General features: G+C 63.3%; 47 protein-coding genes, 1 tRNA gene and 1 other annotated feature (2 of these 49 cut by a window edge). Of the genes, 22 read left to right on the top strand and 26 right to left on the bottom strand.

What is annotated here, in order from left to right; genetic code table 11:
* The 5 genes in view from KV697_RS16945 to KV697_RS16925 are tightly spaced (at most 56 nt apart) and all read right to left on the bottom strand, a layout consistent with a single transcriptional unit that may run on beyond the window.
* Positions 1–3,012: the 5' portion of an efflux RND transporter permease subunit gene (locus KV697_RS16945; RefSeq protein ID WP_219019179.1), read on the bottom strand. The gene continues 216 nt to the left of window position 1, outside the view; the window shows 3,012 of its 3,228 coding nt (coding positions 1–3,012); the start codon lies at positions 3,010–3,012; its stop codon lies off the left edge, out of view.
* Between the two features lie 3 nt (positions 3,013–3,015).
* Entirely contained in the window at positions 3,016–4,173 is a 1,158-nt protein-coding gene (locus KV697_RS16940) for an efflux RND transporter periplasmic adaptor subunit (protein ID WP_219019178.1), read from the bottom strand.
* The gene (locus KV697_RS16935) at positions 4,170–5,432 is read right to left on the bottom strand and encodes a TolC family protein (RefSeq protein WP_219019177.1); all 1,263 of its coding nucleotides are present in this window, start codon (positions 5,430–5,432) and stop codon (positions 4,170–4,172) included. The genes KV697_RS16940 and KV697_RS16935 overlap by 4 nt, the downstream gene beginning before the upstream one ends.
* 56 nt (positions 5,433–5,488) lie before the next feature.
* Positions 5,489–5,821 (bottom strand): hypothetical protein, encoded by a 333-nt coding sequence (locus KV697_RS16930; RefSeq protein ID WP_219019176.1) that lies wholly within the window; start codon positions 5,819–5,821, stop codon positions 5,489–5,491.
* A 14-nt stretch (positions 5,822–5,835) separates the two neighbouring features.
* Complete coding sequence (locus KV697_RS16925) at positions 5,836–6,483, bottom strand: cation transporter (protein ID WP_219019175.1); 648 nt, start codon at positions 6,481–6,483, stop codon at positions 5,836–5,838.
* A 70-nt stretch (positions 6,484–6,553) separates the two neighbouring features.
* On the opposite strand from KV697_RS16925, the gene KV697_RS16920 reads away from it, so the two are divergent.
* From KV697_RS16920 to KV697_RS16910, 3 genes are all read left to right on the top strand, one after another.
* Complete coding sequence (locus tag KV697_RS16920; RefSeq protein ID WP_219019174.1) at positions 6,554–6,955, top strand: MerR family transcriptional regulator; 402 nt, start codon at positions 6,554–6,556, stop codon at positions 6,953–6,955.
* Positions 6,956–7,182: 227 nt separating this feature from the next.
* A complete protein-coding gene (locus KV697_RS16915; RefSeq protein WP_219019173.1) occupies positions 7,183–9,426 on the top strand; it encodes a PAS domain-containing protein in 2,244 nt (747 codons plus the stop codon).
* 46 nt (positions 9,427–9,472) lie between these two features.
* Positions 9,473–9,880: a response regulator gene (locus tag KV697_RS16910; RefSeq protein ID WP_219019172.1), complete on the top strand. Its 408-nt coding sequence runs from the start codon at positions 9,473–9,475 to the stop codon at positions 9,878–9,880.
* Positions 9,881–10,379: 499 nt separating this feature from the next.
* Here KV697_RS16910 and KV697_RS16905 read toward each other — a convergent pair whose 3' ends face one another.
* The gene (locus KV697_RS16905; protein WP_219019171.1) at positions 10,380–11,594 is read right to left on the bottom strand and encodes an MFS transporter; all 1,215 of its coding nucleotides are present in this window, start codon (positions 11,592–11,594) and stop codon (positions 10,380–10,382) included.
* Here KV697_RS16905 and KV697_RS16900 point away from each other — a divergent pair.
* On the top strand, positions 11,593–12,312 hold the full coding sequence (locus KV697_RS16900) for a TetR/AcrR family transcriptional regulator (RefSeq protein WP_219019170.1): 720 nt from the start codon (positions 11,593–11,595) through the stop codon (positions 12,310–12,312). The two genes, KV697_RS16905 and KV697_RS16900, sit on opposite strands and share 2 nt — an antisense overlap.
* Before the next feature lie 107 nt (positions 12,313–12,419).
* Here the strand turns inward: KV697_RS16900 and KV697_RS16895 are convergent, their stop codons facing one another.
* Positions 12,420–12,821, bottom strand: a complete 402-nt coding sequence (locus KV697_RS16895) for a VOC family protein (protein ID WP_219019169.1) — start codon at positions 12,819–12,821, stop codon at positions 12,420–12,422.
* A 187-nt stretch (positions 12,822–13,008) separates the two neighbouring features.
* Complete coding sequence (locus tag KV697_RS16890) at positions 13,009–13,647, bottom strand: DUF2306 domain-containing protein (protein WP_219019168.1); 639 nt, start codon at positions 13,645–13,647, stop codon at positions 13,009–13,011.
* 176 nt (positions 13,648–13,823) lie between these two features.
* On the opposite strand from KV697_RS16890, the gene KV697_RS16885 reads away from it, so the two are divergent.
* Complete coding sequence (locus KV697_RS16885; RefSeq protein ID WP_257575391.1) at positions 13,824–14,747, top strand: AraC family transcriptional regulator; 924 nt, start codon at positions 13,824–13,826, stop codon at positions 14,745–14,747.
* Between the two features lie 617 nt (positions 14,748–15,364).
* On the opposite strand, the gene KV697_RS16880 is transcribed toward KV697_RS16885, so the two are convergent.
* Entirely contained in the window at positions 15,365–17,911 is a 2,547-nt protein-coding gene (locus tag KV697_RS16880) for an ATP-binding protein (protein WP_219019167.1), read from the bottom strand.
* A gap of 631 nt (positions 17,912–18,542) precedes the next feature.
* Here KV697_RS16880 and KV697_RS16875 point away from each other — a divergent pair.
* Positions 18,543–19,898: a DNA cytosine methyltransferase gene (locus tag KV697_RS16875; RefSeq protein ID WP_219019166.1), complete on the top strand. Its 1,356-nt coding sequence runs from the start codon at positions 18,543–18,545 to the stop codon at positions 19,896–19,898.
* On the opposite strand, the gene KV697_RS16870 is transcribed toward KV697_RS16875, so the two are convergent.
* Complete coding sequence (locus tag KV697_RS16870; protein ID WP_219019165.1) at positions 19,806–20,783, bottom strand: hypothetical protein; 978 nt, start codon at positions 20,781–20,783, stop codon at positions 19,806–19,808. The genes KV697_RS16875 and KV697_RS16870 overlap by 93 nt on opposite strands.
* Positions 20,780–23,125 carry an ATP-binding protein gene (locus KV697_RS16865; protein WP_219019164.1) on the bottom strand — a complete coding sequence of 782 codons (2,346 nt, stop codon included), beginning with the start codon at positions 23,123–23,125 and terminating at the stop codon, positions 20,780–20,782. The genes KV697_RS16870 and KV697_RS16865 overlap by 4 nt, the downstream gene beginning before the upstream one ends.
* A 247-nt stretch (positions 23,126–23,372) precedes the next feature.
* Here KV697_RS16865 and KV697_RS16860 point away from each other — a divergent pair, with 247 nt between their 5' ends.
* Positions 23,373–23,741, top strand: coding sequence for a hypothetical protein (locus KV697_RS16860; protein WP_219019163.1), 369 nt, complete (start codon positions 23,373–23,375; stop codon positions 23,739–23,741).
* Positions 23,742–24,133: 392 nt separating this feature from the next.
* On the opposite strand, the gene KV697_RS16855 is transcribed toward KV697_RS16860, so the two are convergent.
* The 4 genes from KV697_RS16855 to traA form a co-directional block, all read right to left on the bottom strand.
* Positions 24,134–25,327, bottom strand: a complete 1,194-nt coding sequence (locus KV697_RS16855) for an IS91 family transposase (RefSeq protein ID WP_058734536.1) — start codon at positions 25,325–25,327, stop codon at positions 24,134–24,136.
* Positions 25,328–25,333: 6 nt separating this feature from the next.
* Positions 25,334–26,242 (bottom strand): tyrosine-type recombinase/integrase, encoded by a 909-nt coding sequence (locus tag KV697_RS16850; protein WP_219019162.1) that lies wholly within the window; start codon positions 26,240–26,242, stop codon positions 25,334–25,336.
* Between the two features lie 180 nt (positions 26,243–26,422).
* Positions 26,423–27,031, bottom strand: coding sequence for a hypothetical protein (locus KV697_RS16845; protein ID WP_219019161.1), 609 nt, complete (start codon positions 27,029–27,031; stop codon positions 26,423–26,425).
* Between the two features lie 9 nt (positions 27,032–27,040).
* Complete coding sequence (traA, locus tag KV697_RS16840) at positions 27,041–29,905, bottom strand: Ti-type conjugative transfer relaxase TraA (RefSeq protein WP_219021467.1); 2,865 nt, start codon at positions 29,903–29,905, stop codon at positions 27,041–27,043.
* A gap of 172 nt (positions 29,906–30,077) precedes the next feature.
* Between traA and traD the strand changes: the two genes are divergently transcribed.
* Positions 30,078–30,401 carry a conjugal transfer protein TraD gene (gene traD / locus KV697_RS16835; RefSeq protein ID WP_219019160.1) on the top strand — a complete coding sequence of 108 codons (324 nt, stop codon included), beginning with the start codon at positions 30,078–30,080 and terminating at the stop codon, positions 30,399–30,401.
* 16 nt (positions 30,402–30,417) lie between these two features.
* Positions 30,418–30,633 carry a conjugal transfer protein TraD gene (locus KV697_RS16830; protein ID WP_219019159.1) on the top strand — a complete coding sequence of 72 codons (216 nt, stop codon included), beginning with the start codon at positions 30,418–30,420 and terminating at the stop codon, positions 30,631–30,633.
* Positions 30,634–30,639: 6 nt separating this feature from the next.
* On the opposite strand, the gene KV697_RS16825 is transcribed toward KV697_RS16830, so the two are convergent.
* From KV697_RS16825 to KV697_RS16815, 3 genes are all read right to left on the bottom strand, one after another.
* Entirely contained in the window at positions 30,640–31,539 is a 900-nt protein-coding gene (locus KV697_RS16825) for a nucleotidyltransferase and HEPN domain-containing protein (RefSeq protein ID WP_219019158.1), read from the bottom strand.
* Positions 31,540–31,607: 68 nt separating this feature from the next.
* A complete protein-coding gene (locus tag KV697_RS16820; protein ID WP_219019157.1) occupies positions 31,608–31,814 on the bottom strand; it encodes a sigma factor-like helix-turn-helix DNA-binding protein in 207 nt (68 codons plus the stop codon).
* Entirely contained in the window at positions 31,811–32,713 is a 903-nt protein-coding gene (locus KV697_RS16815; protein WP_219019156.1) for an ArdC family protein, read from the bottom strand. The genes KV697_RS16820 and KV697_RS16815 overlap by 4 nt, the downstream gene beginning before the upstream one ends.
* Positions 32,714–33,191: 478 nt before the next feature.
* Here KV697_RS16815 and KV697_RS16810 point away from each other — a divergent pair, with 478 nt between their 5' ends.
* Positions 33,192–33,404, top strand: a complete 213-nt coding sequence (locus KV697_RS16810) for a helix-turn-helix transcriptional regulator (protein WP_219019155.1) — start codon at positions 33,192–33,194, stop codon at positions 33,402–33,404.
* Between the two features lie 373 nt (positions 33,405–33,777).
* Here KV697_RS16810 and KV697_RS16805 read toward each other — a convergent pair whose 3' ends face one another.
* Genes KV697_RS16805 through KV697_RS16795 form a run of 3 tightly spaced genes read right to left on the bottom strand, consistent with a single transcriptional unit; the run spans position 33,778 to position 36,835 of the window.
* A complete protein-coding gene (locus KV697_RS16805) occupies positions 33,778–35,127 on the bottom strand; it encodes a sensor histidine kinase (protein WP_219019154.1) in 1,350 nt (449 codons plus the stop codon).
* On the bottom strand, positions 35,120–35,797 hold the full coding sequence (locus KV697_RS16800) for a response regulator transcription factor (RefSeq protein WP_219019153.1): 678 nt from the start codon (positions 35,795–35,797) through the stop codon (positions 35,120–35,122). Before KV697_RS16800 ends, KV697_RS16805 begins: the two co-directional genes overlap by 8 nt.
* Positions 35,798–35,818: 21 nt before the next feature.
* Positions 35,819–36,835, bottom strand: a complete 1,017-nt coding sequence (locus tag KV697_RS16795; protein WP_257575390.1) for a YncE family protein — start codon at positions 36,833–36,835, stop codon at positions 35,819–35,821.
* 174 nt (positions 36,836–37,009) lie between these two features.
* Here KV697_RS16795 and KV697_RS16790 point away from each other — a divergent pair, with 174 nt between their 5' ends.
* The 7 genes from KV697_RS16790 to KV697_RS16760 all read left to right on the top strand — a co-directional run bounded on the left by KV697_RS16790 (position 37,010) and on the right by KV697_RS16760 (position 47,379).
* Positions 37,010–38,329, top strand: coding sequence for a TolC family protein (locus KV697_RS16790; protein ID WP_219019152.1), 1,320 nt, complete (start codon positions 37,010–37,012; stop codon positions 38,327–38,329).
* Positions 38,326–39,366, top strand: coding sequence for an efflux RND transporter periplasmic adaptor subunit (locus tag KV697_RS16785; protein ID WP_219019151.1), 1,041 nt, complete (start codon positions 38,326–38,328; stop codon positions 39,364–39,366). Before KV697_RS16790 ends, KV697_RS16785 begins: the two co-directional genes overlap by 4 nt.
* Positions 39,363–42,419, top strand: coding sequence for an efflux RND transporter permease subunit (locus KV697_RS16780; RefSeq protein ID WP_219019150.1), 3,057 nt, complete (start codon positions 39,363–39,365; stop codon positions 42,417–42,419). The genes KV697_RS16785 and KV697_RS16780 overlap by 4 nt, the downstream gene beginning before the upstream one ends.
* Entirely contained in the window at positions 42,416–43,462 is a 1,047-nt protein-coding gene (locus KV697_RS16775; protein WP_219019149.1) for a sulfite exporter TauE/SafE family protein, read from the top strand. The genes KV697_RS16780 and KV697_RS16775 overlap by 4 nt, the downstream gene beginning before the upstream one ends.
* 55 nt (positions 43,463–43,517) lie before the next feature.
* Positions 43,518–45,692, top strand: a complete 2,175-nt coding sequence (locus tag KV697_RS16770) for a TonB-dependent siderophore receptor (protein ID WP_257575389.1) — start codon at positions 43,518–43,520, stop codon at positions 45,690–45,692.
* The gene (locus KV697_RS16765) at positions 45,692–46,405 is read left to right on the top strand and encodes a hypothetical protein (protein WP_219019148.1); all 714 of its coding nucleotides are present in this window, start codon (positions 45,692–45,694) and stop codon (positions 46,403–46,405) included. The genes KV697_RS16770 and KV697_RS16765 overlap by 1 nt, the downstream gene beginning before the upstream one ends.
* A gap of 216 nt (positions 46,406–46,621) precedes the next feature.
* Positions 46,622–47,379, top strand: a protein-coding gene (locus tag KV697_RS16760; RefSeq protein ID WP_219019147.1) for an IS5 family transposase whose coding sequence is annotated in 2 segments (ribosomal slippage) — positions 46,622–46,955 and positions 46,955–47,379 — 759 coding nt in all. Because the reading frame shifts where the segments join, the coding sequence is not laid out codon by codon here.
* A gap of 546 nt (positions 47,380–47,925) precedes the next feature.
* Here the strand turns inward: KV697_RS16760 and KV697_RS16755 are convergent.
* Positions 47,926–48,342 carry a hypothetical protein gene (locus KV697_RS16755; protein ID WP_219019146.1) on the bottom strand — a complete coding sequence of 139 codons (417 nt, stop codon included), beginning with the start codon at positions 48,340–48,342 and terminating at the stop codon, positions 47,926–47,928.
* A gap of 361 nt (positions 48,343–48,703) precedes the next feature.
* Between KV697_RS16755 and KV697_RS16750 the strand changes: the two genes are divergently transcribed.
* On the top strand, positions 48,704–49,909 hold the full coding sequence (locus KV697_RS16750; RefSeq protein ID WP_219019145.1) for an SAM-dependent methyltransferase: 1,206 nt from the start codon (positions 48,704–48,706) through the stop codon (positions 49,907–49,909).
* Positions 49,910–50,268: 359 nt separating this feature from the next.
* Positions 50,269–51,500, top strand: a protein-coding gene (locus tag KV697_RS16745) for an IS3 family transposase (RefSeq protein ID WP_153002977.1) whose coding sequence is annotated in 2 segments (ribosomal slippage) — positions 50,269–50,560 and positions 50,560–51,500 — 1,233 coding nt in all. Because the reading frame shifts where the segments join, the coding sequence is not laid out codon by codon here.
* Positions 50,553–50,669: a sequence feature (AL1L pseudoknot), on the top strand. It overlaps the preceding gene by 117 nt.
* Positions 51,501–52,345: 845 nt before the next feature.
* On the opposite strand, the gene KV697_RS16740 is transcribed toward KV697_RS16745, so the two are convergent.
* Together KV697_RS16740 and KV697_RS16735 are read right to left on the bottom strand one after the other, a co-directional pair.
* Positions 52,346–53,536 carry a tyrosine-type recombinase/integrase gene (locus KV697_RS16740; protein WP_219019144.1) on the bottom strand — a complete coding sequence of 397 codons (1,191 nt, stop codon included), beginning with the start codon at positions 53,534–53,536 and terminating at the stop codon, positions 52,346–52,348.
* A 153-nt stretch (positions 53,537–53,689) separates the two neighbouring features.
* A tRNA-Ser gene (locus KV697_RS16735) sits at positions 53,690–53,779 on the bottom strand.
* A 128-nt stretch (positions 53,780–53,907) separates the two neighbouring features.
* Between KV697_RS16735 and hspQ the strand changes: the two genes are divergently transcribed.
* Positions 53,908–54,288: a heat shock protein HspQ gene (gene hspQ, locus KV697_RS16730; protein ID WP_219019143.1), complete on the top strand. Its 381-nt coding sequence runs from the start codon at positions 53,908–53,910 to the stop codon at positions 54,286–54,288.
* A 43-nt stretch (positions 54,289–54,331) separates the two neighbouring features.
* Here the strand turns inward: hspQ and KV697_RS16725 are convergent, their stop codons facing one another.
* Together KV697_RS16725 and KV697_RS16720 are read right to left on the bottom strand one after the other, a co-directional pair.
* Positions 54,332–56,932, bottom strand: coding sequence for a TonB-dependent receptor plug domain-containing protein (locus tag KV697_RS16725; protein ID WP_219019142.1), 2,601 nt, complete (start codon positions 56,930–56,932; stop codon positions 54,332–54,334).
* Positions 56,933–56,982: 50 nt separating this feature from the next.
* Positions 56,983–57,216, bottom strand: a complete 234-nt coding sequence (locus tag KV697_RS16720; protein WP_219019141.1) for a hypothetical protein — start codon at positions 57,214–57,216, stop codon at positions 56,983–56,985.
* 23 nt (positions 57,217–57,239) lie between these two features.
* Between KV697_RS16720 and rplU the strand changes: the two genes are divergently transcribed.
* Complete coding sequence (gene rplU, locus KV697_RS16715; RefSeq protein ID WP_007405484.1) at positions 57,240–57,539, top strand: 50S ribosomal protein L21; 300 nt, start codon at positions 57,240–57,242, stop codon at positions 57,537–57,539.
* A gap of 43 nt (positions 57,540–57,582) precedes the next feature.
* Positions 57,583–57,671: the beginning of a 50S ribosomal protein L27 gene (gene rpmA / locus KV697_RS16710; RefSeq protein ID WP_042486007.1), read on the top strand. It continues 178 nt past the right edge of the window; 89 of the gene's 267 nt are visible here — the first part of the coding sequence; it begins with the start codon at positions 57,583–57,585; its stop codon lies beyond the right edge, outside the window.

The following is a 57,671-nucleotide window of genomic DNA, read 5'->3' as shown; positions in this document are numbered from 1 at the left end:
GACGAGCGCCGTCATGGCAACCGGTCGAAGCCTCGCCAGCGCCCCATCCTGCGCCGCCTGCGCCCGATCCATCCCCTGACGCATCAAGTCATGGATAGAGGACACCATCACCAGCCCGTTGAGGACCGCGATGCCGGAGAGGGCGATGAAGCCGACTGCTGCGGAGATGGAGAAGGGCATGCCGCGCAGGAACAGCGCCAGCACACCGCCGACCAGCGCCAGCGGAACACCCGTGAACACCAGCGCCGCATCGCGGACCGATCCCAGCGCCCCGTAGAGCAGGAACATAATGACTGCGAAGCAGATCGGCACGACGATCATGAGCCGGTCGCGCGCCGATGCCAGGTTCTCGAACTGGCCGCCCCATTCCAGATAGGTGCCCGGCGAGAGCTTCACCTTGGCCGCGATCGATGCCTGCGCATCGGCGACGACGCTCGCCACGTCGCGGTCACGCACGTTGGCCTGCACCACCACACGACGTTTGCCGTTCTCCCGGCTGATCTGGTTGGGGCCATCGACAACGGCGATGTCCGCGACCGTCGAGAGGGGCACGAAAGCACCGCTCGATGTCGGGACCGGCACCTGGGCCACCTCCGTCAGATCCGACCGCGAGCTTTCGGCGAGGCGGATCACGACGGGAAAGCGCCGGTCACCCTCGAAGATCACGCCTGCCTCACGGCCCCCGATCGCTGCCGCCACGGTGTCCTGCACGTCGCCGGCAGTGACCCCGATCCGCGCCATCGCCATGCGGTTCGGGCGGATATCGAGCATCGGCAGACCTTCGGTCTGTTCGACCCTCACGTCTGCCGCGCCCGCGGTGTTGCGCAACACGTCGGCGATGCGATCGGCGGTCGCGTTCATGGCACCGAAGTCGTCGCCGAACACCTTCACGGCGATGTCGCCGCGCACGCCCGCGATCAGCTCGTTAAAGCGCATCTGGATGGGCTGGGTGATTTCGTAAGCGTTGCCCGGCAGCGTCGACAGACGCCTCTCCATGCGCTCGATAAGCTCTTCCTTGGTAAGGCCGGGATTAGGCCATTCACTCCTTGGCTTCATGATGACGAAGGTATCGGTCGCGTTCGCCGGCATCGGATCGCTGGCGATTTCCGACGTGCCGGTTCGTGAGAAGGCGAACCGGACCTCGGGCTGCCGCGCCAGCATCTTCTCGACCTGGAACTGCATGGCCTGGCTCTGGTCGACCGACGTTCCGGGGATGCGAACCGCCTGAACGAGGATGTTGCCCTCGTCGAGCTGGGGCAGGAACTCCTGTCCAAGAGTCGTGAAGGCCGCTGCCGCAAGCGCCAACGCCCCGATCGCAACGCCCACGGTCATGGTCGGCCGACGCATTGCCTTGCCAAGTCCCGGCTCATAGCGGCGACGCAGCCACCCGATGATCCTACTTTCCTTCTCATCAACCCGCTTGCTTAGCCAAATGGCGATGGCTGCGGGCACGAAGGTGAGCGAGAGGATGAAGGCGAATACCAGTGCGATGATGACGGTGAGCGCCATCGGTTCGAACATCTTGCCCTCGACCCCCGAGAAGGTGAGCAGCGGCGCGTAAACGAGGATGATGATCGCCTGTCCGTAGACGGAAGGGCGGATCATCTCGCGGGCGGAAGCCGCGACGATCGCCAGCCTGTCGCCAAGGGGCAGCGGCTCGTCATGGCCGTGCTGCGCGTCGCCAAGGCGGCGCAGAGCATTCTCGACGATGATGACGGCCCCGTCGACGATCAGGCCGAAGTCGAGCGCGCCAAGGCTCATCAGGTTCGCTGACACCCCAGCCCGGAGCATGCCGATGCTGGTGAGCAGCATGGTGATCGGGATGACCAGCGCTGCGATCAGTGCGGCGCGGAAATTGCCGAGCAGCAGGAACAGCACCACGATGACCAGCACCGCGCCCTCGGCAAGGTTGCGGGCCACGGTCGCGATCGTCGAGTTGACCAGCTCGGTGCGGTTCATCACTGGCTTCACGACGACATCGACCGGAAGCGATGCGCCGATCTCCTTCAGTCGCTTGGCTACACCCGTCGACACGGTGCGGCTGTTCTCGCCAATCCGCATGACGGCCGTCCCGACGACGACCTCACGGCCGTTCTCGGATGCCGACCCCATGCGCAGCGCCTGACCCGTCCTGACGGTCGCGATTTGGTTCAGCAGGATGGGGACGCTTTCTCGCGTAGCAACGACGGTGCGGGCCAGCTCGTCGGCATTGCGGACACGGCCATCAGCGCGGACGGCCAATCCTTCGCCGTTGCGATTGACGACGCCTGCGCCTGCGCTGGTGTTGTTGCGCTCCAGCGCCGTGGCGAGGTCCTGGAGGCTGATCCGCATCGCTGCCATGCGCTGAATGTCGGGTACGACGAGATATTGCTTGGTGTAGCCGCCAAGGGAGTCGACGCCAGCAAGGCCGGCGCTGCTCTTCAACTGCGGCGTGACGATCCAGTCCTGAACCGTGCGGAGATAGGTCGCCTTGTCCGGCTCGCTGACAAGGTGGTCGCCTTCTGCCGTGATGTAACTGCCATCCTTCTGAAGGCCTGGTTCGCCGTTGCGGTGATTGACCTGATCGAGTTCGCGAAACTCGACCGTCCACATGAAGATGTCGCCAAGCCCGGTCGCGATCGGCCCCATCTCGGGGTTCACCCCTTCGGGCAGGCTTTCCTCGGCGGTACGTAGTCGCTCCGCCACCTGTTGGCGGGCAAAGTAGATGTCGGTGCCCTCATTGAACACCGCCGTCACCTGAGCAAAGCCGTTGCGGCTGAGCGAGCGGGTATATTCAAGGCCAGGAATGCCGGCGAGTGCGGTTTCGACGGTGAAGGCGACCTGTTTTTCGATCTGGTCGGGCGAGAGGGCAGGCGCGACGACGTTGATCTGCACTTGGTTGTTGGTGATGTCCGGAACGGCGTCGATCGGTAGCCGCTGAAGGGCGAAGATGCCTGCCAGCGCTGCCGCGACGGTGAGAAGGAGGACAAGCCATCGCTTTTCGACGGCGAAGGTGACGATGCGACCGATCATGGCTCAGTCCTCGTCCTTGGCTTCGCCCTTGCCGAGTTCGGCCTTGAGCGTGAAGCTGTTGGTGGACGCGATCCGCTCGTCGCCGGTGAGGCCGGAGGTGATCGTGACGTTGCCGGAGTTGGTGCGCCCGAGCGTCACCGGTGTCGCCTTGAAACCATTGGCGGTCCGCACGAACACGAACGGCTTGTCGCCGATCATCTGGACGGCCGCGGAAGGGACGGCGATGGAGCGGTCGCCGGTCGCTGGCAACAGGATGGAAGCGGTGACCGTCTCGCCGATGCGCCACTGCCCGCCGCTGTTGTCGATGGTGGCGATCACCGGCACCAACCGGGTCGTCTCGTCGAGGATCGGTGACACGAACGTCACGCGCGCTTCCTGGCGGCGACCCGCCGAGACAACCTCCACCCGCGTCCCCGGACGCACCCGGCCGGCATCTGCCGGGACAAGCGACGTCGTGATCGTCACCTTCGACAGGTTGGCGACCCGGAACAGCTCTGCCTCGGCCGCGATCTGCTGACCTAGTGTCGCGGACCGCGCGATGACCTGGCCGGCAATGGGCGAGCGAACGGCGATGCGATTGAGGGCACCGCCACCCCCGCCAGTTACGGAAAGCTGCTGCTGCGCAAGCCGGAGCGCGATGCTCGCCTCGGCCGCTGCCGTGCGTGCCGCAACAAGGTCTTGCTCGGGGGAGACACGTTCCGCGAACAGGCGCTGTTCGCGACGCAGATTAGATTGAGCAAGGCTCGAACGTGCGCGCGCTGCCTCTACCTCGGCTTTCAGCGACGCTGCCTCACGGCTCTCGATGATCGCCAGCGTATCGCCGCGGCCAACGGACTGGCCGAGATTTCTGGTCAACGACACCAGTCGCCCGCCGATCGCCGCGGATACGACCTGAACGCCCTGCGGGTCGCCTTCGATGGTGGCCGGAATTTCGATCGCACCGGCAACCCCGCCGATGGTGGGGCGCGTTACCTCGATGCCGGCATCAGCGATCTGCTGGGCGGAAAGCACGGCGGTGTTTGGATCGCCGGGCTTCTCGGCACCCTCTGCCTTCTCCGTCTCCGCCTTCTCTCCACCTTCGTCGGTCTTGGCAGGGCCTCCACATGCCGCGAGCATGGCGGCAAGGGTCAGCGGCGCGAACGCCAGGATGATCTTCTTCATCGATTGTCTTCCGTGACTGTGGGCGCGGGCGTCGTCAGCCGCTCAAGGCGCGCCTGTGCGTCGTGGTAGGCGGCAAGCGCGTCGATCGCGGCCGTCCTAGTGTCGGAAAGGGTGCGTTCGGCATCGAGAAGGTCGAGCTGCCCGAACTTGCCCTCGCGGTAGCCAATGCGCGCGATCCGAGCCGCTTCCTGTGCGGCCGCAAGCGCAGGACCGCTGGTGTTACGCGCCGTCGTGGCGGCGTTCGTCGCTTCCGCCTGTGCCTGGGCGATGGCCTGCTCCGCGTCGAGCAGTGCCACACGTCGCAGGGCGTCGGCCTGATCGCGCTGGGCTGTCGAGACATCCACGGCTGCACGGCCGCGGTTGAACACGGCAAGAGGGATGGAGACGCCGAAGACCGCCGCGACATCGTTCGTCTGTTCGAGACGGCGCGCACTGGCGCTGACTGTTACATCGGGAACCCGCTGGCTGCGGGCGAGGCGGACTTGCGCGTTCGCGGTCGACAGGTCCGCACGGGATGCTGCCGCTGTCAGGGTCGAGCCTGCTGCGACTGGGCGTGGCGGCCCTGCGCCCTCGACCCGATCGAACCAGCTTAGGTCGAGCGCGGTGACAGGCGTGCGCAGGAGGCGCGTCAGGTTACTGGATGCGACCTCCGCCGATCGGGCTGCACGTTCCGCGGCGCCCGCGGCCGCGATCCGGGCAACATCTGCTCGCTGCTCCTCAAGCGGTGACGCGCGTCCAGCGCGCACCCGAACCTGGGCGGCTCGCAACGCTTCAGCGGCGATGCCGACTTGCCCGCGCGCGATCACCAGCCGGCGCTCGGCTGCGCTGGCCTGGTTATAGGCCTGCGTCACCCGTAACCGTAGATCGGCACGGGCGATCTCTGCATCGAGCGCTGCCCGGCTGAGCTGGGCCGATGCAACCGCTACCCTGGCGCTACGCTTGCCACCCAGCTCCAGCGGCAAGGCCAGCCCTACCGTCGTCTCGGATGATCGAAGACCCTGGTAGATACCCGATCCCGCGACGTTCTCAGTTTCGGCGACTATCGATGGGTTTGGTCGAAGATTGGCGACCCGACGCTGCGCCTCGGCTGCGCGGATAGCGGCAGCGGCTGCTTCTTGCGCGGGGGACGTGGCTCCAGCCCGAGCCAGCGCGTCGTTAAGAGTAAGAACCGGCGCTGTGCCGGTAGGCGGGCTGGTCTGCGCATGTGCGGATGAGGCACATGCGCCTGCGGCCAAGACGGCCGCAATGATGCGATGCATTGATGTTGCTCCTGACAATACGAACCTGGGCGCGCGTCGCGCACCCGATCGCTGCGTCAGGCCTGCGGCGGTCGAAGTGCCTGTTCGCCGTCGTGAGATACAATGGCGGGGAAGGTTCGCACCCCGAACGTATTCTCAGTGATCCTTGTCGGAACGGTCATACGGCCGCTGAGCGGTGTCCCGACATCATGCCCGTGGCAGCTCGCATGGTGATGCGGATAGCCTTTGTCGGCATCTGCCGGCACCTGGTCGCCATCGCCGTCAACATGCGCAAACATCTCGCTGGAGGAAGCTTCTACTGATTCCGCGATCCCCGTCGCATGGGCCACACCAGACCAGCCGGTCAGCACCAGCATCAGGCAGGCAAGGAAGGGGAGCAGTGTGCGCATTCGTCGCCCCCTTATCATGCTGTGATCCGGCTGTAATCCTGTGCTTCAGGCGAGGCGAGTTCCCGGCTCGCGGCAGTGACAATCTGCACGCCCCCCGAAATGCCGAGCGCGGCCATGATGCCAGCGACAATTAGGTCGGGCCATGCCGTGCCGGTCCCGAACACGCCTGCGGCGGCAAAGACGACTGCGATGTTGCCGATCGCGTCGTTACGCGAGCAAATCCAGACCGAGCGCATGTTCGCGTCGCCGCTGCGAAAGCGGTAGAGCATGAGCGCGACCGCCCCGTTGGCGATCAGCGCGGCGATCCCGACGAAGCCCATGACATGCGCCTCGGGGACCGCACCGTGCCATATTCCCCAAATGGTGATGCCGAGAACGTACAGGCCTAGAAGCGCCAGCGTAGCGCCCTTGAGCAGCGCTGCTTTGGCGCGCCAGGCGAGCGCCATACCGGCGACACCAAGGCTGATCGCGTAGTTTGCGGCGTCGCCAAGGAAGTCGAGCGCATCGGCTTGCAACGCGCGTGAGCCGCCCATCAGCCCGGCCGCGATCTCGATCGCGAACATCGCAGCGTTGACGCCAAGCGCGATCCACAGGGCGCGGCGCCAGCGGGGATCGTTCGTCGTGCCTTTAGTGGAGGAGGCACAGCAACTGTTGCAGGCCATTGATGTCGCCCTTCGTGGAATCGATGCGACTACCTATATGGACCCTGTAGTGGCTACAGGGTCAAGGGCGATGAGCGATCTGACAATCGGCAAGCTGGCAAAGGCGACAGATACCAACGTCGAGACGGTACGGTATTACGAGAAGATTGGCCTTCTACCGGCACCGGCCCGATCGGCAGGCAATTACCGAAGCTATGACGAAAGCCATCTCCGGCGCCTGTCTTTCATCCGCCGCGCGCGTGATCTGGGCTTCTCGATCGATCAGGTGCGGGAGCTGATGGCGCTGGCCGATCGGCGTGACCAATCTTGCATGGCCGTCGACGTGATCGCCAACCAGCACCGCAACGCAATTACGCGCAAGATCGCCGATCTGACCGCGTTGGCGGGTGAGCTGGATACCCTAATCGACTCCTGTAGCCGCAACACGGTTGCCGACTGTCGGATCATTGAAGCCTTGGCCCCCCACGCGTGAGTTCATTCCCAAAAGGGAACGGCCATTGAGACGGCCAGGGCATTCCCAATAGGATGGTGTTTCGAGACAATCTGCTACCTACGTCGCCACCTAAGGCCGCTCGGGCTCAATCGTCGTACCGGCGGTTGCGGTATCTCGCTGACCCGATTGGATCGTGCTAGGTCGTGATATGGCTTTGTAATCAGACGGTGATCGCCGCGGGGGCTTTCGCACTGGCACGGGGAACCATGAGCGAAAGTAGCAGCACCTATTCCGGTGAACGGCGTCGTTTGGCGACCCTTACCGATTATGACGTTCTGGACGGAAAGGCCGAACAGGGTTTCGATGACATAACCCGTATTGCGGCACAGGTCGCCGGCACCCCGATCGCCTTCATAGCGCTGGTCGATGACCAGCGTGCATGGTTCAAGGCTCCGATCGGCTTGGACTTGGCCGACATCCCCCGTGAGTGGTCGATCAGCTCGCATGCCATCGAACAGGATGGCGTGTTCGAGATCCCCGATTTGAAGAACGATGATCGCTTTGCCAGCAATCCGCTTGTTATCGGAGAAGCCGGCTTTCGGTCCTATGCCGGTGCGCCGCTCCTTGCGTCCGATGGCGAAAAGCTCGGCGCACTCGCTGTCGTGGATCGTGAACCACGAGAGTTGAGCGTCGAACAAAGGCGGGCATTGGCGGGGTTATCGCGACAGGTGATGAACCTGCTGACCTCACGCAAGCAGCTGGCCGAGCGCCGCGAGGTTGACCAGCGCCACGGTTTCATTCTCGACAGCGCGGTGGATTACGCGATCGTGTCGATGAAACTCGACGGCACGGTGACGAGCTGGAACGAGGGCGCGGCCCGGATCATGGGCTGGACCGAGGAAGAGATGTGCGGTTCGCCATGCCATCGCTTCTTCACCCCGGAGGACTGCAGCGATGGCATTCCCGAGAAAGAAATGGGCGCCGCCCTGGCGCGGGGACGCGGCAAGGACGAGCGCTGGCACCTGCGCAAGAGCGGAGAACGCTTCTGGGCCAATGGTGAGATGATGCCGTTAACCGACGAGGCAGATCGTCCGATAGGGTTTATCAAGATACTGCGCGACCGCACCGAACAGCGTCTGGAATATGAACGGCTGAAGGCGATCGAGGAGCGCTTCAAGATAGCACTGGATGCAGCCGGCTTCGTTGGATCCTGGGACTGGGACATTCGGACCGATACGCTGCGCGCCGACACCAAGTTCTGCTCCTTCTACTCCGTCGATCCGAAACTCGGCGAAAGCGGGGTGCCCCTTTCGACCTTCGTCGCCGGCATCCATCCTGACGATCGTGACTGGGTTGGTGAGGCGATCCGCCGGTGTATTGAGGAGACCGGGGAGTTCGCTGAAGAGTATCGTGTTCTCCGCCACGATGGGGCGGTGCGTTGGGTCATGGCACAGGGGCGCTGCTCATACGACGATAGCGGCAAGGCGACCCACTTCCCCGGCGTCGCGATCGACACCACCGATCGCAAGCTGGCCGAGCTGGCGCTGGTGGAAAGCGAAACCCGGATGCGCCTGGCGCTTGAGGCGGGTGATCTGGGTACGTGGGAATCGACGCTTGAGCTAGGCAACCTGCAATGGGACGCTCGAACGCGTGAGTTGCTTGGTCATACACCGGATGAGCCGCTCGACTTTCATCACTCCTTTATTCGGCATGTCCACCCAGATGATCGGGAGTGGGTAAGCGCGGCGGTCGCCGAAGCGGTCACCACGGATGGCATACTCGACATCGAGTTCAGGACGATCGACGCAGCAAAGCGTCAACGCCATGTCCATGCCATCGGGGCGGTGGTCGTCGGCGTCGTCAAACGCTTTCTAGGCACGGTGCGGGACGTGACCGATCTACGGGCCGCCGAGGAACATCGTGCGCTGCTCAACAACGAACTTCAGCACCGCATCAAGAACACGCTGTCTATCGTCCAAGCGATCGTCAGCCAGTCGCTGCGCAACGCATCAACGCCGGCCGAAGCGCGCGACACCATTGGCAATCGCCTCCAGGTGCTGAGCGAAGCGCACGATCTGCTCACACGGACGAGCTGGTCCGCCGCTCCGATCGACACGATCATCGACGGTGCAATCCAGCTTCAGGGCGGTCGCTCCCGGCGTATTCGCGTATCCGGACCGGAGGTCCGGTTCAGTGCACGGGCAGCTCTTGCGCTGGCGATGGCGCTCCATGAACTCGGCACCAACGCGACTAAATATGGCGCCCTGTCCGTTTCGGAGGGCTATGTCGATTTGCGTTGGACCGTAGTTCAGGAGGCCGAACCGGCGTTCGAACTGGTATGGAAGGAGCATGGCGGACCTGTCGTTACGGAGCCGACGCGGGCCGGCTTTGGAACACGATTGATGCAGAGCCTTGGTCGCGATCTCGGCGGCAAGGTCGCCATCGATTATCAAGCCAGCGGCGTAAAATGGACGATGCGTTCATCTCTGGCAGCGATTTCCGAGGGTTAAGTTTTTCCATCCGGAACGTATCGTACTCGCGACCTGTTAGCTCATAATGAATAGCCCTCACCAATCGGCCGTCGTTCTCGTTGTCGATGATGAGGCGCTGATCCGCATGTATGCCGTCGATGTTTTCGAGGATGTCGGGTTTACGGTAATTGAAGCCGACAGCGGCGAAGACGCTCTGAGTGTGCTTGATGAGCACCCGGAAATTACCGTACTATTTACCGATATCCATATGCCCGGTCCATTTGACGGGTTGGTATTGGCTAGAATGGTTCACGAGCGTCGGCCTGATATTCAGCTGATTATTGCGTCCGGGAGGGGGCGGCCGCACAAGTCTGAGCTACCGGGTGACGGTACGTTCTTCACCAAGCCTTATGACGGTATGGCGATCGCCCGATTGATCGAAGCGACTGACCGGCTTTCGCACCATCAACATAAATCTAATGGGACCGTCTGAATTGCGCGATGCGCGCAAGTTGCCCGGTGGGTGAATGCGAACCTGAGCGAGCCATTCGCAACGACAGCTCACGCCGGTACCGCTTCCCGCAAACGAAGGTCGAGCGGGACGGCTCAGGCAACTCCCGCCTTCCTCAATTGCCCGGCGGGCTGGCCTTCCCGAAATCTGTTCCCGATTGCGTTTTCCCGAAACGGTCTGTTGAACATGGAGAAACGGGACTGCTGACGGTTGGCGGATCGGCCGGTTTCGGGATGCCGAGCCGATTCACAGAATGGCCGGAAATGGCTCGCTACCGGCCGGGCAGCCTAGCGGCCGCGAGGACCCAGTATCGGTCACTCGTGCCATTCTTCCCGTCTCCCACATGCAGCCATTCGTTCATCGCGATATGGGCGGACGCCGCCCATGCAGGTCGACCATAGTGGTGCTGCCAGGCGGCTCGCTTTCGCAAATAACTAAAATCCTTTCCGAACCCGCTGTCATGAGGACTACTCCCCGGCGGTCAAAGGCTTGATGGCGCGCGATAACCGGGCGGAAAGGCGAAACGACGTGCGGCCAGCGCGATGAGGAAGGCAATTAGAGCAAGCCCAGCGACAGCGGGCGGCAGTAGCCGTGTCCCACCGGTAGTGAGCAATGCCCCACCAAGTGCCCCGCCGGCCGCGATCGCGAGATTCCACGCCGTCGTCACCATAGCTTGCGCCAGATCTATACCATCACCAGCCGCATCCGCCGACGCCGTCTGCATCATGGCCCCGGCTCCCCCGAACCCAAGCCCCCAAATGACAGCAGCGACATAGACGACGAAACCCTGTTCGCCAGCGATGGTCAGGAGGATCGCGACCGTTGCGAACGACCCGATCGCGAGGAGTACTAACGCGCGCAGCATCCGGTCCACCAGTCGCCCGACCACCCAGATGCCCGCAAGCGAACTGACGCCAAATGCCAGGAGGATCAGATCGATCCGCACCCCCGCAGCCGTCGCGAACGGTGCGATATAGGTATAGAGGATGTTGTGCGCCGTCATCCATGCAAGGATGACGAGCAGGATCGGCACGACGCCCGGCGTGGCGATCACTCGGCGCAGCGAGGAACGATCGTCGCCCGACCGACCGGGCGCGTCGGGCACTTTGGCGATGATCCAGCCGATCAACGCGATGCTGAGCACCGAGAGGATCAGGAACGATCCGCGCCATCCGACCAGGCCGCCAAGGAAGGTCCCCAGGGGAACACCCAGCGAGAGCGCCAGCGGCACGCCGACCATCGCGACCGCCATCGCCGGACCGGTCTGGTCCGGACGCACGATGCTGCGCGCGTACCCCGCAAGGATTCCCCAGGCGAGCCCGGCTGCGCAGCCGGCGACGAACCGAGCGACCAATATGACCCCGACCGATCCGGCCCATGCCGTCAGGCTATTACCGATCACCAAGCAGAAGATCGTCGCCAGCAGGACGGCCCGCCGGGAAAGGCCTTGAGTCAGGCTCGTCAGCGGGATCGCGGCCAGCAGGGACCCAAAGGCATAGACCGCGACGAGTTGGCCCGCGATCGCCTCGGAAATCCGCAGACCGGACGCGATCTGCGGCAACAGGCCAGCGGGAAGCGTCTCGGTTACGATGCACAGGAAACCGCTGGCGGCGAGGCCTGAAAGCGCTGCGACAGGCAGATCGGCACGCGGGGCCGATCCTGTTTCGACGCGGCTCGGCAAGGGGGATGGCGGCATGATGGTCCTTCTTCAGCGGCTCCATGCCTGCCCCGCACCGATGCGATCCGGGCATGGCGATTTCTATGAATGGTTGCTATACAAATGTCGCCGAGCGGCGCAATTGGAATCTGTAATGACTATTAAAGAAAATAAGCGGTTGCGGGGACGGCCACGCGGGTTCGCGCTCGACGCTGCGGTCGAGGCCGGGCAGCATCTGTTCCACCAGCATGGTTACGAGAATGTCAGTGTAGCGACGCTGACCGAGGCGATCGGAATAACCCCGCCAAGTTTCTACGCGGCCTTTGGCAGCAAGACCGCCTTCTTCAAGGACGCGCTCAACCGTTATTCCGCGACCGTCGTGCCGTTGGATCGCTTCCTGATTCCGGGGGATGCGCCCCTGACCGCCCTTGCCGACATGCTACGCGCAGCGGCGCATGCTTATGCCGTGCATTCGCAGCGGCGTGGTTGCCTGATCCTCGAACATGCCAAGACCGTGACATCGGACTGGGGCAGCGCGGCTGCGCAGATCGCAGAGAACAACAGGAAGAAAGTGCAGGCGTTTCTCACAGCGTCGGGGATCGAGGAGCCTGAGCGTACCGCTGACTATGTTGCGATGACGATGCTTGGCCTTTCGGCCGCTGCTCGAGAGGGATGGGACGAAGCACGACTCGTCGCCGTCGCGGAGATGGCAGTTACAGTACTAAGTGAACCCCTTGTTTCCGTTAGGGGCGCGTAAGGAGAACAGATTAGCTTTCCGAAGCCGATATCGCGCTGCACGAGGCCGACGACGCATGTGGCGCGCCCGGTCTTCGCTTCTGTTCGGCCTAAGGTCGTGACAAGCTGTTACCGGTACGACGAGACCTCGACCAAATTGCCGTCCGGATCACGGACATAGACAGAGCAAATTGGCCCCCTTGCACCGCTCTTCGTCACCGGGCCGAGCTCAACCGCTACGTCGCATGCCCGGAAGTGCGCCGCGGCCGCGTCAGGCGCGAGGTCGGTCAAAAAGCACAGGTCCTGCCCACCGGGAGAGGGCAGCGTACCCGTGAACCATTCCTCCTGCGAAGCATCTATCGGGCGCAAGTTGATCTTGTTCTGACCGAACGTCACGCTGGTGCGTTGGCTGCCATCTTCCGACGTGGTGTCCACCCGTTTCATGCCGAGCACGCGCTCATACCAATCAGCTGATACGTCTACGTCTCCCACGTTGAAGACGATGTGGTCGATGGCTTTGATGGTCAGCATTTACGACTCCGCATATCTCGGACGCTGTTTGTCAACGCGCGCTATGCCGAAGTATATTCAAACCTACCCCCTTGGCCGGCGTAATCGGGTATCGATGGGCATGATGCAATTCCTCACGATGGGGGCTAGGCGGCCGAAATTCACTCTGAGGCTCAGCGATTGCTGTTCCCGAGCGACGGGCACCGGTTCAGGAGACCGTACTCGCCAGCCCACGGGCTCTGAGCCACCACTCGGCAACGATAAGATTGGGCACCCAGCAACCCCACGCAGCCACGCGGTAGGCCATCACAAAATCTGCGCCTGCTAAGCTTGCAAGTAGCAGGTACATTCTGAGCGTCGCCGCAGATAGCGCCAGGGCCGCACTGCGTGTCATCCACATATGGTGGTCGGCTAAGCGCCCCCCTATCGCTGCGACCAAGCCCAGCGCCGTCGTCGTCATCCAGCCGAGAGCAAGAGTGGTGAAGCCTGCTGCGCTGATTGCCCCGCCCAGCGCCGATGGCGCGATCCAAAGGGCGGCAGGCCCGGCCACGAACACCAGTCCGACATAGGCCCGACCTATCCGGCGATGGGCCCGCCAGTGCCGCGCCCGGAAACCTGGATGCAGTTGGAACGGCACCGCGATCAGCGTCAGCGCGGCTGGCACCGCATGCAGCGTCAGCACAACGGGGTTGATGGTGACGTTCGGCAGCGGTGCAGCGCCCGGCTTGCTGGGCAGGCCGTAGCGGAGCGAAATCAATCCAATGCCGATGGGCAAGACAGCGGCAAGGATCGCAAGTCGCGACCAGCCGCGCTTGCCGGAAGGATTATTGAAAGCGCGCAAGAGCATCGCCCGATCCCTTCGCAAAAGGGGCCCGTTTGGCAGGCGGGCATGGAGCGATGTTTTGGGTCATAATGGTGCATCCTGTGCGGTAGGTACCCAGCGGGCTGGTGGGGCACAGGTAAGCGCGTGATCCCAGACGAACCAGCTTGCAAAGTCCGCCAAATCGTCGCCATCGTCCAGGCATGACGATGGATCCCTTGTCGGACGTTCTGAGGCTGCTCAAGCCTGCAAGCTTCGGATTTCGTGGTCTCAACGCGGGCGGAAGCTGGCAATTGCAGTTCCCGGCCAGTGCGGGGATCAAGGCCTATGCGATCGAGTCCGGCACCTGCTGGATGCTGCTCGACGCGGGCGGCGACCCGGTAAGGCTTGGTCCGGGTGACGTTATGCTCCTGCCTGGCCGCTCAGCATTCAGGCTATATACGTCCGCTACGGCAGAGCCCATCGATGCCTTCCAGTTCTTCCCCAGTTTTCCCGTGGGAACGACGGGCACCATCAATGGGGGCGGCGATTGCTTTGGCATCGGTGGTTTCTTCGATTTCGAGGGCCGACATGTCGAGCTGCTACTCGACGTGTTACCAGCGGCCGTCCACATCCGATCGGGGGCAAGTCGGGCCACGCTCGGAGTGCTGATCGGACGGCTCATGCAGGAATTGAGAGAACCCCAACTTGGCAGCGCGTTGATTGCTGGGCATCTCGCCCAGACATTGCTGGTCGAAGCACTTCGCCTGCACCTGGCTGACCAGTCGGCACAAGCGCGGGGCTGGCTGGCAGCGCTGGATGACTTGCGCATGCGCGCTGCACTCTCCGCGATGCATGCCGATCCGGCGAGACCCTGGAGGCTTGCAGACCTCGCCAAAACTGCCGGCATGTCGCGGTCAAGCTTCGCGGCACGCTTCAAGGAAACGCTCGGCGAGACGCCGCTGGAATATCTAACCAGATGGCGCATGATGCTGGCCGCCGACCGGCTGGCGCAGGGGCAAATGACGCTTGCGGCGTTGGCACCAATGGTGGGTTACGAGTCGGAGAGCGCCTTTGGCGCGGCCTTCAAACGCGTGCTGGGCCAATCGCCACGTCAGTTCGTCAGGGCCATCACCGCCGAGGAGTGACTGGATCCGACGAGCCAGGGCACCTTCACCTGACCGCGTCGCAAGGCCAGCTGGCGGCTTCGCCTCACGAAGACCCAGTTGCGGTCATTAAAGGGCACTCTTCAGCGCCCCCTCATCTGCCAATCGTTCATATTGGATACGGTGCATTATCGAAAGTCGCGCTGGCCGGATAAACGTCGGGCATGGGTAGGAAGCGAAACGGTAGCCAATAGTGAGTGAGACCGGTGAGCAGAACTCAATCATCGCCAAGAGGGCCATCAGTGCATTTGGCAGCGCCAAAAGCCCCATATCAGGTGGCCGCTTCGGCAATCGTTCCACTCCATCACAACACATTGGCAGCATTATGTTGCATTCTAGGCAATCAGAGTTATTGAAAGCATTATCCCGACGAGCATGACGGGACCATTTCAAGTGTCCCGCACGCCCGCAAGTGACCCAAAGCCACTACACCCTGCCGCCAATAAAGTCGAGTTTACGGCATTTGCACATGCGTTTCCTATCCTCAACTACTGCTGCTTGATGATTTGCGCATTATATCCACCTTAGCGTGATACTCTTGTCTAGAGATTTTATAGATATTCATAATGATTGATATTCATATTGATTTATCGATTATATTATAGGCGACCAGCTTTCTTTTTATTCAAGACTCCGGCAGCCTCAAAGCAGAACGCCACACATTGGTCTCGAACGGCTCTATCAAGCCAACAGTCGGCTACACGCAAAACCTGACCTAGGTGCAGCATGCGACCAGCCGCACGCTGAGCCTGCGCCGGCGAACTATAAGATATTGCTGCCGCTGCCACCTCTCGAACCGGCTCCAATAGAGGATCGAGCTTAGCTCCAGGTAGCTTGGTAAGGTCAGCCAGATGAGTGACGAGATCGTCAAACCGCCCAGCCTTAATCAAGTAGTTTTTCAGCACGAACGCTGAAGTAGTGAAATGCCTCTCAAACATATAAGCTTGCTTAGTATTATCTGATGAGGTAAGAAGATAGCCTTTTGCATTTAAGCGAATTGCTTCCAATAGTCTGTTGAGAGATTTCTCTGGGTCAGAGTAGAAACCGCTTTGGGCAATATGGTACAGAGATGTGGCTCGCCGAGATAAAAACTCTAAACGCGTGCCGTCATCGTATTCTCGAGCGCTATCTACAAGCTTGTATATTAGTGAGGTATAGTGGTCCGCACCGTCAAGCTTCTGCTCGGCCAAAAACCAAGCGCGAACGTATTGAACGTCCGGACCATGCCGCATGGCAAAGCTATTTTGGAAGTACTCCCGCGCGTCCGCAATGTTAGGCGGCTCAACGTGAAGGGCTGCATAGCCGCAAGCAGCCATAAATCGCGGATCCTCCCGAATCAATGCATCACTTTTTGCCTGCATCAACGCCACCCACGCCAACTGTGCGGCTTGATGGTCGGACTCGTTTGTGGATTGCGCTAACAGTCGCTCCACCCTGCCTAGAAGACGGCGCAATTCAGGTGAGTCAGCGTAAATGTTTGTCACGAACTTGGAGACTCGCGTCTTTAAAGCAGAATAATTATTTAATTCTGTTGACGCCTCCAAAACAAAGGCTCGCGTTAGCTCGTTTAAGCGATAAAGGGACCGTTCACCCTCACGCTCAACTTGCAAAAACATTTCTTGAACCTCAGCCATTGCGTCTGGTACAATAGCTGCATTATCATACATTAAAGCGATAATATCTTCGTAAGATATTTTACCTTTGTAAAGCGCAAGCAGTGCAAGAAGTTCCCGACCTCTGGAGGCGGGCGAAATCGAGTCCCACTCTCGCCGGAACACGTAACCGCGGACATCATCACCACCGCCGCTCTTGAATAGCTCCAAGGCGCGTTCATAGCTATCAGTGCGCCGCCTAAGTGCAATTACAGACTCAATCACGAGTGGCCGACGCTCTGATATGGAACTCAATTCCTCGTCGCGACACTTTCCACTTGGTGGATCTACCCCAAATTGGGCGCTCGCCAAATTAACAAATTCCAAGTACTCGGCATCGTTTAAGCCTGGCACGTCTATGGAGTTCGACAGTGCTTGAGATGGCGCATTGCGGAGAGTGTATAATATACGCGATCTTTTGCGAGCTTTGTAAAGTGCTCCTATAAGAAACTCGAAGCCGGCCTCTAGACCCTTTGTAGTAAGCGTATCAATATCGTCTATGACAATAAAAGATGACGTGCGGTGAAAGAAGTTTGCAACCTCATTTTTGAGATCAATCATAGAAAGATCATCGAGATTATCAAAATCTGAGCCACCCTCGGTTAATATAGCTTCGTAAAGGGTGCGCTCGTCCTTGAAATCGGTATACACAACCCCCTTCTGTGCCTGAGTCCCAGGGTCTAACTCTCGCTCTTTTCCAGTCAAGAACATGACCTTCTCGAGCGGCTCTTCGCCTTCTATTAGAAAACCAGCTCCAGAATCGCGAAGAACTTTGGCAACTTGGAAGGCAATAGTGGACTTGCCAGAACCGCCTTTACCGTGAAGAAAATTTCTTGGCTGGTCTGATGTTTTGAGCCAATCAAACAACCGGTCGATGGTAGCGATGCGGCCTACGAATTGACGGATGGTGGCCGGACTGGGTGGCAGAGCGCCGTCAATTTCCTCTGGCTCATCGTTGTCGTCCCTTGCAGTGCGGCAATAGAGCTGCGCGACATGCCTAGGTTCTGCAGTGACGACCTGATGCCCCTGTCGTACCCAGATAGTACCACTGGGATAGAAACGGCTCTCGCCTTTGAAGCGGATTGGCAGCTGGCTTACATCAAGCGGCGGAATGAGCATGACGGCGAAATGCCCCATACTCGGCGATTCGTAATGCTTGAAATCGACTTTTAATTCGCTGCCAACGAGCTGCGCGAACGCCTGCGCAAATCTATCTATGTCAACGACGAGCCGCGCCCTTGCGCCTGTTCTAGCCTTGTCATCAACGCCGAACACCACCAAGCCGCCGTTGGTGTTGGCAAATGCGCAGATGAGGCGGCATAGGCCGTGAAAATAGGAATCCGAATAGGACGTCGGCCACCCCCCCTTAAAATCCCACAGCGGGCCCTCGCGTGAGAGGAAATGCCCGTCAGGCTCCGTCACGTATGGCAAGATAGCAGTCGTATCCGGGGGCAGGCGGCCACGGTCTATCACATCCTCGAGAAGTTCCGTCACAAGCACCTCAAATTTTTAAGCGGTGATCTTACTAGGCCAGCACGATGAAGCAAGGCCACGGCAGGGTGCGATCGTCGCAGCGAGCGTTTGACCTAAGTTTTCGATGGGCTGCGATACCCGATGTCGGCGGACCCAATTGTAGTCGTTCAGACCGTCAAGGCGGATCCCCAACTTATGCCATTCGTTCGGTTTTGTTGACTCATCCATTCTGTCGATCGATGCTGATGTCGGTCCGGCTTTGCCAGTAAGCAGTCTGACCTTCCTCACCGTCAAGCATGACAAGGCGACGATCAAAATGCATCGGCGGCTCTTCTTCGTTGGCGAGAAAGAAATATTCGCACTAGCCTCCGAACCGGAGTTGCTCGGCTCCCTTCTGATGTCGACAATAAGGGACAGCGCCGATAGGCGCGAGCGCGCAATCATCGAGGTCAAGGCCCTGCGACTACGTCGAGCCGCGTCTCGACGGTGTGCAGAAATAGCACTGCGGTGGGGGGGGGTGAACGGCGCACATCACCGGCGCGCCAGTCACCGCCTTGTCGGGGCCGCGCCGTCGCGCTAACCGCGCAATGCCGTTGACGTGGCCGCTAAACTTTGCCTGGCGCAACAGCCTGGAACGTGAAACACTATGATCATGGCCGCTTGGGGGAATGAAGTGTCGGTCGGCGATGGATCTCGGACAAGGACGGACGTCGGCGCGACCACGCGCCCTTCGTTCATCGACGTCTTCGCCGGCTGCGGTGGACTCAGCCTCGGCCTGAAGCGGGCCGGTTGGCGCGGCCTGTTTGCGATCGAGAAGGACCCTTTTGCGTTCGAGACGCTCTCAGCAAACTTTCCCGTCGGTGATGGGCCACTCTCTTATGACTGGCCAGAGGACATCGAGCACAAGGCCTGGAACATCTCGGAGCTGCTGGAGAGCAGGGCCGACGTGCTTGCCGGCCTCGCCGATTCCGTAGACCTGCTTGCGGGCGGACCGCCGTGTCAGGGCTTCTCGCACGCGGGTCGAAGGCGTCCAGAGGACCCGAGAAACCGACTCTTTGAAGCCTATCTAGAACTCGTCCGTGTCTTGCGTCCGAAGGTGGTACTCCTCGAGAATGTTCGCGGGTTTACCAGCGGCTTCGATCCGAATCGGTCGGAGGGAATCGGGAACTTCGCAGACACGCTGAAGGACCGGTTGGATCCCGACTACCTCACAGCTAGCGCAATCATTCGGGCAAGCGACTTCGGCGTGCCGCAGTCCAGAGCTCGGTTCTTCCTGGTCGGACTTCGCCGCGGAACCGGCGATCCCGAACGGGTCGCCCGCTTCTTTGAAGATCTGGCAGCTTCGCGCGACGCGTTTCTGACCGTTCGTAAGCTGCCGCGCCGGCCGACCACATGGGACGCCATCAGCGACCTCGAAGTGGGTCCGAACGGAACAATCCCGTGCCCTGATTGCAAGGGCTTTGAGGCGATCTCTTACTCAGGGCCTCGTAGCGAGTTTCAGATCGCGATGCGCGACGGACACGATGGACGTCCGGGCGACACGCGGCTCGCCCGGCATCGGTCCGACATTAGGGAACGCTTCGCCGCGATTATCAGGAGCGCGAACGAGGAGGGCCGCCTCAACGTCAGCATCTCACCGGAGACGCGCCGCTTACACGGATTGAAAAAGATGGCCATCCGGGTACTTGATCCGCTCGCTCCCGCACCCACGATCACTAGCCTGCCGGACGACCTGCTCCACTACTCGGAGCCACGTACTCTCACGGTGCGGGAAAACGCGCGCCTCCAGTCGTTTCCGGATTGGTTTGCGTTTAAAGGGAAGTACACAACCGGCGGTGAGCGGCGAGCCAAGGAAGTGCCGCGCTTCACCCAGGTCGCGAACGCCGTCCCGCCGCTGCTCGCCGAGCAGATCGGCCTAGGTCTTGCGCGCCTCCTCGGAGACGAATTCGGCCGCGTGCCGCTCGAGCGCTACGCAGATCTCGCCGAGCGCCTGCCGCTGGACGCGTAGCTTCCCTCGGAACGCAGCCATCCAGTCATCATCGATGACGACTGGTTCCGCGCCGCGTTTGGCGGACCGCAGGGTCACGGTTCCGTCATCCTTCACGTCCGCCTTGGCATGCGCCAGGGTATTACGCGCAGCGATGATGTCCCCTTCGAAGCTCTTGAAGGTCTGAAGTGCCCTATCCGGCTTTTCCTTAAGCACAGCGACCACCCTGTTGATCGCCTGATAGCGCTTGCCTGAGCCGAAGACCTCCGTGTTCGGCAGGATGGCCAGTACGTCTCCAGCCCGGACCATCTCGTCGAGTTTCTCCAGTCCCTTTCTGCCCCCCTCCAGCAACTTTTCAAGAGTCCGCTGTGCCTTCTCGGCGACGGCCGGATCTGGGCAAGAGAAAATCTTTTCCAGCACGCTTTCCATCATTGTGTCCATGTCCGCTACCTCTGCCATCGCGATCCCTCGCATATGATTCAGGTCGACGGCCTTGCCGATGACGGTGTCCGCAAGCCCGATGAGATTCTCGTCTAGGTCGTCGCGTGACGAGACGAACACGCCGGCCACGCTTTGCTTTGCTAACTCGTCGAACAGTCTCACGCCTGGGTCGGACGAATAGAAGATCATATCCGTGAAGCGCATGCGGGCTCGAAGCAGCTGAGCGGCCCTTGCACCGTCCACGTCCCGTCGACCCAAATTGTAGTCAACGGCGACCAGATTGAACTCCTTGCCGAACTGCTTCGCCAGCGCCTTAAGGTTCGCGGGTGAAAGTTCCGCGCCCGTGGCGACCTTAACCTCGAGGGTGAAGCCCCTCACATTTAAGTGATCAGCCAGACGAGCCACGGAATTGTTGATCGAGTCCGGATTGTCGTCGACGACAAGCAACTGGAAGACCAGCTTCATGACGGGAACCTGATCGTGAGGTGTGCTCCGTCAAGTTCGTCCGACAGCGGCTCGTCTGCGACCTCGATGGTTCCCCCGAGACCCTCGACCACCTGCCGGACGTGATAGAGGCCAAGACCGGAGCCGTCCGTTGTGGTGACCCCCTTCTCGAAGGCCTGCGTCGGCGGATCAAAAGCGTCCGGCCAGCCGTCACCGTCGTCGGCAACCTCAACCTCGAGCGTCGGCTTCGCTCCTTTCGTCGCCGTCAGGATGAAACCCACCGCAGTCGCTCCGGCCTTAGCCGCGTTAGAGACGAGGTTGTCGATAACGATGCCGACCTCGATCGGACGGAAGCGGCGGACAACCCGCTTCCCGTCTGCCTGAACAGCAACCCGTATGCCTCGGGGCGCCCAGAGGGTGGAGATCGTCTCGATGTAGTCGCGGATATAGACTGAAAGGTCGGCGTCACTTTCTGAGGACTGCTGCTTGTAGCCACCCTTCGTGGCAAAGCGCGCGGCCGTGAGGATCTGGCTGTTGCGAAAGGACACCTGCTCAAGGAAGCCGACCCAGTCGTCCTTTGTCGGAGCGGCGCCGTTCCTGAGGCGCCCCATCATGCGCTTGACGCCCTGCTGCACGTCAGACGCGTGAATGATGATCTGGTGATGGAGGTTGAGGATCGTGTCCTGGTCAAGCGACCCGGCCGCCACGAGGAAGGCGTTCCGCTCCTTCTCCTGTCCATATCGCAATGTCGCGGCCGCCGCGGCGTGCTCGGCCGCCGCCGCCCGGCTCTCCGCCCGCCGTTCGGCCTCGCGTGCCTCAGCCTCCGCCTCCTCCAGCGCTTTGATGCGCACGCGCGCCTGCGCGACCCGCTCCTGCAGCGCCTTGTCGCCAGTCCGATCGGCCAGCAACTCGAGCGCCTTGAGCGAGGTCTCGAACGACTGCGACTTCTCGTCGACGATCCGGACCAGATCCGGACTATAATCGAGCAGCTCGACCCCCTCGGCAGCTGCTAGCCGTGAGACGAGCTGCGAGACCAGCGCGCTGCTCTCGTCTCGCCTCATGCGCGAGGTGTCGTCCACCTCCTTGTCGAACGTATCCTTCCAAGAAATGTCGACGACGTAACGCTCCAAGCGGCGGACGCACTTGTCACGGATGCACGTGATGAGCTGGTCCACGTGTGGCGTCGCAATCAGACCGTGGCTCCGGCTGGTCGCCTCGTCGAAGCCCTCTATGCCTCGAACCTCCACCCGCCCGATGAGGTCGCGTCCTCCCAGGAACCGCCGCTGCCCCTGCTGCTTTCGCCTGTTTAGGCCGAAGAAGTCGTCGTCTTCCGCTCCGATCGGGAACACGCGGAAGCCGTTTCTAAAAACGAAGATCGACCCGAATTGGACTGAGGGAACCCCCATTCGATGCGCGAAGACAATCTTTGCGCTGTGGTTGAGGAAGAACACGTCCGCCGACAGGTCCGTCTCCCGCAGTAGCTCGTAGGGGTTGGGTTCCCTGATTCTGTAGACGAGGTCACCACGGTCTTCGAGCGTGGACTCAATCCATGCGCCGTCCTCGCTAACCTTGACGTGGATCACGGTGGTACGCTGCCGGAGCACCTCGATCATCGGGTTCTCGATCGGGCCGTTCACTAGCAGCCTGACGCTCTGGTCCTCACGTCTCTGACTGTTCCAGGCCTCGTCCACCTTGTCAGCAGCCATTTCCGCAGCGGCGACGATCTCGATGCGGAATGACTCTGGGCCGCCGGCGAACGGATCTATGAGCTTTGTGAGTTCCCTCTTTAGGCGCTGTAGCTTTTCGCGGCTCCAGGCAGCGCGGAGACGCTTGACCCTCAGGATCGTGCCTGTCGGCCCAGTCGGACGTTCGACAGCGACCGGAAATTGGTCAGCCGTGCCGAGATCCACCTTGACCTGGTTGAACTCCTTCTGCGCATCCACTTCATAGCGGCGCCAGTCCACGTCAAGAACCTGCACTGGACCATCCTCGGAACGGCTCACCAGCTGAAGTTCGGCACCTAGCCGATCGCACGAAAAGCGCCCGACGCCCTTGGCGCCGGCGTAGGGCCTCGTGCGATGCCCGATCTTGCCGCGATAGTCGTGGTCTTCGACCCCCTCCCTCTTCGCCGAATAGGCGACGAACAGCCACTTCTGGAGGATATCGTCCCGGCTCATTCCCTTCCCATCATCGGCGATGGTGATCTCCTCTGGGGTGAAGGTGATGACCACGGACTTGGCGTGAGCGTCGAACGAATTTTTGACGAGTTCGAAGACCGCAACGAAATCGTCTGTGATCAGGTCTTGGCCGATCAGGTCCTTCAGCCCGGTACTAATCCGGAACGTCTGCGGTTCGGCGTTCAACCCTTTATCCCCCATTGTGGATCGCGGCCGTGCTCGATCCTCCCGCGACCGTTGTACATCCATCTGCAGCAAGTTGGAAACCTGCCTACTTCCGTTTTCAGAATTCACGCGCGCGAGACTGCCGGATATTCCTGCGCAGCTGTCGGACAGGCCAAAAGTACAGCTCAATCGCATGGTCGGCGCAAGAGTGATAGGAATTGATCTGGAAACCTGGACGGATGCCAGTGTTAGGAACCATGTACGCACAATGCTGACTGGCTGGAAACTCAATCTGGACGACCGCGAATGGTTGTTGGCGACCTTCGAGCCGCTCTTCGCGGATGTCGTTGCCGATCACGTCACCCTATGCAGGGGCACCGGAAATGGGACACCGCTCCCGCTAGAAACTGCGGGTGAAATCATTGGCGAGACCGACGACGAAGCCGGTGTGCAGGCGCTTGTGGTGCGCATTGGTGGTACAACCGACCGAAGTGACGGTGGCACCTACCACATCACTTGGTCCATCGATCGCGCACGTGGCAGGCGCCCCGTCGATAGCAACACCGTGATCGCGGAGCGGGGCTGGCGGCCGCTGGCGGCACCAATTTCTATCCGCTTACGGCCAGCGAGATTCTGAGCAGATACAGCTCCATCTGGGTGGCTTTGGTATGCTTAATGAACAAGCCTAAGGTAACGCCGTTTCAGCAGTCAAAGCGGACAGGCCGCAAACCTGAAGAGTTTCGGATGCCGGCAGGCGTACGAAAGTCTTGGAAGCCCGAACCCGCGGGCCGCAAGCGGTGCGCTATGGGGTTTTCGGTTTCCGGCCTGCTGGGGTGCGCAGCAACACGGCATATGTGGACGCGCCCCTGAAGGTGGACCGTCCGGAATCGGGTGAGCAGGATGGGTTCACCGGCGGGGACAGCCCGGTAACAGTCGACGTGGCCAGCGCTCTGGCGGCGGTCGGCGCGGATGGCACCGTCTCCGCGAGCACCGGCGCTGCGGGGTATGTTGCTCTCGGGCCGTGCCGGGTCACGACGCCTGCATCCCGGATAGAAGAGCATGGGCCGGCGGAGCGCGGGGCTGGCATTGGCGCTCGAAGGTTTCGACGACGACCATACGCCCGCCGCAACACGGGCATGGCGGTCGGATGTCGTCCGGTTCGACCGGAGCATCGGGCGCGACAGGCTGCACAACCCCAAGCAGTTCGCGGGCACGTTCGAGATGCGCCTTGCGGGTGGCGCCGGCGAGCAGGCCGTAGTGGCGGATGCGGTGGAAGCCCTTGGGCAGGACGTGGAGCAGGAACCGACGGATGAACTCCTCGGCGGCCAGCGTCATGACCTGCTGTCGTTCAGCACCACCCCGGCGGTAATCCTTGTAGCGGAAGGTGACGCCGGTCTCGTCTAAGCGCAGCAGCCGACTGTTCGAGATCGCAACGCGGTGGGTGTAGCGCGACAGATAGGCGAGCACCGTCTCCGGTCCGGCAAACGGCGGCTTGGCGTAGACCACCCAGCGCTTCTTCCGGATCGGTGCCATGTGGCGCAGGAACGCCCGCCGGTCGGCGAGGTGCGCGAGGCTGCCATGGAAGGCGAGCCGCCCGGCGTCGTGCAGGGCCATCAGCCGGGTCAGGAACAGGCGGCGGAAGAGCTTTCCCAGCACGCGCACCGGCAGCAGAAACGCCGGGCGTGACGACACCCAGCGGCTGCCGTCCGGCGACAGCCCGCCACCCGGCACAATCATGTGGATGTGCGGATGATGGGTCATCGCCGAGCCCCACGTATGGAGCACCGCGGTGATGCCGATACGGGCACCCAGATGCTTCGGGTCCGCAGCGATGGTCGTCATCGTCCCGGACGCCGCCTGGAACAGCAGCCCATAGACCGCCGCCTTGTTCTGGAGCGCAATGTCGGCGACCTCGGCCGGCAGCGTGAAGACGACATGGAAATAGCCGACCGGCAGCAGGTCGGCTTCGCGCTCGGCAAGCCACGTCCGCGCGGCCGCGCCCTGGCATCGCGGGCAGTGCCGGTTGCGGCAGGAGTTATAGGCAACCCGCCAGTGCCCGCAGTCGGTACAGGCTTCGACGTGCCCGCCCATGACGGCGGTGCGGCAATGTTCGATGGCCGACATGACCTTGAGCTGGTCGAGGCTCAGATGCCCGGCGCGGGCAGCCCGGTACGCAGGACCTGCGGCACGGAAGATGTCGGCGACCTCGATGGAGGCGCGCATGCCCGCTCAGCCGCTCGACGCCCTTGCTTCTCTGGCGGTTGCCGCCAGCCGGTCGAATGGGCTGGTGACGTTGCGCAACACCCGGGTGGCGACCTGCGTGTAATAGGCGGTGGTCTCCAGCTTCGCGTGCCCCAGCAGCGTCTGGATGATGCGGACGTCGATACCATCCTCGAGAAGATGCGTGGCGAAGCAGTGCCGCAGCGTGTGCGGCCCAACCCGCTTGCCGATGCCCGCCGCCACGCTCGCCTCGACGACGATACGGTGCAACTGCCGGGTGCTGACTGGCTTGAGATAGTGCTGGCCGGGGAACAGCCAGCCATCGACGTGCAACACACCCTCCCGCCGACCGACCCGCCACCATTCCCGCAGCAACGCCAGCAGCCCGGCCGGGAGCATGGCGTTCCGGTACCGTCCGCCCTTGCCGCGCTCGACCCGGAGCAGCATGCGCTCGCTGTCGATGTCGCGGACCTTGAGCGCGGCGATCTCGGACGCGCGCAACCCCGCGCCATAGGCGACGGACAACGCCGCCTGATGCTTCAGGCACGTGGTCGCCGCGAGCAGCCGCGCCACCTCGTCCTGGCTCAGCACCACCGGCAGCTTGCGCACGTGCCGCATGCGGACCAGCTTGCGCGCCAGGTCCGGCCGGTCGAGCGTCTGCGTGAAGAAGAACCGCAGCGCCGACACGATGGCGTTCATGGTCGGTGCCGGCACGCCCAGGTCACATTGCTCGATCTGGAAGCGCCGGACATCCTCCGCCGTTGCCGTGTCCGGCGGGCGCCCGAGGAACGTGGCGAACCGGCCGACATCGCGGATGTAGTTACGCTGCGTCTCGTGACCGAAACGGCGCATATCCATCTCGTCGATGAGACGCTGGCGTAGCGGGCTGACGGCAACAACCGGGGCAATAATGGTCATGGCAGGGCTCCTTTCGTGGAACCCCGATGCTCTGCCTCTCGCCCGCAGGGCTCAACCGGCGCGCAACGCCCGTTGTATCACCTCAACCATGCCCCGCACGCCCCTCCCGCGCAGCGGGTTCGTGCATCCACCAGTTTTTCATCGATATGCCTGATGAAACGCCGGCCCTCGGGATTCCCATCAATCCGGCGAGTTACGGGATTTGGCCACTTGGTGGCTGTTTGGCTGCGCTTCAGGGTTGGTCACCAATTTGCCGTCTTCGCCAGTATTGACGTGTTCCGATCCAACGATCCTGGCTGCCATCCACTCAGGCACATGCCAGCTAACTGGAAGCGACCGAGCAATCGCTCCGGGTAGTATCGACCAGAGCAATATTGTCGCCATGGCCGTTGCTGCGCAGCTCCGGCGGAGCAGGCGAGACTGGCCCTTCACCGATTGGCCGCGTTCAACGATGCCATCGACCCTCCCGATCGATCGCGCGATGGTGTCGCGTGCTTCGTCAAGCTTGCGGGCATCTTCGGCCCTGGCACTTGCGGCCGCCTGCACGATCTCTTTGGTGAGTGCGACAGGCGTCAGCGCGACGGCGGGACTGCGCTCGATCCGCTGCAGGGCTTCCTGCGTCGTTTTCAGCTGCGCCATCATCGATCCAAGCGTCGGAGTGTAGTCCGGCATCCGTTCGCGAGCAGCGGTGAGGCCTTCTACGGCGCGGCGCAGCAGACTGATCTCGGCGCGGAGATCTTCGAAGGCGAGCGCGGTCTCGCCGGCGGATACGTCAGTGGGCTGGGTCATGACCGCAGCCTACCGGCCCAGCCCGCGGCCCCGCGAGAGGCCGAGCCAGTTCTGGAGATCATGGGACAATGAAGCCCCACCGGACGAACGGATTCCGAGTTCCTTGACACGGTTACGCAACAGCGACTCGAGCTGGGGGTCGCGCTCGAGGCTCTTGGCCATGCCGGTCATCGCCTCGCGAACCTCATCGCCGCGCCAGCGCTCGCCGTTCCGATCGAATGCCGCCGCGCGTCTTGCGTGTCTGGTCCAGTCCTCGACGAACCGGTCTGCGCTAAGAGCGCGCTGCTCACGCATCTTCTCGTCCAGCGCCAATGCGCGAGCAGCGCGCTGATCGCGCATCTCGGCTTCCATCATCATGGCGCGGACGACCTGCGTCGTTCTTCCCTTGGCGGCCTCTTCGATGAGCCCATGATCGCCATTGAAGACAGCGCGAATGTCGCGAACACCGTCGGGACGAACTGCCTTCAGCGCCGAGACCGCCGTATCGAGGGCGGCCTGCTGGTGGGGGAGCGGCTCGAAGCCCTGGCGACGGCTTCGCATGATGTCAGCAACCGCTCGGCCCACCTTCTCGACCGCGTGATCGAGCGGAGATCGGACGACCTCGTCGCGTGCGATCCGGGTGAGCCTGAGACCAGCAAACCGGTCGCGTGGCTTTGCCGCGGCAATCTCGGTCGATTTGTCTGCGGCCGGGTAATCGGACGCCATGTCCTTGCCCCGCTCGCGCGACAGCGTGGCGGCAAGTCGGTCATGGTCGGCAAAATCATCGCGGCCATAGTGGAGATCGACACCGTCGCGGTGCCGCGACAGCGCGACATAGGCGGCATGCCGGTCGAGCCCCGGCGTCGCCAGCACGTGCACCCGGTCGACAGTCACGCCCTGCGACTTGTGGATAGTGGCAGCATAGCCGTGATCGACAGCGGCATAGTCCTTGAGGTCGAAGGCGACGGCCGTGCCGTTGTCGAGCATCACCGCCATGCGGGTTGCAGTCACACTTTCGATCCGCCCCAGCGAGCCATTCTTGACGCCAAGGCTGCGCTCGTTGCGCCCGAACATCACTCGGTCTCCGGCGGCAAAGTGACGCTCGCCCTTCTCGACCTGCAGGGCGACATCGTCGCCAAGTTCCTCGCGCGCACGCAATCGGCTCCGCGCTGCCTGATTGAGCAGTGCTACCTCGTCATTGGTGTGGGTGAGGATGATGCGGCTGGCACCAGGCTCGGCTTGGCGCTGCCGATCCCAGCGGTCGATCAGATCGACGCGTGCCGCCTCGCGGGTCTCGGCGACATGGATCGCGTCATGCTGCTGGTATGCGCCAAGCGCTTCGCCGGTCCGCTCGGTAGCAAGCTGGCGCGTCGCCATACGCTGCCAATCCTCACGCTGGCGGCGAATGTCGGTGATCTCGATGCTGCCATGGCGCTCGGCGACGCTGCGGAACGCCGCTCCTGCTTCGATAGCCTGGAGCTGTTCGGGGTCGCCGACCAGCACGACCTTCGCGCCGCGCTTCTCGGCCTCGGCAATCACCCGCTCGAGCTGGCGCGTACCGATCATGCCGGCCTCGTCGATGACGAGGATCGACTTGTCGGTCAGGAGATCACGCCCCTGTCCCCATTGATGCTCGAGGCTGGCGATGGTGCGCGACGCGATGCCGGATCCACCTTCGAGGTTCTCGGCGGCGATGCCGGACAGCGCCAAGCCCTGGACCTGATACCCCGCACTCTCCCAGGCTTCACGCGCGACGCCGAGCATCGCCGACTTGCCGGTCCCGGCATAGCCGACGACGACACCCAGCCCCCGGCCGCTGGTGACGTGGTCAAAGGCGCTACGCTGTTCGCTTGAGAGGGTCAGCCCGCGTATCTCGGCGCGGACCAGCGCCAGCTTGCGATGCTGCTCGCTCAGCCCATGGCGACGGCTCGCCTCCAGCTTGACTGTGGCGCGCTGCAGCCGCCCCTCGGTGTCGAGCATGTCGCGGCTAGTGAGGCGCTCTTGCCCCCGTCCATCCTTGCCGAGCCTGACCAGTTCAGGTGAGGCGCGGACTGCCGCCATCACGTGGTCGAACTGCTCCTTTCCCTCGCTATGGCGATGGACGAACATCGCCAGCTCTCGGGTGGTGAAGGTAGCCTGGTTGCGGGTGATCGCATCCAGCGCGATCGCCGGGTTGGCGAGGATCCTCTCACCATTGGCGCGGGCAATGGCGTGGTGCTCGGTGAACCGCTCGCTGCTGAGCCCCTGCTCGACCATGCGCGAGGCGGCAGGGCCGATCTTGTGCTGGGGCTCGAGGTCGATGCCTTGCGCTTCCAGGCTGCGGTGATCGACGCGTGCGTCGATGTCGAGTTCGGCCAGCCTGGCATTCACGTGGCCTGCCCAGCGCTCGCGCCAGGCCTCGAGCAGATCAGTGCGGTTCCATTCGCGGTTCTTCTTGCCAAAGCCCTCTTCATTCACCTCACGAAGCGTGAGCATGACATGGGCATGGGGCTTGGGCTCACCGTCTGCACCGATGTCCCAATGCACGTTGAGATCGGCGACCATGCCGCGCGCGACGAACTCCCGTTCGACGAAGTCGCGCGCCAGCCGAATGCCTTCCAACTGGTCGAGCTCACGCGGGATGGCGAACTCGACTTCGCGGGCGAGCTGCGCGTCCTTCCTGACCTCGACTGCCTCGACCGCATTCCAAAGCGCCTCCCGGTCGCGCCACGCTTCGGGCGTGCCACCGGGCAGCAGCACTTCGGAATGGACGACTCCGGCCTTGTTCGAGAAGTCGTGGTGGCGATCGAGGCGCTGATCATGCAGCCGCGAGGCGGAGCGATAGGCGGCAGCCGCCAGCGCCGACGAGCCGTTGGCGCGGGAGATCATCTTGGCGGAGAAATGGTAGATCGCCATGGCGGCGAACCATTTACACCAAACAAGCGACGTCGGCACGACGTATAAGCGCGCCCTTCGAAGATTTCATCTGTCTCGGGATGCGGTTGTCCCAAGTCATCCCGGCGCATTGCAGCTTATTGAAAGCACCGATAACTGGACCATCCTACCCGCACAACGGAAGGATGATCCCATGCGCAAACCCCGAGACTATGACGCTGAGCTGAAAGCGCTTGACGACAAGGCTAGGCAGCTGAAGGCCCGCAAGCGCGAGCAGCTCGGCGAGCTGGTCATCGCGACCGGTGCCGACGCGCTGTCGATCGAGCAGCTGGCGGGCGCGTTGCTGCTGGCGGTGGCGGCAACTGACGAGCGCACGAAGGAGGCGCAGCACACGCGCGGTGCGGCGTTCTTTCGTGCAAAATCCGGCGCACGCCAAGGCGCTCGCCGTGACGACAGCGGCCCTGCGACGGACAGCGGTTCTCCGCGCCCGGCTCCAGCTGCGCCGGGCGCGGCATGACACGCGCGAGTGGCAGGTGAAGCGCCGTGAACGCACCCGCCAGTTGATCGAACTGGGCGGCCTTATCGCCAAGGCCGGCATCATCGAACTGACCGACGATGACCGCGCGCTGATTTATGGCGCGCTCATCGACGTGGCGAGCAGACTGCGCGGCGAAGACAGCGATCGTTACCGTCTGATTTGGACACGGCGCGGACGCCGCGCCTTTGTCGACGACGCGAGCGCAGGCTGACGGACGTCAGCCCTGCGCGAGCCGCTTTTCGCAGGTCTCTTTGACGATCTGCTGGAGCCGCTCGACACGCTCGGCGAGCCATTCCAGTTCGGCCGGCGTCACCTTGTAATGGGCTGAGTAGCGCGCGTTGACATAGGCTTGCCGCAGCAGCTCGAAACAGCGCTGCGCGAACTTCGTATCGCGTGGCCAGACGGCGATGAGCTCATGCACGAGCGGCTCGGCCTGGCTGCGCAGGAAATTCAGCTTGTGCGACTTCGGGCTGTACAGCGTCAGGGTCAGCAGCAGGCAGTGATACAGCTGTTCCGTCGTCTGGTGCAGGTCAAATGCGGCCTGCTTTAGATACCCTCGTTCGATCGCGGTTCGAGCCAAGTCCAGGCGCATCGCCGCGTTTGGAAACCACTGATCGAAGTGCTTGCGCGCTTCCGCCAACGCCGCTTTGGGATCGAGCGGCTGTGGCGTGACGAAGGGGTAGTCTTCGACCTCATATAAGGCGATGCCCTGCTCGATTGCGTCGATGAAGAAGGGGCGGCCTTGCGTCAGCTGGTTGTTCACGTCGGCAAGGCTGTGGACGATGAAGCTGACCGGCGCGCTGATGCGCTTCGAGATCGTCACCTCGCGAACGAACTGGTCGTCAGCCTTGGCCCAAAATTCGCCCGGCTCGGTCAGCCGCTCATCGCTGACGACGACGAGGATGTCATAGTCCGACTGGTAGCCGCCGATCGGATCGTCGACCCAGTCGCCGCGCGCATAGGAGCCGTACAGGATGACCTTGAGGATACGGCCCTGCCGCCGCCACTTCTGCGTCGACAGCGATGTCGCCTGTTCGAACTCGGCGAACAGCACTTCCACGATCCGGTCGAGATCGCGGCGCTTCTTGTCCGGCAGATGAGCAACGTCGTCGCGCATGATGCTATTCCTAGCGAACCGTTACGGATGCGTACATCCTTTGTACTCCTGGGATGCCCGCGCTCACCTCATGGCGGGGCATCATCCGCATCCATAAGGGCGATGAGGACGCGCCCGATAACGTGCTCAACGTCCCGCGCCGTGCAGCCATGGCGGCGCGCCGCTTCGTCGTAATCCAGCCCGTCGATCCGCACGCTGGCGAAGATTTGACGATCGCGAAGGGGCAGCGCGTTCCAGGCGCGAAACCGCGCCTGGAATTGCAGGTCCCGCGTCATGACGGCTGCCCCTCATGCCCCGCAAAGCCGAGCAGATAGTCCGCTGCCTTGCTGGCAGCGCTCGCGGCCCGGAAGATCGCCTTGTCATCGGGGCGCAGCACCTCAAGCCATGAGCCGATATAGTCAGCATGGCGCACCGTCGGCTTGATCGACAGCGACGCACACGCGAAAGCGCTGGCCATCTCGGCGACCAGCTCTTCCCGCGCATAATTGGCGCTGCCGAATGCGCCTGTCTGGTCGCGATCCAGACGCGTCGGGTGCCCGGTCCAATGCCCCAGTTCGTGGAGCGCGGTGCGATACCAGTTAATCGGCTCGTGGAAGGCCGCGACCGGCGGCACCGCGACATAGTCGGCGGCCGGATGGTAATAGGCTCGCTCGCCGCCGATCCGCACATCTGCGCCGCTGGCATCGATAAGGGCTGCAACCTCGGGCAGAACCTCGATCTCGGGCCGAACCTCGGGCGCTTGCGTCAACGTCTCGGGCAGGCCTTCGCACTGGTCGATGTTGAAGACAGTGAAGCGCTTGAGGAACGCGATGGTGCGCGCTTCTCGTTCGTTGTCGTCCGCGTGGTCGTTCGGGGTCTTCGGCGTGAAGCGGTCGGCGTAACAGACGGTGGTGCCGCGCTCGCCTTTGCGGACATTGCCGCCCGCCGCTTGCGCTTGCCGGTAGGTCAGCCAGCGTTGTGAGCTGTACCCGCCCTCGATGACCCTTGCCCACAGGATGAGCACGTTGATCCCGGAATAGCGCCGTCCGGTCACCCCGTTTGCCGGCATGGCGCAGGCACAGGCCGCGCTGTCCCATGGCTGCACCCAGGGCAGTCGCCCTTCCTCCAGTTCGGCAATTACACGGGCCGTCACCTCGGCATAGAGGGTCTGACGTTGGTCGATGGTCCTGGACATGGTCCTCACTCCTTCAAAACCACCGCAGCCCGGCCGGAATGGCGAGGGTGGGCGGCAGGAGCGGACCGACAGTCCCGCCGATACGAGGCGGGCTGCACCCAACGGGCCGAAACGTATGTGGAGGACCGGCGCAGCCGGTTGCAGCACGCCGCGGCGGGATTACAGGGCCGTGACGCCCACCCTCGCCAGACGCGCCCGGCGCGTCACGCCAGCGTGGGGGCACCCCGCGCTGTCCGCTGACGGTGCGGAGGCCGCACCGTCACCCGTCAGGGATCGCAACCCGCATGGGCCGAGACGGCACGGCTCGGCGCCGCGCCAGCGGCGTAGAGCCCGGTCCAGCGACATCGCAGGAGACGGCATCGCTCTACTGTCTGGATGTCCCTCGACAGACCAGCCGGGGCCTCAGCAAAGCCCTACTGCCAATCATGGAAAAGCAGGACCTTGGCGGCTCCCTTCCCAAGAACCGCGAGGCAATGCCATGTCCACCAACCCCGAACGCATCCTGCGCCTGAGGGCCGTCCTCGACCAAACCGGACTCTGCCGCTCGACCCTCTACCGCAAGATGGCGAACGGCACCTTTCCGAAGAACGTCCAGCTCAGCACCCGCTGCGTGGGCTGGCGCGCCTCGGCGATCAACGATTGGCTGTGCAATCCGATGTTCTACCACGTCGATGACTACCCCGCCGGATGAGCGCTATCGCGACCCATCGCGGCGTTCCAAATCGGTTTCGAAAGCTTCCTGGAAATTCGCCGCACCGAAACGCTTGGATTTCGAGGATGCGCTGTCGTCCCATATGGCGTGATGTGGGACAAAGCCGACATTCCAAAACAGCTCTTCGAACGGCAGCTTTTGCCAATTGTGGTCATTCCCTGCCCAAGGCAAGCTCGCCGACTCCCGCCGTTCATTCATTATGAGGATATGATCATCCGCTCGCGTTGCTGAGCCAAGGGCTTATCAAGGCCCGGGATGCGCGACATATCGGCCGAGGCGCCAGACGGCGCGGCCGGATGGGGCGCGCAGGACGCGAGCGCCGGCGCGAGCGCGCCGGGAAGCATTGCCCGCTTCATGCAGCACGCGGCAGGTGGAGCGTCACCACCAGCCCCGGCCTCGCATCGCCGATGGTCAAGGCGCCGCCATGCGCTCGCGCGATCGCCTCCACCAAATTGAGGCCCAGGCCATGTCCGGCCGCCGAGCGGGTGCGGTCGAGCCGGACGAAGCGTTCGACGATGCGTTCGCGATCACCCTCGGCGACGCCGGGGCCGTTGTCGATCACCGATACTGCGACCGCCGCCGCCCCTTCGGGCACCACGACGACCCGGATATGCGTACCCTGCGGCGTGTGCGCCTGGGCATTGTCGAGTAGGTTGATGAGGGCTTGGGACAGCAGTTCGCGGTCGCCGGCGATCGTCAGCCCGCCCTGGATATCGCAGGACAGGCTGCGCCCGCCGTCAGCGACGGCGGGCGCATAGCTGTCGCAGATATCCTCCGCCAGTAACCCGATTTCCAACCGAACGAAACTCTGCCGGATATCGCCGGCATCGACCTCGACGATGCGCAGGATGCCCCCGAACAGCGCGAGCAGCGAATCGCTCTGCGACAGCGCCTTGCGGATGGCGGCGCGCTGCGCATCCGCATCGCGGCTTTTCAGCGCCAGCTCCAGGTCGCCGCGCAGCCGGGCGAGCGGCGTGCGCAGGTCGTGCGCGACGTCGGCCGATACCTGGCGCAGGTTTTCGAGCAGGCGGCCAATCCGCTCCAGCATCCGGTTGAGGATGATCGCCAGCCGGTCGAACTCGTCGTCGCGTGGCGATACCGGCACGCGGCGGCGGACATCGCCCGCCATGATCGCCTCCGCCGTTGCAGTGACCTGTTCCAGCCGCCGGTGGAGATAGCCGCCCAGCACCAGCGCGGCCGCCGCGCCGATCAGCAGGACGAGAAGGAAGGCGCCGCCGAACAGGCTGAGGATGACGCCGTCCAGCTGCTCCACCGCCTGCGAGTCGATCCCGACCACTAGATGGGTGCCGTCCGGCAGCCGGGTCGTCAGGACCCGCGCTTTATCCTTACCCTCGACCGGATCATGGAAGGGCACATTGGCATAGCCAGGTGGCGGCAACGCCAGCTCGAAATCGCCCGCGATGCGGCGGCCGGCCCTGTCGAACAGCGCATAGCCGAAGGTGACGACGCCATTTTCGCCCCCCCGATGCGCCACCGCCTCCGCGAGTTCGTGTGCGCCCTCGTCCTGATATTGCCGGACCAGATCGGCGCTCGCCTCGGCCAAGGCGGTGTCCTGCTGCCGACGGAACGCGGCATCAGCAGCGAAATAAACGAGCACGCCCAATACGGCGATGGCGAGCGCGAACGCCGCCGAATGGGTCAGTGCGATCCGATAGGCCGCGCTACGCCGCCAATCAGGCATCGCTGCGCATCCGATACCCCTCGCCACGCAGCGTCTCGATCGGGTCATGGTCGAACCCCTCGTTCAGCTTGGACCGCATTCGGCTGAGATGGCTTTCAACGATGTTGGTCTGCGGGTCGAAATGGAACCCCCACACCTCTTCCAGCAGCATTTTGCGGGTCACGACCCGTCCGGCATGCCGCATCAGTTCCTCCAAGATGCGAAACTCGCGCGGTTGAAGGCGGATCGCGCGGGTCCCGCGCCGGACCTCGCGCCGCATCGCGTCGAGCACTACATCGCCGACCTGAAGCCGCGTCGGCACCTCCGCGATCGGCGGGCGGCGGAGCAGCGCGCTGACCCGCGCCGACAACTCAGGCAGTGCGAAGGGCTTGACCAGATAATCATCCGCCCCGGCGTCCAGTCCCGTCACGCGGTCGGCGATGCTGCCCAGCGCGGTCAGCAGGATGACCGGCACGCGGTTGCCCGCCGCCCGCCAATGGCGCACGATCTCCACGCCGTCGACGCTAGGAAGCAACCGGTCCAGGATCGCCAGATCGAAGGCTTCGACCAATCCCGCGTCGCGCGCCGCACCCCCGTCATCGAAACGCTCCACCACATGGCCGAGCGCGTTCAGGCCGCGCACGACCTGCGCGGCGGTATCGACATCGTCTTCGGCGAGCAGGATTCGCATCCGCCGGGTTTCCGCGACGGATCAGGCCGGGTCAACGCCCAGGACATGGAAGGTGCCGGGTACGGGGCGCAGCTTGGCGCCGCCGACCACAGGCAAGGTGCGTGCGACGGGAAGCCAGACCATGCCGGTCCGCGCATCCAGCGCACCGGTCCGGGCTCCCACCTCCGTCTGGATCGCGCGCTTATGCGTGACCGAGGGCCCCGCAGTCGACAACACGTCGAGCACCCCGTCCTTGCCCGCCGGAAGCAAGGCTAGCGACCGCCGGGCATCAATGATGACCGCGTCAGGCCCGCGCCCCACGGCCACGCGCTGGACCAGGCGGCGCGAGGGCACGTCGACGACCGCTGCAACCCCGTTGGCGCAGGCAGCGATCAGCCGGTGATGCGGCGTGTCCAGCCCCAGGCCACTCGGCTCCTCGCAACCGGGCAGCGCGATCGGTGCTTCAGCAACTCCGCGGGCCAGATCGACCACGTCCATTTCGTTTCGGTCCTCGTTGTTGATGAACAAGGTCCGCCCGACGACGGCCGGATATTCAAGCCCTGCCGCCACCTTGATCGTCCGCACGACCCGGTGTGTATCGGCGTCGATGTCGGAAATCACGCCGCTCTTGGCGTCCATGGTCAGCAGATGCCCATTGGCGGGATCGACGATCGCGGCATCGGGTTTTCGCCCGACACCGACGCTTGCGACCTGTTGCCCGGCACCGGGCTCGAAGAAGCGGACGCTGTCGTCATCGCCGCTCGTCACGGCGAGTTCACCGTTCGGGAGCGGCACGACAGCATGAGCGTGCGCGACCGGCCCAAGCGGCGCCAGGGCACGCCCGCTGGCTAGATCGACCACCGCGACCGTATCGCCATGAGCGACGTACAGACGGTCCGCCTTCTCATCCACGCGGGCATAATCCCATCCGCCATCGCCGGGCACGGCAATCGACCGGGGATCATCACCCGCAATGGTAGCGGCGGTGACGGGAAGTCCGCTTATGGCAACAGCCAGGATGGCGGCGCGAAGCGACGGGGAGATGGGCGGCAAGGACATGGATGGTCTCCTTCGCCGCTCCCTTGCGCGAACCCCGGCCCGCCGCGCCACCCCGTTCGCGCAACATTGGGAAGACACAATGTCGGGTCGCGACATCCGGCGGCTAAGGCACATCCGCGCCGACCCGGCGTGAGTGAATGGGACAAAACGATCGTGGGTGCGCCATCCCGGACAATGCCGCTGCTGGCCGTGATCCTGACGGCCTGCGCCCATTATAGCCCCGCGCCGTTGGCCGAGGCTCCCCTGCTTTCCGCCAGCCTGCCCGCGACTGCCGGACTTCCCGCCCGGCCGCTCGGCGTCGCCGATGTCGTCGCGCTCGCCGTGGCGCGAGATCCCGACCTGATCGCCGCCCGGACGAAAGCGGGCGTTGCGCAGGCCCAGCTTGTCGAGGCGGGCGTGCTGCCCAATCCATCGCTGACCGGGGCATTCCTGCCGCTGGTCGCCGGTGCCGGGACGGTCCCAGCATGGAATCTGGGGCTGGCGCAGGACGTCAAAGCGCTGCTCGTCTATAAGCGCAAGCGCCGCGCCGCACGCGACAGTGTCGGTCAGGTGCGCGCCGACCTGCTATGGCAGGAATGGCAGGTCGCGGGCGAGGCGCGCCAGCTGGCCGTCGACATCATCGCGCGCGAACAGACACGGCCGCTAATCGACGAGGCCGTGCGCATCCTCGGCCACCGCCAGCGGGTGACGCAGGCTGCACTGGCGGCGGGCAATGCCACGCTGGTGACCGCCGCACCGAGCGCGGTCGGCTTCCAGCAGGCACGCACCACGCTCCAGACGCTCGACCAGACGCAATTGCAGGACCGGCACAAGCTCAACGCGCTGCTCGGGCTTGCACCCGACGCGCCGCTCTCGCTCCGGACTGCGGTCGACCTCCCGCCCTTCGACCTCGCCGCGGCGCGGGCGGGCGTGACGACGCTGGCTGACCGGCGCCCCGACCTGCTCGCGCTCCGCTTCGGCTATGCGGCGCAGGACGAAGGGCTGCGCGCGGCGATCCTGTCGCAATTCCCCGACCTGATCCTCGGCGCCACCGGATCCAGCGACAGTTCCAAGGTCATCAACGTCGGTCCCAATGCGCAGGTCGGACTGCCGTTGTTCGATCGCAACCAGGGTAACATAGCGATTGCCCGCGCCACTCGGGCGCAGCTTCAGGCCGAATATGCCGCCCGCCTGACCAATGCGACCGGCGAGGTCGGCGCGCTGCTTGGCGAGATGGCCCAGTTGCAACGCCAGCTGAACCTGGTCGAACGCGACCTGCCCGCCGCGCGCCTCGCCGCCTCTCGCGCAGCCGCGGCCTTCGGCGCCGCCGCGCTGGACGAGCGCGCCTATGTCGACCTCATCACCAATCGCTTTACCAAGGAACAGGAAGTGGCGACCCTTCGGCTTGCATTGCTGGACCGTCAGGTGGCGGTGTCGACCCTGTTGGGGCTCGGCCTGCCCGGCGTAGAGACGCTGGGGTTCGCCGATCCTGGCACGCGAGGCGCCGCGCAATGATGAAGAACGGTTTGCTATCGCTCGTGGTGCTGGGCCTGTCGGCCTGCGGGTCACAAGCGTCCGATACCGAAGCGACCGCGTCCCCGACGACGCTCGTCACCACCGTACCCGCGCGTCACGGCTCGGCCACGCGGGCCATCCAAGCTTACGGCGAGGCGACCCCGGCCAGCAATGCCGTCGCCACGCTCAGCATGCCGCAACCGGGCCAGATCACGCAGGTTCCCGCCGTCGCGGGTGCCAGGGTCCGTGCGGGCGAGCCGATCCTCGTCTTCACGCTCGCCCCGGCGGCGCGCAGCAGCTACCAGCAGGCGCTGGATGCGGTGAAGGCGGCGGAATCGCAACGCGCCACCACCGCCCAGCTTCTGGCCCAGCAACTCGCCACCCGCGACCAGCTCGTCCAGGCGGACAAGGCGGTCTTCGACGCCCGCGCCGCTTTGGCGGCGCTGCGCAAGGACGGGGCTGGCGCGACGGTCACCGTGCTGCGCGCGCCCTTTGCCGGGGTCGTCGCGACGCTGCCCGTGGCGCTCGGCGATCGGACCCAGCCGGGCCAGGCGCTGGCGACGATCGCGCGTGCGGGCGGTCTGATCGTTACCGTCGGCGTCGATCCCGCCCGCCGCGCCGACCTTCGAACGGGCGCGCCCGTCACCCTCTCCCGCCTCGACGGCGGCGCGTCGGTCGCGGGCCGTGTCCAGCGGATCGACGCGGTGCTGAACCCCCGCACCCGCCAGATCGATGTCGACATCACCTATCCGGCGGGCGCTATCCTGTCCGGCGAGGCTATGAAGGTCGCCATCGCCACCGGCAGCGCCGATGGCTGGCAGGTCCCCCACCGCGCCGTCGTCATGGCCAGCGACGGCAGTGCACAGCTGTTCCAGATCGCGAACGGCAAGGCAAAGGCGGTGCCAGTCACCGTCACGGTCGGCGGCACGCCCGACGATCTCGTCACCGGCGCGCTCGATCCCCATGCGCCCGTGATCGTCGATGGTGCGTATCAGGTGGCGGACGGCGATAGCGTCCGGGTCGAGCGGGCGCGATGAGCTATCCGGCGTTCCTGCAGCGCCAGTCGCTGGCGATCATGGTCGTCGCGCTGGCGCTTTCGCTGGCGGGCGCGGTCGCCGCGCTGTCGCTGCCGATCGGGCTGTTTCCGCAAGTCTCCTTTCCACGCGTGGTCGTCGACATCGACGCCGGATCGCGGCCTGCCGACCAGACCGCGCTGATCGTCACCAAGCCGGTCGAACAGGCCCTGCGCGCCGTCCAGGGCGTGCGCAATGTCCGGTCGGAGACGACACGCGGCTCGGCGCAGATCTCGATCGACTTCGGCTGGGGCCGCGACATGGTCGCCAGCACCCTACTGGTCGAGGCGGCGATGTCGCGCGCGCTCGGCACCCTGCCGCCCGGCACGACCTATAATGTCCGGCGGATGGACCCGACGGTCTTTCCGATCATCTCCTATGCGCTCGAATCGCGCGCCAGTTCGCCGGTCCAGCTTCAGGACTTCGCCCGCTATCAGCTCGTGCCGCTGCTCAGCGGTATCCAGGGCCTGGCCCGCGTCGAGGTGCAGGGCGGCGACACCGCCGAGGTCGAGGTGCTGGCCGATCCCGCCCGGCTCGCCAGCCACGGCCTGGCGATGAGCGACGTGGCGACTGCGATCAGCAACGGCAACGTGCTGAGCGCTGTCGGGCGGGTGCAGGATCGCGGTCGCCTGTCGCTGGTCATCGCCGACCGCAGCCTGCCCGGGATCGCAGCGGTCGGCGATGTCGTCATCCGCACCGATGCGGCGGGCGTGGTGCATGTCCGCGATGTCGCCACCGTGCAGCAGGGCGTGGTGCCGCAATGGCTGCACGTCAGCGAGGACGGGCGCCCAGCCGTGCTGCTCAATATCTACGAACAGCCGGACGGCAACGCCGTGCGCATCGCGCAACAGGTCCAGGCGAAACTGGGCGCGACCCGCCTGCCGCCCGGTACACGGCTGGTCAGCTGGTACGACCAGAGTGAACTGGTGACGCAATCAGTCGCCAGCGTGCGCGATGCCGTGCTGATCGGCCTCGTCCTCGCCGCGCTGGTGCTGCTGCTGTTCTTGCGCAACTGGCGGATCACACTGGTCGCCGCGATCGTGGTGCCTGCGACGCTGGCGGCGACCGTGCTGGTGCTGACCGTGCTGGGCATGAGCTTCAACATCATGACTCTGGGCGGCATCGCCGCCGCCGTCGGCCTGCTGATCGACGACGTCATCGTCATGGTCGAACATATCGTCCGCCGCGCCGCCGCGCCGCCCAGCGACGGTACCCCGACCGGCCGCGAGGCCGTCCTGCCCGCCGCGCGCGAATTCCTGACGCCGCTGACCGGATCGAGCCTGGCGACGCTGATCGTCTTCCTGCCGCTTTCTTTCCTCAGCGGGGTGACGGGCGCATTTTCGAAGGCGCTGTCGATCACCATGGCGGCGGCGCTCGCCATCTCCTGGGCGATGACGGCGTTCGTGGTGCCGGTGCTGACCCGGCGGCTGGTCAACTTCGAGACGCTGCACGACCCGCAAGCGGCGGGTCAGGGGCGTCTGGGGCGCTGGCACGATCGGTCGCTGGACCGGCTGGTCGCCCGGCCCTGGTGGCTGGCGGTCATCGCGGTGCCGCTGCTGGCGATCGGTTATGTCGGCTATACCCATGTGCCGACCGGCTTCATGCCCAAGGTCGACGAGGGCGGGTTCGTAATGGACTATTACACGCCGCCCGGCACCTCGCTGATCGAGACCGAGCGGCGCATGGCGCAGGTCGATGCGCTGCTCCGCGCCGACCCGGACGTACTGACCTTCTCGCGCCGCCTCGGCACCGGGCTCGGCGGTGACCTGGGGCAGAGCTATCATGGCGACTATTTCGTCCGGCTGAAGGCCGATCACGCCCGACCGACCGAGGATGTCGCCGCCGCAATCGCCGATCAGGTCGCCGCGAAGGTGCCCGGCGTGCAGGTCGAGGTCGCGCAATTGATGGAGGACCTAATCGGCGACCTGACGGCGGTGCCGCAGCCGATCGAGATCAAACTGTTCTCCGCCGATCCCGGCATATTGACCGACCAGGCGCAGAAGGTCGCCGCGCTGATCCAGAAGGTCTCGGGCGTCGTCGAGGTGAAGGACGGTGTGCAACTGGCGGGCGATGCGATCGACCTGCATATCGATCCGATCCGTGCGGGGTTCGAGGGCGTCACCCCCGCCGATGTCCAGACGGCGGTCGATGCCGCATTGACCGGCACGGTCGCCACGTCGTTGGCGCTGCCGACCAAGGCGATGGACGTGCGCATCCGCCTGCCCGATGCCATGACGATCACCCGCGACGAGCTGGCACGCCTGCCGATCCGCAGCGGCGACGGCCATGTCTTCCCGCTGTCGCGTGTCGCAGATCTGCGCGTCGTCACCGGCCAGCCGCAGATCGCACGCGAAAATCTGGAACCGATGGTCGCGGTGACCGGGCGTATCCAGAGCCGCGGGCTCGGCGCGACCATCGCCGATATCACCCATGCGCTGGCCCGGCCCGGCGTGCTGGCCCCCGGCGTCCGCTACGAGCTGGGCGGGCTGTACCAGCAGCAGCAGATAGCCTTTGCCGGGCTTCTCAAGGTGTTTCTCGCCGCTTTGGTCGCCGAGTTCATCCTGTTGCTAGTCCTCTATCGCCGGCTTGGCGTGCCGCTGGTCATCATCGGCTGTTCGCTGCTGTCGACCACGGCGGTGTTCACCGCGCTGTGGATCACCGGGGTCGATCTCAACATCACCGCGCTGATGGGCATGACGATGATCCTGGGCATCGGCACCGAAATGGCGATCTTCTATGTCAGCGAATATGAGGAACTGGCGCACCGCCTGCCCCCGCGCGAGGCCGCGCGCGAGGCGAGCCGCAATCGCCTGCGCCCGATCACGATGACGACGCTTGCCGCGATCCTGACGCTCTTGCCACTGGCGCTGGCGCTCGGTCAGGGCGCAGGAATCCAGCAACCGCTGGCGATCGCGATCATCGCCGGACTGCTGCTGCAATATCCGCTGGTGCTGCTGGCCCTGCCGGTCCTGCTCGGCCTGCTGCCGCCGCGGGACGAGCGCGCTGTTCCGGCATGATCGTCGGCCTCGTCTTCTTCGCCGCCTTCCTGGCATTCGTCGTCAGCGCAGTGGCGGGCGGCGGGGCCGGGTTGGTCCTGGTGCCGCTGCTTCGCCTGATCGTGCCGGTGGCGTCGATCCCGGGCGCGCTGTCGATCGGAACGGCGGCCAGTTCGCTGTCGCGCATCTGGTTGTTCCGCACCCATATCCGATGGGACGTGGTCCGCCGTTTCCTGCCCACCGCCCTGCCCGCCGCCGCGTTCGGCGCCTGGTTGCTGACGCGCTTTCCGCCGGTCTATGTCGAGTTCCTGCTCGGTTGTTTCCTGCTGCTCAATCTGCCCAGCCTGTTTCGCCGCATACCGCCCGCCGGATCGGAACCGCCTTTAGCGCTCGACCGCCTGCCTTGGCTGGGCGCTGCGGCGGGACTGCTGTCGGGCTTTACCGGCGCGGTCGGCGTCGTGTTCAACCGCGCCTATTATCGCATCGGCCTGTCGAAAGACGAAATCGTCGCCACCCGCGCGATGAACGAGGTGCTGCTCCACCTGCTAAAGATTGCGCTCTACGCGGCGTTCGGGCTGTTGCCACGATCAGCTTGGGTCGCGGGAGCCCTGGTCGCTGCGGCGGCGGTGTTTGCGTCCTTCGCCTCCAAGCGGGTGCTCGCGCTGATGCACGAAAGCCTATTCCGTCGGATCGGGTTGCTGGCGATGGTGGCGTCGGGCGTCGCGATGTTCAGCCTGTCGTGGCAACAGATCCTGTCGATCCACCGGGCCTGGATCGCCTATGTCGCCCCCGGCGACGAGCCGGAACTCCAGCTCTATTGGGGCGGCACGCGCCGCGCCGCGATCGAGCGCGAAGGCAATGGCGCCTTGTCGGTCGAACACAGCATTTCGCTGGCAGACCTCCCTACCCCCGTCCGCGTCGCCCTGCCGACCGTGATCGGAAGCGGACACATAGTGCTGATTGAGCGGGTTCACGGAAACCCGGCCTATTATGAAATCTACTGGCGCCGGGACGGAAAGCTGTACCAGATCGAACTGACGGCAGACGGACGACCCACACGATAGCTATTGCGACTTCTTAGCATTAATGTATGAAGCCCCCCGAAGGGGATCATACATCATGAGGATCATCACCGGCAGCCTTGTGGCTGCGGGCCTGACGGTCGCGTCCATCACGCCCGTCCATGCGCGCGAGCGAAACGCACCGGCATCGGCTGGCGAAACCTCGGATCAGGACATCGTCGTCACCGGCCGCGCCTCGCCTGCGCCCAAGGCGGCCGACGACCGCTACAAGCCGACGCCCGACGCCTCGACGCTCCGCTCGTCGGCCGATCCACTGGACACGCCGCAGACGGTCAACATCGTCCCCGCCCAGGTCATCCGCGACCAGCGCCCCCGCTATTTGGACGACGTGCTGACCAATGTCAGTGGCATCACCCAGGGCAACGCGCTGGCGAACACGCAGGACACGGTTCTGAAGCGCGGCTTCGGCGGCAATCGCGACGGATCGGTGATGCACAACGGCATGCCGCTGGTCCAGGGGCGCGGGTTCAACGCCGCCTCGCAAAGCGTCGAAGTGCTGAAGGGCCCTGCCTCCCTGCTCTACGGCATCATGGACCCCGGCGGCGTCATCAACATCGTCTCGAAGAAGCCGCTGCTCGACCCGCATCTGACCGTCGCACTCACCGGCTCCAGCTATGCCAATGCCCGCGCCGGGCTGGAGGCGATGGCCGACCTGACCGGGCCGATCGCGGGCGACCTTGCCGGGCGGCTGGTGCTCGACCAGCAGAGCGAGGATTACTGGCGCAATTTCGGCGAGCGGCACGACACGCTGATCGCCCCGTCGATCGGGTGGTATGGCGGCGGGACGCAGGCGGTGCTGTGGTACGAATTTCGCCGTTTCGACATGCCCTTCGATCGCGGCACGACCCTCGATCCGCGCACGATGACGCCGCTGGCCGTCCCGCGCCGCGAGCGGCTCGACGATCGCAACAACCGGATGTTCGGGGTCAGCCACCTCGTCCAGCTCGCGATCGACCACCGGCTGGGCGGCACCTGGGCGGGGCATCTAGCGGCCAGCTTCAACAGCGAAAGCTATGACGCTGGGCAGTTGCGCGTGAACGGCATCAACGTGCAGCGCGGCACGCTGTCGCGCAGCAACGACGCGACGGTCGGTGCGCTCGGCACCGACGCCTATCTCCAGACCTATGTTGACGGCCGCTTCGACCTGTTCGGGGCGCGGCACGACGTCATCCTGGGCGCGGAGGGCGAGTATCGGCGCTATTACCGGCGCGACCTGATCCGCCAGACGGTGCGCGCGACCTTCAGCTATCTCAAGCCCGTCTATGGCCTGGAGCCCTTTCCGACCCGCGTCTCGCCCAGCGACAGCGACCAGACCGACCGGCTCTACAATTATTCGCTGTTCGGACAGGACTCGATGCATCTCGGCGACCGCTGGATCGTGTTGGTCGGTGGACGGCTGATCGGGTTCGACCAGCGTGCCGGGCGCGGGCGGCCGTTCGTCGCCAATACCGACCTGACCGGATGGGCGTTCGTGCTGCAGGCGGGGCTGGTCTGGCGCGCGGGGGACGTATTCTCGCTCTACGGCAGCTACACCCGCTCGCTCAAACCCACCTCGACCATCGCGCCGCTGGGCAGCGGCGTCACCATCACCTCCAGCTTCGCGCCCGAACGCAGCCGCTCGTTCGAGGTCGGCGCGAAGCTCGACATTCCCGATCGCGTGTCCGGCACGCTCGCGCTCTACGACATCGACAAGCGCAACGTGCTGGTGTCGCAGTTCAATTCGGCGACCAGGCTGAACGACTTTCGCACCTCGGGCCAGGCAATCTCGCGCGGGGTCGAGCTGGACCTGTCCGGGCAGGTCACGCGCACGTTCAGCCTGATCGGCAGCTATGCCTATACTCATGCCCGCACGACCAAGGACCCGGTCTTCGCGGGCAGGCAACTCGCCAATGTCGCGCCGCATACCGCGTCGCTGTCGGCCGCCTATGATGTCGGCGCGATCGCGGGCGAGGATCGGCTGCGGCTGGGTGCGGGCGGACGCTATGTCGGGCGGCGGCCGGGTGACAGCGCCAACAGCTTCTGGCTCGACGCCTATGTCGTGGCGGATGCCTTCGTTACCTATGACACGCAGCTTGCCGGGCGACGGGTGACGTTCCAGTTCAACCTGAAGAACGTCTTCGACAAGACCTACTACACCTCGGCGGTCAACCAGTACGGCGTCGCGATCGGCGACCCGCGCCGGGCGATCGGCACGATGAGCTTCGCCTTCTGATGCGGCGGCTCGGCCTTGCCCTGGGGGCGCTCTACGCCCTGATGACCGCAACCCCCGCGCTGGCGCGCGAACGGATCGCCATGCTGGTCGTCCAGCAAGACGGTCCGTCGATGTCCAGCGACCTGAAGGTCCGCGACCGGCTGGTCGCACACGGGTTCACCGTCCGCCTCGCCGACCAGTCGACGGACCCGGCGACAGCGCGCGACGTGGCGCTGGTCGTGATTTCGGCCACGGTATCCGCCAAGTCGGTCAAACCCGGCTGGCGAGGCCTGGCGGTGCCGCTCGTCACCTGGGAAAACGACCTGCTCGACGATCTCGCCATGACCGGCAAGCGCCGCGACAGCGACTTCGGCGAGGCGGAGAAGGAACGCTATCTCTGGATCGTCAACGCGCCGCAGCCGATGGCCGCCGGCCTGCCGGCGGGGATCGTCGACGTCTACGCCCGTCAGGCCCCGATGAGCTGGGGCAAACCGGGTCTGGGCGCCACGATCATCGCGACAATCTACGGCCAGCCGGAAAAGGTGGCAATCTTCGGCTATGAAACCGGCGCGACGATGGACTATGAAGCGCTCGCACCGGCCAGGCGCGTGATGCTGTTCATGGGCAACGACGGCTTTACCAAGCTCTCGGCGGACGGGCTAAAGCTGTTCGACGCCGCGATCGACTGGGCCATCGGATCGATGAAGGCGGGGAGTCGGCGTCGCTTAGGCTAAGGCCATCCCGTGTATTCCAAACTGGAATTGACATAGCCATTCAGTGCCAATCGCTCCGTGTCGCGGCGCGCATCTCCCGTGATGAGCAGCGAAAACGTATCTCAGCATGACGGCACTAACTGCAACCAACCTGACCCAGTCGTAGCGCACTGCCTAGGGTCAGGACCCATTGATGTGAACGTCGCGATCTGATTCAGGCTCCGCAAGGAGGCTGAGATGAGCGACCTGTTTTGGCTCACGGACGATCAAATGGAGCGGCTGCGGCCGTTCTTCCCCAAGAGCCACGGCAAGCCTCGGGTGGATGACCGGCGGGTGCTAAGCGGCATAGTGTTCGTCAACCGCAACGGGCTGCGCTGGCGAGATGCGCCCAGCGCCTATGGTCCCCATAAGACGCTGTACAACAGGTGGAAGCGTTGGGGCGAGCGTGGCGTATTCACGCGCATGATGAAGGGGCTAGCTGCAGGCGATGCTGAACCAAAGACCGTCATGATCGACGCGACATACCTGAAGGCGCACCGTACGGCATCGAGCCTGCGGGTTAAAAAGGGGATCTCGGCCGCCTGATCGGGTGCACCAAAGGCGGCATGAACACCAAGCTCCATGCCCTCGCCGATGCGAACGGCCGCCCCTTGAGCTTCTTCATGACCGCCGGTCAGGTCAGCGACTACACCGGCGCGGCAGCACTGCTGGATGACCTACCCAAGGCACAGTGGCTGCTTGGCGACCGCGGCTATGACGCGGACTGGTTCAGGGACGCTCTCCAAGCCAAGGGCATCCAGCCCTGCATCCCCGGTCGGCGATCACGCAACGAGCCCGTCAGATACGATCAGCGCCGCTACCGGCGTCGCAGCCGTATCGAGATCATGTTCGGGCGCCTGAAAGACTGGCGCCGCGTCGCCACCCGCTACGACCGCTGCCCTACCGCCTTCTTCTCCGCCATCGCCCTCGCAGCCACTGTCATCTTCTGGCTCTGATCAACAAGTCCTGACCTTAGGTCCGTCAGTAGACGCCGCCATGGGTTCTCACACCCCTTATCAGAGCATTAGTAACCTCGCATCTTGGTCCAAAGAAATTGGTACCTCCACTTAAACGAAACGCCGTGCCGCCCGTGCCACTTGGCCGCCTTCGGAATAGAATTGCATGCTCCATCTCCGTAATACCACCGCTTCTATACCATAAGACAGCGGTATCCTTGTTTCGATAGGCAACGATGAACTTCCTCGTTGGCATCTCGTTACTGTGGATCACGTCGGTGGATTGATACGGTTCATTCACTTCAGCGATGGTCAGTTTCTGCCGCTTTAGCTCGGCGGCAATTTCAGGGAGGTCGGAGAGTCGGCTAACCCTCTCCATTGGCACGGCAAACCGACAGGGTCTGATCGGGCGGTCACTGCCATATGCTGCGCTACCCATGGAGAACAGTGCGAGGAACGCGCACGACAGCCTGAATCGATTCATCTCGCTTCCAATGCATTCTGGGGTCGGATGTGACACGAGATGCATCACATCCGACCTAAAGTCTATTTGCAGCTAGCGTCACCGCGGCTGATAGAATAATCCTTCGAGTCTATGGAATCGGTGTTGAAATAACTCCCTTGCCCATAAACCGTTCTATTCGAGTAGTAAGACGACCCAAAAGACTCGTTCATCTCTTTGGCTATCTGATTTGCAGTTGCCATAGCTTTATCTTCAGACGAACCGTAAACAGCATGAGCCAGCTCGTGCGCCAGCGCCATGATTGGTTCGACAGATATTGACTGGCCATTCTGGGTAAAGGTGACGCCCGAAAATGGATCCCAGGCGAGCGTGTTGGTATCCGGGTAGTACCCGTCCTGATTACCCCCGTCTTTGGTATCGATGCGAATGATGTTGAAGATAACATTCTTCCCAGCGGCATCGGAAATTAGATTTCGAGCCGTATTGGAACCCTCGTCCAACTTATCCAAGGCATTGGAAAGGCCGTCATTCGCGGGCTGACACCAGGTTCTGCCCGTCCTCCTGACGGAGGGGGGCGAGGACCCACCCCCGCCCGTCACCGGCTCTGAGCCCGGCGGGGGTGGGGGCGGTGGGGGTGGAGGCGGTGGGGGGGAAGGAGGTGGAGGAGGAGGGGACGCAGTCACCACAATAGGCTTACCCATATGATTCTCCCATTGAGCCCCTTACGGCAGACGATGTGCGTGCGGCAAAGTTCGCTCTTGTAAAGATTTCGCATATGCTCCCCACTGTGACAATAGCCGGGCATTGAATACTCCGGCGGAACACCTGATTACAAATGATCCAAAACGGAGTGAAATTCAGATGAGAGAGAAATTTTCACGGTATTTGAAAGATATACTAGCTGATAGCTATATCTGCTACGGCCGCCCAGGGAAGATTGCTGATGGCGGGCGCCTGATCGTCGCGGGGGGCGGCATCGGCGCAAGGGATTTGCTTCAAGACATACCCGCGCTCTTGTCAGATTCTGATTATGTTATGGTGTGTCTTGCAGATCAGGTAACACAGAAAAGCATCTACGATTCATATCCTGAAGCCGTCGATCTTACGTGCTTGTATGCTGAGGGCAAGGACCGCCATGCGACTTACCTACAGATGGCGGAATTGATGATCGCGCCAGCCCGTAACGGGAAGAAGGTACTGGCGATTTTCTATGGACATCCCGGCCTCTTTGCGTCGGCTACGCATCGAGCAATTGCCATCGCGCGCAACGAGGGCATCTCGGCCCATATGCGGCCGGGGATATCAGCTCTAGATTACGCAATCGCTGATCTTGGGTTTGACCCGGCCTTTCCGGGCTTGGGGAGTTTTGAGGCAACTGATCTATTGATGCGCAATAGGCCGCTTGATCCAACAGTGCATAACGTGATTTGGCAGGTCGGCATGGTCGGTGAGGCTGGTTACAGGGCGTCCGGTTTCGACAACAAAGGTCTTGCGCAACTCAAACGCCATATGCTGCGATACTACCCGACGGACCACGTCGTGACAAATTACATTGGGTCGAGTTTCGCTGGGACGAGGCCGATCATGTTGCCTTTCGCGCTTGCCGATCTTGATACCCAAGAGGTCGCCGAGCAGATCATTGCGTACTCAACGCTGTACGTTCCTCCATCAATCGAACGTCCATACGACAGGAACGCATGCGTTGAGATGGGATGGGTCGCAGAAGGGCAGTCATTGCCGAGCGCCGACGCATACAAAACCGATTTAACCTATTCCGACGTCAATCAATCTCTCCTTGACGCATCGGGTGTAGAATTTCTGACGAGAACAACGAATCCATCCGATGAGAACCCCTTCTATCGGTTGGTTGACAAATTAAACGCTGACCCGTCGTTCAGCGATTGGTACGAAACGCACCCGGAGGAGGCCATTTGGAGCATGCGCCTGGACATTAGCGACGAGCATAAAGAGGTTATGGTATCTACCGATTTTCGCAGGATCGAAGACGCACTATTTCAATATGACGCCCACAAAAGCGAGGTCGGCAAACAACCTAATCGCTATTGAATAGTGACGATAGAGAGCAGGAATTAATGCTGTATCGATGGTCAGGCAGTCGATGGCAGCGCTTGGTGTATTGTTGGTTTAGTGACTTGAGATGAGCTATCAAAGCGTTCTCCGTTATCAATTCTGACCGAAATATTGGGCTGCGCATTTCCCCTACCGCCCCCCCCCGGACTTGGCATGACAGTGGCGTCTTGATTGTTCTCTGTATCAATGAGTTACCATGGAGCAGGGGTAGTGACCTAAGGTCTAAAGAGCGAGCGATGCAGGAGCCTCACGAGCCACGAACAATGCCGCACCCCGAATCGATAGTGAACCGCGCCGGGTTTGTCGGAGGCTCCAACTCCTGAGAGGAAGGGGCTATGACGAGCAAGACCACGAACAAGTTTTCGCCTGAGGTGCGCGCGCGCGCCGTGCGGATGGTGCTGGATCACGAGAAGGATCACCCGTCGCGCTGGGCAACGGTGGTGTCGATTGCAGCGAAGATTGGCTGTGCCGGCCAAACTCTGCACGAGTGGGTGAAGAAGGCCGAGGTCGATAGCGGCACGCGTGCCGGCGTGCCGAGCGATGTTGCCGACCGGATGAAGGCGTTGGAACGCGAGAACCGGGAGCTGCGCCAGGCCAACGAGATACTCAGGAAAGCGTCGGCGTATTTTGCGATGGCGGAGCTCGACCGCCGAGCGAGGTGATGGTGTCGTTCATCGACGCGCATCGTGAGGTGTACGGGGTCGAGCCGATCTGCCGGGTTCTGCCGATCGCCCCATCCACCTACCATGCGCATGCAGCCAGAAGGATTGAGCCGACCAGGAGGTCGGCTCGGGCTCGGCGTGATGATGCGCTCGGGCTGGAGGTGCGCCGCGTGTTCGAGGAGAACTTCCGCGTCTACGGCGTGCGCAAGGTCTGGCGCCAGCTGCGGCGGGAGGGGTTCGACATCGCCCGCTGCACCGTTGCCCGCCTGATGCGGACGATGGGCTTGGCCGGCGTGATCCGCGGCAAGCCGGTGCGCACCACTGTCAGCGACAGGACGGCGTCATGCCCGCTCGACCGGGTAAACCGGCAATTCCGTGCGCCGGCGCCGAACATGCTCTGGGTGTCGGACTTCACCTACGTCGCGACCTGGGCAGGCTTTGTCTACGTCGCCTTCGTCATTGACACCTATGCCCGCCGGATCGTCGGCTGGCGCGCCAGCCAGAGCGCGCATGCCGGCTTCGTCCTTGATGCGCTTGAGCAGGCACTGCACGACCGTCGGCCACTTCGGGGTGGCGGCCTCGTCCACCACTCCGACCGCGGCAGCCAGTATGTGTCCATCAAGTACACCGAGCGCCTCACCGAAGCGGGCATCGAGCCGTCGGTCGGAAGCGTCGGAGACAGCTACGACAACGCTTTGGCCGAGACCATCAACGGCCTCTACAAGGCCGAGGTGATCCACAAGCGCGGACCCTGGCGCAGCTTCGAGGCCGTCGAATACGCCACGCTGGAATGGGTCGACTGGTTCAACCATCGCCGGCTGCTAGAACCCATCGGCAACATCCCGCCTGCCGAAGCCGAAGAGCAATTCTATGCTGCCGCCAACATCATCGATATGGCAGCGTGACTCACATCCAATGGCCTCCGGCAAACCCGGCGCGGTTCAATAGCGCCCCGTCCGACAACCGACCACCAGCAGAGCGAGAAGGTGGCTCAACTGCGTTCGAAACCGCTTTAGCGAGGGCGCTCACCCCATTTGGCTAAGGAGATCAATCGCTCGTACACAGCGCTGTCTCGTCAACCTTCGGCCCATAGGCATCGATAGTCCGAGCATCCCAGTCTCCTCGCGGAGCCTGAATCAGATCGCGACGTTCACATCAATGGGTCCTGACCCTAGATGTGCGCATGACGAGCCGTATACCCAAACTCGGCTGGTCAGCTGCAAACGGTTTTGTTGACTGGAGCCGGATAACGGCAGCTTCCGGGATCCGCTGAGAGCAAGCGGAATGCTCGCATAACGTGGGCGTAGCTGTCCGCCACCATTGTCTGAACAAAGGGGCACTTCGCCACTTTAGCGCCCGAGAGCGGCCGTTCCCCTTGCCACCCGAGTTTCGACGCGCCGGTTCGCGGCCCAAGATTCGAAGGCCGTGCAGACGTTTGTCCATTCGGCATGCTCCGATCGCTTGCCTTGATCAGGGCGGACGGCCGCTATTATCGAGACCAGACGTGCGCCGGGACGAACGCGGACGGCCAACTTTGGTCGCAAACGGCCGCTCCACTTTCTTGATCGATAGCGCCGCGAGCGCCCCATAGCATGAGTAGGTCGTCGCGGCAGTTGACCGCGCCCGCTGCCGGCTTAGCGCAATCGGTCAGGAGCGGGCGGGTCGACGAGGGCCAGAACGGGCCGCTCTCCCCTAGAAGCGCTTGGCGCACCTCCCACGCTACAACTCCTTCCCCTATTCGAGGCCAAGCTCAGGCCTTAGACTCGTCGTCCCGGCTTTCCGCCGACGGAGGGGGCGTCTTTTTGCAGAACGCCACCCATTCACGCATGAGCAGCCGGCGTTTCTCGAGAAAGTCGGTCCGGCGATAGGCCGCCTCGACCTTGTTCGAGACTGTGTGGGCGAGCGCCGCCTCGGCGATTTCCCCTGAGTAGTCCGTCTGCTCTGCGACCCAGTCGCGGAATGCCGACCGGAACCCGTGCACCGTCACCGCGAGGTCCATGTCCCGCAGGATCTTGAGGAGCGTCATATCCGACAGCGGCTTCTTCACGTTCTGGCCCGGGAAGACCAAGTCGCTGGCGCCAACCTTGAACGTCTTGGCACGCTCGAACACCGCCACCGCTTCGGGTGCGAGAGGCACGACATGCACTCGCCCCATTTTCATCCGCTCGGCGGGGATCGTCCACAATGCAGCTTCGAGGTCGAGCTCCGACCAAGTCGCCCCCCGGATTTCGCCCGACCGCGTCGCCGTCAGGATAAGCGCTTCCAACGCAACGCGGCCTACCGATCCCCGCTCGCCCAGCTTCTCCAGGAAGTTCGGCACGCCTGCATAAGGCAGGGCCGCGAAATGGTTCTCCTTTTTGGGCTGACGAGGCAGCCCCTTGGAAAGCGACCGCATTGGCGCTTCGGTCGCGCGGAACCCCCGTGCGTATGACCAGTCGAGGACGGTGCCGATGCGTTGCCGTACACGGCGCGCCGTTTCCGGCTTCGTCAGCCAGATGGGTGCCAATACGTCCCGGATCAACGGACCTTCGATTTCGCTGACCAAGCGGTCGCCCATCTTGGGGAAGGCGTAGCTCTTCAGCGTCGATATCCACTGATCCTGATGCTTGCCATTCTTCCACGCCTCCTTGTGTTCCTCATGGACCATCTCGGCGGCCTTGCGGAACGTCGGAATCACCTGCCGCTCCTGCTTCCGCTCCGCGACAGGGTCGATGCCCTGTGCGATCTTCTGGCGTGTGAGGAACGCGGCCTCTCTGGCATCCTTGAGAGAAACCGCTTTGAGTGATCCCAGCCCGATATCCTGGCGTTTTCCCTTATTCTGAACGCGAAGGACCCAGCTGGCTGCCCCTTTGCCGTTGATTTCTAGAAACAGGCCGTCCCCGTCCGAATAGCGTCCGGTCTCGATCAGCGATCGAATCTTGAGCGCAGTGAGCTTTCCCATGCCACCTCACCTCAATTTTTCCCCACACTTTTCCCCACACTTCGCGTGGGATTGTGTCGGATCGAGTGAAACGCAGCGGCATCAGAAAACCGCTGATTTCCGGGGTTTTGTAGCAGATTTCAGGGTTTTTTGCCAGCCGCACAGGGGCATAAATGGCGGAGAGGGAGGGATTCGAACCCTCGGTACCGTTGCCGGTACGCCGCATTTCGAGTGCGGTGCATTCGACCACTCTGCCACCTCTCCGCGAGGACGATCCGGGCGGTAGGAAACCGCCGGGGCTGATCGATTGGAGGCGCGCTGTTAGATCAGCTTTTTGCGCATTGCAAGCGCCTAAACTTGTGCGGCGCGACAAAGACATTAAATCATGAGGCATGGACCTGACCGACACCCTCCCCCTCACCTCGCGCCTGGACGTGGAGGCCCCGATGATCGCAACCGCCCGGTTCGCGATCGGGGATGTCGTGCGGCACCGGATGTTCGACATTCGCGGCGTCATCTTCGACGTCGACCCCGTCTTCGCCAATAGCGACGAATGGTATGACGCGATTCCCGAACAGATTCGCCCGGCCAAGGACCAGCCCTTCTATCACCTGCTCGCCGAGAATGCCGAGTCGAGCTATGTCGCCTATGTCAGCCAGCAGAATCTGCTGCACGACGATAGCGACGAACCCATCGAGCATCCCGCCATCTCCGGCCTGTTCACCGGCTATGCCGATGGCCGTTATCTGTTGAAGCGCGAACACCGGCATTGATCGCAGGCGGCCGGGACATGTACCCCGACCGCCCCTGCGTGCCTCAGAAGTTTACCGAGGCCCGCGCATAGAGGAACCGACCGTTGAAGCCGAAGGGCGACAGGCTGGAATAGGGCAGGAAATAATTGTTCACCCCGTTCGTCCCGCCGACGGGCGTGCGGGTGGGATAGATGTCGAACAGATTGTCCGCCCCGATCGCCAGTTCCAGCGCCTCGATCGGCTTCACCCGAATCTCGGCATCGGTGATCCATTTGGGCGCCAGGGTGAAGTCGCCCACCCCCGCCCCCGGCGCGATCGCCAGATCGGTTGCACTTCCCGCCGAGAAGACGGTGCCGTAGCGATTGGTGCGGACCGTCGCGGAGACGCGGCCCAGTTCGTAATCGGCGCCCAGGTTGATCTTGCTGTTCGGCTGCCCCTTGGTCAGGCGATAGCTTTCCGCGCGACCGAAGACGAGCAGGCCCGGCAGTGAGGGGAGCGAAGCACGCCCGGTGATCGCCTGTTCGTTATAGTTGAACCCGGCGGTCAGGCTGACCCGGCCATAACCGAAATCGGGGACGCGATAGGTGGCGATCACGTCCACGCCCTGAGTCTTGGTATCGACGCCGTTGACGAAGAACCGCGCCGAGTTGACGCCCGCAAAGCCCTGCGCCCGCAGCAGCGCGTTGACCGCGGTGCCCTGCAGATTCTCGCTGAGCACGATGCGGTCGCGGATGCGAATCTGATAATAGTCCGCCGTCACGTTGAAGCCGGGAATCGGATCGAAGGTCAGGCCGCCGCCGAAATTGGTCGCCTTTTCGGGCTGGAGCGGCTTGGAACCCAGCGCGATCGCCAGCGGGCTCGACACCGGCACGGTCAGGATTTCCAGCAGCGTGCCCGCGACGTTGTTGGTCGACGAGGTGCTGAAATATTGCTGCGCCAGGCTGGGCGCGCGGAAGCCGGTCGAGATCGAGCCGCGCACCGCGACACCGGGGAAGAGCTGCAATCGCCCGGCCAGCTTGCCGTTCACCGTGTCGCCGAAATCCGAATAATGCTCGTACCGGCCCGCCGCCTGGACGGACAGGGCATCGTTCACCTCTGCATCCAGTTCGACATAACCGGCAAAGCTGTTGCGCGACACATCGATCGCGTTGGCCGGGCGGAAGCCGGGGAAGACCTGCGCCCCGCCAGGCGCACCGTTGGGCACGAACGGGCCGTTCTCATAGCTGGCCGGATTGCCCGCCTTGATGCTGAAATTCTCGCGCCGGACCTCGCCGCCCGCCGCGAAGCCCAGCGAATTCATGAAGCCCACGTCGAAGCGGTGACTGAGGTCGAAATTGCCGACGATCTGGCCGAAACGGATGCCGCCCGCATAGAAATTGCGCGGGCTGCCCGCCCCACCCAGCGAGGTATTGAAGCTGTTCTCGACCGAGTAATCGAGCGAGTTGGCGCCGTAAACGACCGACAGATCGGCGTTCCAGCCATCGGCGATCTCGCCCTTTACCCCGACCGCGCCGGAATAATCCTCAATCTCGGACCGGATGAACGGCAGGAAACCATTGGGGTAATAAGGCACGAAGGTCGTGGTCGAAGCCGACCAGTCGCGGTTGCGCGAGTCGTTGGGCCGCCGGAAGAAGCCCGCGCCCAACCCGTCGCGAATGCCGTAGGAGCCGAAGGTATAGAGGTCGAACTGCCCGGCGATCTGCGTGCCCGCATTCACGAACAGGTTCATGTCGCGCGTCTTGCCGTCGCCATAGGCGTGGTTGAAGCGGTTGGCGGTCAGCTCGCGCGCATCGCCCGCGAAATATTGGCGACGGGGATCAGCGGCGGCCCGCTGGGTGGGATCGCGGTCGCGGAACTGGCTGGAAAAGACGAAATAGCCGTCCGGCCCCATCGGCAGGCCGATCGACGAGGCCAGCGTCAGCGTATCGCCGTCATGGCGCACCCGGTCGTCCTGCGAGTAGTTGAGGCCCAATATGTCGTTGGCGCGGTTGGTGCCCCCCGACACCGCGATCACCGGATTGCCCGCCGCGTCGGTCTGGACGCCGAGCAGGTCCTTCACCCCGTCCATGCTGGTGCGATATTGGCCATAGGTGACCGAGCTGCGCACGCCCTTTCGCTTGGAGAGCTGGATATTGATAACGCCCGCGATCGCGTCGGAGCCATAGAGCGAGGAGGCGCCGTCGCGCAGGATCTCGATCCGGTCGATGGCGATGGGAATGATCTCGTTCAGGTCGACCGCGCCCGACCCGCGCCCGACCGATCCGTTCAGGTTGAGCAGTGCGGCCTGATGGCGGCGCTTGCCGTTGACCAGCACCAGCGTCTGGTCCGGTGCCAGCCCGCGCAGCGTCGCGGGACGCAGCGAGTCGGTGCCGTCGGTGATCGAAGGCTGCGGGAAGTTGAACGAGGGCACCAGCTGGTTCAGCAGCTTGTTGGTTTCGGTATAGCCCGCATTGGTCAGCTGTTCGCCGCCGATCACGTCGACCGGCACCGGGCTGTCGGCGATGGTGCGGCCGGGAATGCGGCTGCCGGTCACGACGATCGTATCCTGCGACTCAGGCGTTTCCTGCCCGGCGGCGGCCGGTGCGGCGTCCTGTGCGGCGGCGGGCAGCGCGAGACAGAGCCCCGACACGGAGGCGAGCAGTAGCGTGGCGTGAGATATCCGCATCAAATTCCCCATTTTTTGATACAGGGCGGTCATTTTGCCGCCCCCGAGCATCAGAATATGTCGACGACGGACACCCGCAATTCCCATTTCAATCGTTTCATAATTTTGTCATGCGGTTGTTGCTGCAGCGCAACATTGCCAGAATAGGACCAATCCGGCTGGATCGGCACGTTCGTCTTCGGAATGGCAAATCCGGGCGAAAGACAGATTCCCAGGTTGACAATCCGGCCACCTTTGCCTAGCTGGCCGTTCTTTCCCGACGGGCATTCCCGCGCGGGAGCCATGTATTTGGGAAGTGATAACAGCCATGTTCGCAGTCGTGCGCACGGGCGGCAAGCAGTATCGCGTCGCCGCCGGAGATAAGATCGTCGTCGAAAAGATCGAGGGCGAAGCCGGCGCGTCGGTGACGCTGGGTGACGTTCTGCTGGCGGGCGAAGGCTCGGAGCTGAAGGCCGTCGACGGCATCACCGTTGCCGCCGAGATCATCGCTCAGGCGAAGGCCGACAAGGTCATCGTCTTCAAGAAGCGCCGTCGCCACAACTATCGTCGTCGCAACGGCCATCGTCAGCAGCACACGATCCTGAAGATCGTGTCGGTCGGCGCCTGAATTTCAGCCGCGCCACCCCAACGAAATCCAGGAGTAGTTCGCAATGGCACATAAGAAAGCAGGCGGTTCGTCGCGTAACGGTCGTGATTCGGCCGGCCGTCGCCTTGGCGTGAAGAAGTTCGGTGGCCAGGA

This window comes from Sphingomonas sanguinis (assembly GCF_019297835.1).
Taxonomy (GTDB): Bacteria; Pseudomonadota; Alphaproteobacteria; order Sphingomonadales; family Sphingomonadaceae; genus Sphingomonas; species Sphingomonas sanguinis_D.
This window is presented reverse-complemented; position numbering and strand designations above follow the sequence as displayed.

Excerpts from the sequence above, each read along its gene's own strand:
- KV697_RS16940 (WP_219019178.1), bottom strand. The coding sequence starts at position 4,173 with ATGAAGAAGATCATCCTGGCGTTCGCGCCGCTGACCCTTGCCGCCATG.
- KV697_RS16935 (WP_219019177.1), bottom strand. The coding sequence starts at position 5,432 with ATGCATCGCATCATTGCGGCCGTCTTGGCCGCAGGCGCATGTGCCTCA.
- KV697_RS16930 (WP_219019176.1), bottom strand. The coding sequence starts at position 5,821 with ATGCGCACACTGCTCCCCTTCCTTGCCTGCCTGATGCTGGTGCTGACC.
- KV697_RS16925 (WP_219019175.1), bottom strand. The coding sequence starts at position 6,483 with ATGGCCTGCAACAGTTGCTGTGCCTCCTCCACTAAAGGCACGACGAAC.
- KV697_RS16920 (WP_219019174.1), top strand. The coding sequence starts at position 6,554 with ATGAGCGATCTGACAATCGGCAAGCTGGCAAAGGCGACAGATACCAAC.
- KV697_RS16915 (WP_219019173.1), top strand. The coding sequence starts at position 7,183 with ATGAGCGAAAGTAGCAGCACCTATTCCGGTGAACGGCGTCGTTTGGCG.
- KV697_RS16910 (WP_219019172.1), top strand. The coding sequence starts at position 9,473 with ATGAATAGCCCTCACCAATCGGCCGTCGTTCTCGTTGTCGATGATGAG.
- KV697_RS16900 (WP_219019170.1), top strand. The coding sequence starts at position 11,593 with ATGATGGTCCTTCTTCAGCGGCTCCATGCCTGCCCCGCACCGATGCGA.
- KV697_RS16905 (WP_219019171.1), bottom strand. The coding sequence starts at position 11,594 with ATGCCGCCATCCCCCTTGCCGAGCCGCGTCGAAACAGGATCGGCCCCG.
- KV697_RS16895 (WP_219019169.1), bottom strand. The coding sequence starts at position 12,821 with ATGCTGACCATCAAAGCCATCGACCACATCGTCTTCAACGTGGGAGAC.
- KV697_RS16890 (WP_219019168.1), bottom strand. The coding sequence starts at position 13,647 with ATGCTCTTGCGCGCTTTCAATAATCCTTCCGGCAAGCGCGGCTGGTCG.
- KV697_RS16885 (WP_257575391.1), top strand. The coding sequence starts at position 13,824 with ATGACGATGGATCCCTTGTCGGACGTTCTGAGGCTGCTCAAGCCTGCA.
- KV697_RS16875 (WP_219019166.1), top strand. The coding sequence starts at position 18,543 with ATGGCCGCTTGGGGGAATGAAGTGTCGGTCGGCGATGGATCTCGGACA.
- KV697_RS16870 (WP_219019165.1), bottom strand. The coding sequence starts at position 20,783 with ATGAAGCTGGTCTTCCAGTTGCTTGTCGTCGACGACAATCCGGACTCG.
- KV697_RS16860 (WP_219019163.1), top strand. The coding sequence starts at position 23,373 with ATGCTGACTGGCTGGAAACTCAATCTGGACGACCGCGAATGGTTGTTG.
- KV697_RS16855 (WP_058734536.1), bottom strand. The coding sequence starts at position 25,327 with ATGCGCGCCTCCATCGAGGTCGCCGACATCTTCCGTGCCGCAGGTCCT.
- KV697_RS16850 (WP_219019162.1), bottom strand. The coding sequence starts at position 26,242 with ATGACCATTATTGCCCCGGTTGTTGCCGTCAGCCCGCTACGCCAGCGT.
- KV697_RS16845 (WP_219019161.1), bottom strand. The coding sequence starts at position 27,031 with ATGACCCAGCCCACTGACGTATCCGCCGGCGAGACCGCGCTCGCCTTC.
- traA (WP_219021467.1), bottom strand. The coding sequence starts at position 29,905 with ATGGCGATCTACCATTTCTCCGCCAAGATGATCTCCCGCGCCAACGGC.
- traD (WP_219019160.1), top strand. The coding sequence starts at position 30,078 with ATGCGCAAACCCCGAGACTATGACGCTGAGCTGAAAGCGCTTGACGAC.
- KV697_RS16825 (WP_219019158.1), bottom strand. The coding sequence starts at position 31,539 with ATGCGCGACGACGTTGCTCATCTGCCGGACAAGAAGCGCCGCGATCTC.
- KV697_RS16820 (WP_219019157.1), bottom strand. The coding sequence starts at position 31,814 with ATGACGCGGGACCTGCAATTCCAGGCGCGGTTTCGCGCCTGGAACGCG.
- KV697_RS16815 (WP_219019156.1), bottom strand. The coding sequence starts at position 32,713 with ATGTCCAGGACCATCGACCAACGTCAGACCCTCTATGCCGAGGTGACG.
- KV697_RS16810 (WP_219019155.1), top strand. The coding sequence starts at position 33,192 with ATGTCCACCAACCCCGAACGCATCCTGCGCCTGAGGGCCGTCCTCGAC.
- KV697_RS16805 (WP_219019154.1), bottom strand. The coding sequence starts at position 35,127 with ATGCCTGATTGGCGGCGTAGCGCGGCCTATCGGATCGCACTGACCCAT.
- KV697_RS16800 (WP_219019153.1), bottom strand. The coding sequence starts at position 35,797 with ATGCGAATCCTGCTCGCCGAAGACGATGTCGATACCGCCGCGCAGGTC.
- KV697_RS16795 (WP_257575390.1), bottom strand. The coding sequence starts at position 36,835 with ATGTCCTTGCCGCCCATCTCCCCGTCGCTTCGCGCCGCCATCCTGGCT.
- KV697_RS16790 (WP_219019152.1), top strand. The coding sequence starts at position 37,010 with ATGCCGCTGCTGGCCGTGATCCTGACGGCCTGCGCCCATTATAGCCCC.
- KV697_RS16785 (WP_219019151.1), top strand. The coding sequence starts at position 38,326 with ATGATGAAGAACGGTTTGCTATCGCTCGTGGTGCTGGGCCTGTCGGCC.
- KV697_RS16780 (WP_219019150.1), top strand. The coding sequence starts at position 39,363 with ATGAGCTATCCGGCGTTCCTGCAGCGCCAGTCGCTGGCGATCATGGTC.
- KV697_RS16775 (WP_219019149.1), top strand. The coding sequence starts at position 42,416 with ATGATCGTCGGCCTCGTCTTCTTCGCCGCCTTCCTGGCATTCGTCGTC.
- KV697_RS16770 (WP_257575389.1), top strand. The coding sequence starts at position 43,518 with ATGAGGATCATCACCGGCAGCCTTGTGGCTGCGGGCCTGACGGTCGCG.
- KV697_RS16765 (WP_219019148.1), top strand. The coding sequence starts at position 45,692 with ATGCGGCGGCTCGGCCTTGCCCTGGGGGCGCTCTACGCCCTGATGACC.
- KV697_RS16750 (WP_219019145.1), top strand. The coding sequence starts at position 48,704 with ATGAGAGAGAAATTTTCACGGTATTTGAAAGATATACTAGCTGATAGC.
- KV697_RS16740 (WP_219019144.1), bottom strand. The coding sequence starts at position 53,536 with ATGGGAAAGCTCACTGCGCTCAAGATTCGATCGCTGATCGAGACCGGA.
- hspQ (WP_219019143.1), top strand. The coding sequence starts at position 53,908 with ATGGACCTGACCGACACCCTCCCCCTCACCTCGCGCCTGGACGTGGAG.
- KV697_RS16725 (WP_219019142.1), bottom strand. The coding sequence starts at position 56,932 with ATGCGGATATCTCACGCCACGCTACTGCTCGCCTCCGTGTCGGGGCTC.
- KV697_RS16720 (WP_219019141.1), bottom strand. The coding sequence starts at position 57,216 with ATGGCTCCCGCGCGGGAATGCCCGTCGGGAAAGAACGGCCAGCTAGGC.
- rplU (WP_007405484.1), top strand. The coding sequence starts at position 57,240 with ATGTTCGCAGTCGTGCGCACGGGCGGCAAGCAGTATCGCGTCGCCGCC.